Source organism: Bacillus sp. RC51, assembly GCF_044908115.1.
GTDB classification, from domain to species: Bacteria; Bacillota; Bacilli; order Bacillales; family Bacillaceae_G; genus Bacillus_A; species Bacillus_A mycoides.
Window position 1 is genome coordinate 341041 of the sequence record NZ_JBIYCW010000002.1, and the last position, 56520, is coordinate 397560.

Genomic DNA, 56520 nt, shown 5'->3' on the forward strand with positions numbered 1-56520 from the left:
CTTATAGTTCCTATATAGTATTGTCTCTTTTTTGAGCGGTGTAATAGAAAGAAATAGCGTGGAAACATATATTTGACTTTCTTCTTAACGCTTTGTATGATTATCAAGTTGTTTCAGCCTCTTCTCACTCTTGTAAAAATATTGTAGAATGAATGTGATATGAAAAGAGTGATTGAGGGGATAAATAGTTTGTAACTTTTGTAAGAAGGGATAAGGGTTATGTTAATTCGTTTTAAAAAAAGTTATGAAAAAATTGCAATGGGGCTTCTTTCATTTATGCCAACTGAAAAAGATGTAAAAACATTACAATTGACAATGAAAGAATATGAAGCGAAAGAGGATTGGCAATTGTATTTGTGGAAACAAAATGAAGATTTTGTTGGGATAATGGGGATTATAAAAAAAGAAGATCAGGTATTGGAAATTCAGCATTTGAGCGTGAATCCGTCTCACCGTCATATGGGGATTGGGACGAAGATGGTTCAAGAGCTTAAGAGTAAATTTCTTGAGTTTACAATTTGCGGAAATGAGCAAACAGCAAGTTTTTGCAAAAAGTGTAAAGAGCTTGAACAAAATATACATTCATGAAAGCAGGGATAAGTGTTTATTATCTCTGCTTTCTTTTTTGTAGTTGCTCGTGTCGTTCAGAAATGACTTCTGTTCGATCACGCAATGTGTGCTTATTTATGATGTATTCATCAGGAATGACGTTCACATCTTTCCAAGAGAGGTTTTGTTTCTTACATAACTGTATGCATTGTTTTTCTAACGATACGTCTAATAAGGGTAAAAATAACGGCGTGAAAATTTCCTTTTTGTGGATAGAGTGTAATCTTTCATTTAATAAGAACATAAGTTGTTTATGATCTATTCCTAATTGATGTAAAGATGTACTGTTCTTTTCTAAAAGTGCTATTGCGCTTTTTATCATCTTCTCTGCACCATTCCAGTTGGATCGTCTGTGATGGTATAAGGAAACAGCAATTTGAATGAGACCGACTAAGTAATTGTCGCGTTCTCCTCTAGGTTTTAATTTCCAATACTCTTCTAATATTTCATGACATTCAAAATAATCATAGTCTCCGTGAAAATGAATTAAAAATTGTATGTACTCGGTAGGATACATTTTTTTCGCTCCTGTCTAACGGTTATATGTACAGTTTATCATAGAAATATTAACAATAAGCGACTAGGGAAATATCCCTAGTCGCTTTATTGCGTCCTATTAGCAGAAGCAAGCTGCTCCTACAATGATTAGTAAAATGAACAGTACAACAAGTAATGCGAACCCACCGCTAAAACCGCAATCAACGTGACCCATAGTTTTTTGACCTCCTACATTGTTCTTACTACATTGTTATCATATGAAGCGGTGGGCATTATGACATGGGCATAGGTCTATTTTTAATTAAATTTCTTAAAAAGGTTGGATAGAACATGAGTATGCTCTATACTTATGTTGTTATAGAAAAAATGTGGTGGGATGCTTTGTGCAGTATAATTTTAAAGTAGAGGCTTTTGAAGGGCCTTTAGATCTATTGTTACACTTAATACATCGTTACGAAATTGATATATATAATATTCCTGTAGCGGAAATTACAGAGCAATATCTATCTTATGTCCATACGATGAAAGAATTACAATTAGATGTTGCCAGTGAGTATTTAGTAATGGCTGCAACGTTATTGCAAATTAAAAGTAAAATGTTGTTACCGAAACAAGAAGAAGATGTACCTGATAACGGTGAAGACTTTATAGATGACCCTCGTCAAGAATTGATGGAGAGGTTAATTGAATATAAGAAATATAAGCAAGTTGCTACTGAGTTAAAAGAAAGAGAACAAGAAAGAGCACAGCTATATACACGTCCGCCAATTGATTTTACATCATTTCAACAAGAAGAGGAGACAAGCTTACCTCTTGATGTTACGTTATATGATATGTTAGCGGCATTTCAAAAGCTAATGCGTCGTAAAAAAGCAAAGACCCCCGTAACAACGCGAATTACTCGCCAAGAAATACCAATTGCACAGCGAATGACTGATATTATACAACAGTTAGAAGTAAAAGGCGGTCGTCAAAGCTTTTATGATTTGTTTGCTGATGAAGAACGTGAAATAATGGTTGTAACATTTTTAGCGGTTCTTGAGCTAATGAAAAATCAACAAATCATAATTGAGCAAGAACATAATTTTGATGAAATTTTCGTGTTAAGCTCTAATAAATCCGTATAGAGTTGGTATGTGAAAATGGGATAGAAATATTTTATCTTATGTTAGGTTTTAATGTATCGTTTGGAACGAGAGAAGAAATATTGAACCGAACGCATTTACTGTGATTCGGTTTTTTTATGTGTATTTTTATGGAAAATAGGAGGAAGGAGTTCGTAAAATGGATAGAAAAGAACAAAAAGCGATTATTGAAGGACTTTTATTTGTTGCAGGTGACGAAGGGATTTATCCGGAACAGATAGCTAAAGTTCTGGAAGTTGAAGTGGAAGAAGTAATAAACAGTATAGAGGAAATGCAAAAAGAATGTGAAGGATCGAATCGAGGGCTGCAAATTGTACAATATGCAAAAGTGTATCGTTTTGCAACAAAGAAAGAACATGCTGCATACTATCAAAAATTAATAAATACCCCAACAACGGCTTCACTGTCTCAAGCAGCTCTTGAAACGTTGGCAATCGTTGCGTACCGTCAACCGATTACAAGAACAGAAATGGAAGAGATTCGAGGAGTGAAAACAGATAAGGCATTACAAACGTTAGTTTCACACTTACTTATAAAAGAAACGGGAAGAGCGGAAGGACCAGGGCGCCCTATTTTATACGGAACGACGAAAGAATTTTTAGATACGTTTGGATTGAAAACATTAGATGATTTACCACCTCTTTCGGAAGAAAATGAACAAATGAATGAAGCAGATTTATTCTTTGGTTCTTTACAGGAATTATCAAAATAAAAGCTTAGCATTTTGCTAAGCTTTTTTTGTATATCAATTACAGAGCGTGCCATACTAAATGAAAAAAGGAGACGAGTTATGAAAGGTGTACGGAGTATTCTATTGTTGGTTTCTGTTTTATTATGTTTTTCGTTAAACAGCGCATCGGCTAAAAGATATATGATGTCTATTCATACTGCGTCTTCTATACATATGCATCGGCAACATTTTGGTAAAATGAAAGTAAGTTTTTTAAAAGTTGGACAAGGTGATGCGACACTTATTACATTGCCAAATGGTCAAACGATGTTAATAGATGGGGGCCCTTATGAAGCGGGAGAGGTTATTATTCAAAAACTAATTGAAAAAGGAATTAATCATTTAGATGTGATTGTAAGTACTCATCCTGATATGGACCATATAGGGGGGCTTATTCCAATTGTAGAACAAATGCCGGTTTCACTCGTATTAGATAGTGGAAAAACATATAGTTCATTTACTTATCATACGTATCGGAATAATATTAAAAAAAGGGGCATACCTTTCATTTCAGTGAAGGAAGGACAATATATACCGTTAGATCCACATGTTTCTATACAAGTATTAAACAATGGTAAATCGAAAGACGAGAATAACGAGTCCTCAATTGTGTTAAAGATTCGATATGGTAAAGCGGACTTTTTATTAATGGGTGATGCTGATATACGGACGGAAAATGAAATATTAAAGCAGTTTGATGTACATGCAGATGTATTAAAAGTTGGGCATCATGGCTCGTATACTTCAACGAGTGAAACATTCTTAAAAAAAGTAGACCCACAATTCGCTATTCTTTCGTACGGGAGTAGAAATCCATATGGACATCCTCATCAAAGTGTTGTAAGACGATTAAAACAGCGTGGTATAATGATATACGGAACAAACAAGCGTACAGTAGAAATAGAAACAGACGGTGAACATATTACTATGGGATCGAGTGGTCTTATGCCACTACTTAAGTAATTAATTATATAAGAGGGTATTTTCCATTTTGGAAAAAATGAATAACATATATTATAATGAAAAAGAAATAAATTTCCTTTTTTCTGCTGAATGAAGAGGAAATTTCATTAGAATGTATAGACAACTACTCGTGTGTATATTAAGATGGAATTAGGCGAATAAGGTAATAATAACAAGTAGGTATTTCATGGGAAAGGATCGATGAAAATGAAAACGCAAGTTGTCATCAATGCCAAAATTTATACAGGTAAAGAAGTAGTGGAAAACGGATTTATTCGTTACACAGAAACAGTTAAAGAAATTGGTTTGATGGCTCAATATGTATCACAAGAAAATGAAACTGTGTTAGATGTGGCAGGAAAGATTGTGATTCCAGGTATGATTGATGTTCATATTCATGGTGGATACGATATTGATGCGATGGATGCAAATAGCGATGGATTAGTAACTCTTGGTAAAGAAATGTTAAAAGAAGGAGTTACAACTTACTTCCCAACAACAATGACACAAGCTCCAGAAGCGATTGAAGCGGCGCTAAGTGCTGCGAAGGAAGCGAAAGACAAAGGAGCACATTTCGAATATATTCACTTAGAAGGACCATATGTTTCAAAAAAACGTGCGGGTGCACAACCACTTGAACATATTGTTCCTGCGAGTATCGAGCAATTTAAACAATGGCAGGAAGCAAGCGGTAATCTAATTAAATTAGTAACATATGCACCGGAAGAAGAAGGTGCGTTAGAGTTTGAACAGTATCTTGCTGAAACAGGTGTTGTTGGCACAATGGGGCATACAGATGCAATTGATGCACAACTGAAAAATAGAAAAATTACACATGCAACACATTTATACAATCAAATGCGTGGATTACATCATCGTGAACCAGGAGTTGTTGGTCATGTGTTATTAAATCCAGATGTAATGGTTGAAGTAATTACAGATGGTATTCACATTCACCCTGATATGGTGAAATTAGCATATAAATTAAAAGGACCGAAAAAAGTAAGTGTCATTACAGATGCAATGCGTGCAAAAGGTCTTGAAGAAGGATTATATGAGCTTGGCGGACAGCCAGTACATGTAAAAGATGGCAGTGCCCGATTAGAAGATGGAACGTTAGCTGGTAGTATTTTAAAAATGGATCAAGCTTTCCGAAATGTAATTGAATTTACAGGATGTTCAATCGAGGAGGCAGTGTTAATGACATCAGTTAACCAAGCAGAAGAATTTGGATTAAATAATAAAGGCGCGTTAGCGGTATGTAAAGATGCAGACTTTGTTGTTATGACTGAAGAATTACATGTATATGATACGGTTCGTTTAGGAATTCATATGAAGGAAGGGAAGTAATTAGATGAATATTCTTGTTGTAAAAACTCCAGAAGAATTAGCAGAAGCAGGTTATAAGTTAATTAAAGAGGTTGTAAAATCAAAAGAAAATCCAACTTTAGGAATGGCTACAGGAAGCTCTCCATTAGGTATTTATGCAGAAATGCGAAAAAATAAACTTGATACAAGTCATGCAACCACTGTAAACTTAGATGAGTACGTAAATTTACCACACGAAGATAAAAACAGCTATCATTATTTCATGCAAGAACAGTTGTTTGATCATCTTCCATTTAAACAAACTTATGTACCGAATGGGATGGCAAGTGATTTAGAGGAAGAGTGCAAGCGTTATGAAGGCATTCTAGTAGCTAACCCAGTTGACTTACAGATTCTTGGAATCGGTGAAAACGGTCACATCGGATTTAATGAGCCAGGAACACCATTTAATTCTCCAACTAACATTGTAGAATTAACAGAATCTACACGCCAAGCAAACCTTCGCTTCTTTGAAAATGAAGAAGATGTGCCGACTCATGCGATTACAATGGGAATTGGAAGTATTATGAAAGCGAAACAAATTCTACTTGTTGCTATGGGATCTAAAAAGGCAGAAGCTATTAAAGAATTATTGCAAGGTGAATATAGTGAGGCGTGTCCTGCTACAGTTTTACAACGTCATCCGAATGTAACCGTAATCGCAGATCCAGAAGCTCTATCTTTATGCAGTGAGGCGATTGCTGATGAACATCGACAAGTATTCACCATTTCCGATCTATTATCAGATTCAAGAGTGGGTGAAACAGCTAATTGAGGAAGGCGAATGGAAGCCGGGAGATAAAATTCCATCTGAGAATGAACTTTGTGATAAGTTCGAAGTGAGTCGTATGACAATCAGACAGGCGATTAATAACTTAGTGGAACAAGGTTATTTATACCGGAAACGTGGGATTGGAACGTTCGTCCAACTTCCGAAAGTGGAGCAAAAGTTGCAAGGAATGACGGGATTCACAGAAGATATGATTTCTCGTGGTATGAAACCGAGCAGCCAGTTATTAAGTTTCCGCCTAGTTCCAGCTACTGCTAAAATAGCAGACCGGCTGAGAATACAAGAGGGAGAATCGGTTTATGAAGTGAGGCGTACGCGCTTAGCTGATGACGAACCGATTGCATTTGAGACGACATATTTGTCGCCAACTCTTGTGAAAGATATTAACGAAGAAATATTGCAACAATCTTTATATGAACATTTAGAGAAAAAACTGGGCTTTAAGCTTGTTCGCGCTACTCAATCAATTGAAGCTTCAATTGCAACGGATAATGAAGCTGAACATCTGCATATTCCTAAAAAGGCGCCTGTACTTGTAATGCGCCAATGGTCATATTCAGAAGGTGAGATACCGTTAGAGTATGTGAAATGTATTTATCGTGGGGATCGTTATAAATTTATTACAAACATCGCACGTAACAAATAATATATTTCAGTTTGTAAAGTACAGTGAATTTTAAAGTGTTTAACATGTAAAGAAATAAAAATACGACTCATCCTTATAAGGAGTGAGTCGTATTTTTATTATGAGCAATTACGTGGTTAACAGCATCTTTAACCGTATTTACTACATAGTGAGCGTGCTCTTTTACTGCGTCATCTGCTTGAGACATAGCAAAACTGTGAGGAGTTAAAGAGAACATTGGAATATCATTATAAGAATCCCCTATGCAAGCAATTTCCTCTGGTTGTATTTGAAATTCTTTTAATAAAATAGAAATAGCAGAACCTTTACTAATATTTGGTGGCATTACATCTAAACATTGTTCAGCTGAAATGAAAGTACTAACTTTTCCATGGAATTTTTCATCAATCTTTTTTTGAAGGAGTTGTAAGTTTTCCTTTGTTCCACCGATAGAAATTTTATTTGGAAAAATTGTATCATCGATTTTCTGTAATAAATTTGGTTCTTCAACAGAAGTCATTGCTACTTGTTTTTCGAGTTCATGAATAAAAGGTGTCTTTTCTTCAATATAGTAATTATGCTCATCACTTACATAACGGAAATAAGGGTCTTGATTTGTCATAGCTAGTAAATCAGGAAGAATGCTGGAATCAAAATTTGCGGATAATAGTTGCTTATTTTCATTAGTGTATACAAACACACCGTTTACACTAATACGATGGAAATTTGTATTTACAGCTTTCATTAAGTCTGCGATTTCATTATCAAGTCGTCCAGAAGCGAAGCAAAGAATAACATTTTGCTCAGCAAGACTGCGAAGTGCCGCAACATCCTGTTCATCAATCAGACCTCCATGCTGCATCATTGTACCGTCAATATCACTTACAAACATTTTAATCATGTTGCTATCTCCTTTCTATGTACAGTTGCCCTTACATTATACGCATCATATACAAACATGTCTAAAAAATGAATTTTTATTAAATGGTAGATGTTTTATATTGACGAAAAAGAAGAATGTTCTGTAACATAAAAGTAGGCTATTTAAGTACGAGGGTGGTGTTATATGAGTAATTATCTAGAAATTAAAAAAGTTTTAAATAATAATGTCATCATTGCTAGCCATCCTGAACACGAGGAAGTAGTAGTGATCGGTAAAGGAATCGGATTTGGGAAAAAGGCTGAAGATGTGTTGGAGCAAGAACAAATTGAGAAAATGTTTGTTTTAAAAAATGAACGTGATCGAGAACAATACAAACTTTTAGTACCACATGTGAGTGAAAAGCTAATTGAATTGATGAATGATATTATGTTATACATTCAAGAAAAAGCGGAGTCTCCATTAAATGAACATATTCATATCGCTTTAACAGATCATATTTCTTTTGCAATTAAAAGGCTGAAACAAGGACTTACAATAGATAATCCTTTTTTAGTTGAAACGAAAATGCTATATCCAGAGGAATATAAAATTGCTGAAGGAGTTGTGAAACTTTTAAATTCTCGTTTGCAAATTACATTGCCAGAAGGAGAAGTTGGCTTTATCGCACTCCATATTTATAGCTCGCTTACAAACTCTGATTTATCTTCTGTTAATCAAAATTCTCGTCTTATTGCACAACTTGTGTCTTTAATTGAGACAAGCCTACAAATTACATTAGACCAAGAAAGCATTCATTATTTACGCCTTATTCGCCATTTACAATATGCTATTGAGCGGGTGAAAAAAGGAGAAAAAGTAGAAGAAGCACAGAGTTTTGCTGATTTATTAAAGTTGGAATATCCAGTTTGTTATAATTTGGCGTGGAAACTAGTCAAAGTAATGCAGAAAGAATTACAACTTCCTGTATATGAAGCGGAGAGTATTTATTTAACGATGCATTTACAACGATTAGTGAAAGTAGAACATGTGTAAAAAGACATATATTTTTGTCTAAAATGAAAACGTTAAAAAAAATGATTGAATCGCTTACAATAGTTATGTATAATAACTATTGCAAAGTTATACAAAATTCGACAAACACATTAAGGTAAATAACGAAAACGTTTGCTTTAATTATAGTGAACTTATACGTAATCCTATTTTTGACACGTGTTACTGATTCGATCAGGCATGAGTGGAGAAAAGTTGGGAATGTAAGCTAAAGAAAGGGACATACTACCCTTTGTATAGCTATCGTTCTATCTTTTTTTTCCTCATGCCTTTTTGGCGTTTGTCGAAAAGTATCAATATAGATAAGAGAGGAAGGGTTTCCATGTTTAAGAAGATCTTTGGTGTTCTTCAAAAAGTCGGAAAAGCGCTTATGCTTCCAGTAGCGATTTTACCGGCAGCAGGTATTTTACTTGGATTTGGTAATGCATTTCAAAATCCACAACTAACAAATGTTATCCCTGCTTTAAAAGCAGATTGGTTCGTAATGGTTGCAAAAATTATGGAACAATCTGGCGATATTATTTTCGCTAACCTTGCGCTATTATTCGCAGTTGGGGTAGCGATCGGTTTAGCTGGTGGAGACGGAGTAGCTGGTTTAGCAGCGTTCGTCGGATACTTAATTATGAACAAAACGATGAGTGTGTTCTTAGAAGTAGATAAACTAGTGAAAGTAACAAGCACTGGAACAGACCCAGTAAAAATTGGATTTTCAGATCCAGCATATGCAAACGTATTAGGAATTCCAACGCTGCAAACAGGAGTGTTTGGTGGTATTATCGTCGGGATAGTAGCGGCATATTGTTATAATAAATACTTCAACATTGAATTACCATCATACTTAGGTTTCTTTGCAGGTAAGCGTTTCGTACCAATCGCAACTGCAACATTCTCTTTAGTGGTAGGTATTATCATGTGCTTCATTTGGCCATACATTCAGGGTGGCTTAAATACGTTCTCACATCAAATGATTGATGCAAATAGAACGATAGCAGCATTTATATTCGGTTTAATCGAACGTTCATTAATTCCATTTGGATTACATCATATTTTCTATTCACCGTTCTGGTTCGAATTCGGTCAGTATACAAATGCAGCTGGCGAATTAATCCGTGGTGACCAAAAAATCTTTATGGCACAGTTAAAAGACGGCGTAGAATTAACAGCAGGTACATTTACAACTGGTAAGTATCCGTTCATGATGTTCGGTCTTCCAGCAGCAGCTTTAGCAATGTACCATGAAGCACGTCCGGAAAATAAAAAATTAGCAGCTGGTATTTTAGGATCTGCTGCATTAACATCTTTCTTAACAGGTATTACAGAACCACTTGAATTTTCATTCTTATTCGTAGCACCAGTATTATTCGGAATTCATGCAGTATTCGCTGGTCTATCATTTATGACAATGCAAATTTTAGGTGTTAAAATTGGTATGACATTCTCTGGTGGTTTAATTGACTTCATATTATTCGGTGTACTACCAGGTCGTACGGCATGGTGGTGGGTAATTATTGTTGGTCTTGTACTAGCAGTGATTTACTACTTCGGATTCCGTTTCGCAATCCGTAAATGGAACTTAAAAACACCTGGTCGTGAAGTAGCGAATGCTAATGAAGGCGCAGGGAAAACAGAAGCAGGAGAACTTCCACGTGAAGTATTAGTAGCACTTGGTGGTAAAGAAAACATTGCTTCGTTAGATGCTTGTATTACTCGTTTACGCGTTCAAGTTAACGAACAAAAAAATGTAAATAAAGACCGCTTAAAAGAGCTTGGAGCAGCCGGTGTACTTGAAGTTGGAAATAACATTCAAGCTATTTTCGGACCGAAATCTGACACATTAAAATCACAAATTCATGATATTATGTCAGGTCGTACACCTCATGTTGAAAAAGAAGCGCCTGTAAAAGTGGAAGAAGCTCCTCAACAGGTTGATGAAAATGAAACAATCGTTTCACCAATTGAAGGGAAAATCTTACCGATTACAGAAGTACCTGACCAAGTATTCTCAGGGAAAATGATGGGAGATGGATTTGCGATTGAGCCAACAGAAGGAACAGTAGTTTCTCCGGTTAATGGTGAGATTGTAAATGTATTCCCTACAAAACATGCGATTGGTATTCAGTCTGAAGGCGGAAAAGAAATTTTAATCCACTTCGGTATTGATACTGTAAAATTAAATGGTGAAGGCTTTGAAGCGCTTGTAGCACAAGGTGATAAAGTGAAACAAGGACAACCATTATTAAAAGTAGATCTTGCATTTGTAAAAGAAAATGCACCATCTATTATTACACCAATCGTCTTTACGAATTTACAACAAGGGCAACAAGTCGAATTGAAAAAAGACGGAAATGTTAAGAAGGGCGAAAACGCTATTATTGACATTCAGTAGGAATTTGACGCAAAATGTTTATAATTATAATAGGCGATGTGGTTGACCGAACATCGCCTATTATATACAATAGATGATGTAGTACTCACGTCTATACAACTAAAAAAATACTGTATTTGAAGGAGATAAATTATCATGGAAAAAATCTTTAAAGTAACTAGCGACTCAGGAATTCATGCTCGTCCAGCAACTCTACTTGTAAACACTGCAAGCAAATTTGGTTCTGACATTAACTTAGAGTATAACGGAAAAAACGTTAACTTAAAATCAATCATGGGTGTTATGTCTTTAGGAATTCAACAAGGCGCGGAAATTAAGGTCACTGCAAATGGTGATGATGCAGCTCAAGCACTAGCAGCTATCGAAGAAACTATGAAAAACGAAGGATTAGGAGAATAATGACTCTTAACATTCAAGGGATCGCTGCATCAAGTGGGATTGCTATTGCAAAGGCTTTCAGACTTGAGAATCCTGAATTTAACATTGAAAAGAAATCAATTACAGACGAAGCTGCTGAAATTGCACGCTTAGACGCTGCGCTTGAGAAAGCAAAATCTGAACTAGAAGCTATTAAGGACCATGCTTTTGCTGAGCTAGGTGCTGATAAAGCTGCTATCTTTGAAGCACATTTATTAGTATTAAATGATCCAGAATTAGTGAATCCAGTAAAAGATAAAGTAAATGGCGAAAAAGTAAATGCTGAATTTGCAATGGATGAAGTTGCATCAATGTTTATTTCTATGTTTGAAAACATGGATAACGAATATATGAAAGAACGTGCTGCGGATATTCGCGACGTAACAAAACGTGTTCTTGCACATTTACTAGGAATTAACTTCTCAAACCCTGGTACAATTTCTGAAGAAGTAATCATCATTGCTGAAGATTTAACACCATCTGATACAGCTCAGTTAAACCGTAAGTATGCAAAAGGTTTCACAACTGATATCGGTGGACGTACATCTCACTCTGCAATTATGGCTCGTTCTATGGAAATTCCAGCTGTTGTTGGTACGAAAGTTGTTATGGAGAAAATCCAAAACGGCGATATCGTAATCATTGACGGTTTAGATGGAGAAGTAATTGTAAACCCATCTGAAGAAACTCTTCGTTCTTTTGAAGAAAAGAAAGCGAAATTTGAAGAGCAAAAAGTCGTATGGGCAAAATTAAAAGACCAAGCAACTGTAACAAGTGATGGACATCACGTTGAGCTTGTTGCTAATATCGGAACACCAAATGATGTACAAGGTATTATCGATAATGGCGGAGAAGGCGTTGGTTTATACCGTACAGAATTCTTATACATGGGCCGTGACAATCTTCCAACAGAAGAAGAGCAGTTCGAAGCGTATAAAGCAGTTCTTGAAGGTGTAAAAGAAGATCAACCGGTCGTTGTTCGTACACTTGACATCGGTGGAGATAAAGAGCTTCCATACTTACATTTACCAAAAGAAATGAACCCATTCTTAGGATACCGTGCAATTCGCTTATGTCTTGATGAGCAAGATGTGTTCCGTACACAACTTCGTGCATTACTTCGTGCTAGCGTATACGGTAACTTGAAAATTATGTTCCCAATGATTGCAACTCTTGATGAGTTCCGTCAAGCGAAAGCAATCTTATTAGAAGAGAAAGAAAGACTTGTTCAAGCGGGTACAACTGTTTCTGATTCTATTGAAGTTGGTATGATGGTTGAAATTCCAGCTTCAGCGGTATTAGCAGATCAGTTCGCAAAAGAAGTTGATTTCTTCTCTATCGGAACAAATGACTTAATCCAATACACAATGGCTGCAGACCGTATGAACGAACGTGTAGCTTACTTATACCAACCATATAACCCATCTATTTTACGTCTTGTAAAAATGGTTATCGATGCTGCTCATAAAGAAGGCAAATGGGCTGGTATGTGTGGTGAGATGGCGGGAGATTCACTTGCTATCCCATTATTATTAGGCTTAGGTTTAGATGAGTTCAGTATGAGTGCAACATCTATTCTTCCTGCAAGAACACAACTAAGTAAGTTGTCAAAAGCAGAAATGGAAACATTAGCAGAAAAAGCATTAACAATGTCAACTGCTGAAGAAGTTGTTGAATTAGTTAAAAGCATATAATACTAAAAAAACCTGAGTCGATTCGAAATCGATCTCAGGTTTTTTCTATAAGAAAAGTAAATCTTATTTTGTTACTATAGAGGATAAAGAACAGAATTAGATAGCGACTGCGATAATATCAGTCGGGCATACACGTAAAATGCCAGTAAAAGTATTTTGATTTTGATTGTTCTTATCGTCTTTATTATTATTATCTTTGTCGTTATTATTACGAGCTAAAGCAGAGAAAAGAGCAACACCGTTACAGAATCCTTCAAAAATTACATTGCGGAATGATTGATGGCCTCTAATGCTTAAAAGAGAAATTTCTGTTCCAACTGAAATAGTAGCAAGTACGTTACATACAGCAGGTCGGTGTGGTCTAACTTCTTCTCTCTCTTTCTCGCGATGGTCGCGATGGTCACACTCTCTTTCACGATGATGACATTCTCTAAAGTTATCACAGCATCCAAATGATCCAAACATAATCCTCATCACCCCCTTCACACTTATAATCTATGTAAGTTCGGCAGTCGGTGACTGGACAGATAATGGAAATTTTTCTAGGGGATTTTCTCATTTTAAATGACTAGATGGGTATTTAGTAAGGAATGATGTTTAAAATAGGGGAAATGTCACAAAAAAATGTAAAGACCACCGAAATGAATGAAATAGGTAGCCTTTACACTTTTTTACTTTTATATAAAACGATGATATATACAGGAAGAGCTAAGAGTAGTGGTGCAATGGATCGTGCAGTATGTTTTTCTGCTTCTAATTGTAACGCTTCTTCTTTAGGGAATTGTAACACTGATATGTTTGCAGCATCGCCAATAAAATATAGCAGTAGTACAGTTACTATGTAACTTAAAAGTGCGATAAAGCTTCCGTATGAACTCAATGAAAATCCCTCTCTTGTTATCTATTTGTTATCATTGTATCACAATTGTAACAAAAATACACGGTTATATTCCGATACTTTAACAAATTTCGACACAAAACGTCATATTTGTTTATGGGGATAGCATGAAAATTACGATTTTTCTATGTATAGATGTCGCATAATGCATTGTAATATTACGGATGTGTGACAGAATATAAAAAAACGAAGGTAATGAAATTACCTTCGTTTTTTTATTATTTTGCCCATTCACTCACTTGTTCTACGCTCATGCGCGGTGCAGGGTGACCTTTTAAAGTTGATTCACCAATTGTAATAAGCATAATTGGTACGTAACGAGATGAAACATTGAATTCTTCCATTAATGCTTGTGGGTTGAAGCCACCAATAGCGCAAGTATCCCAGCCAGTTGCTTTAGCAGCAAGCATAAGTTGCATTGCTGCTAAAGCAGCATTTGAAAAGGCAGCATCTCGTGGGTATTGCTCCCGAGTATATGCAGATTCAATGTTTTTAGCTAAGCGCTCTTTTGCTTCTTCATTCATAAATCCTTGTTCTACAATTGGACCGTAAACAGGTTCAACATTTTTGTAAGCTTCTAAATCACCTAAAATAGCGACTACGGCAGAAGCATCAAGAATTTGTTGTTGGTTATAGGCAATTGGGTGTAATCGTTTTTGTACATCTTCGCCTTGGAAAACAAGGAATTTCCAGTGTTGCAAGTTCCAAGCAGAAGGTGCTTGCGCAGCTGCTTTTAAAATTTCATGTAACTCTGTAGATGAAATTTCTTTTTCAGGGTTGAATGCACGTGTAGATGTGCGTTCATATAAAACGTTAAAAAAGTCATTGTTTGTCATTATATATCCTCCAAATTACATATCAACTTAATATAAAATAAATGTAATATACTCTACTTACATTTTGTAAGTTATTGAATTTAAGAATATAATACCTTTATTTTAATTGTCAAGTTTTAAATAGTAAGGCAGGGCATTCATACAAACGATACAATTCATATAATCATACACTAAAAAAGGAATTTCCAGAGCAGATAAGCGAAGATAACATTCTCAATTAGCTTGTTAATATGAGTTCCTCATAATTCTTTATAAAATGATTGTGAGGAATTCAGTAGAACAAGATATATGAAGTGAGTGAAGACTAGTGATGAACATACTACATTTTTTATTAGAGAATACTGTTTTCCAAAATGTATTACAAGATCTTCAGTTGAATGTCCTTTATATAGAAGATGGATGTACACATCAACAAACGATAGAAAACGTCCATCCAAAATGTATGTTTATAGCAAATAGTTTTGAAGAAGGAGAAATATTGTTTCATAGAACTAGACCACATATTGTAATTATGTATGTAACAGATTTTGCTCAAATAAAATATATAAAGAATATATATGATTCACGGAGTACATTCATTATCATTTGGGATCAACAGATAAACAATGAGTTTGCAGATTTACTACTGTTAGGAATACGTAATATTGTTATAGCACCAGTAACTCCACAAGTGGTACTAGAGGAAGTGAATAAGAGTTTATATCAACTTACTTTAGTGCGGCAAGTAGGTTTACAACAAGAATTGCTTCAAACGATGTTTGATTTTCAAAATGATTTATTATTTATAGTAGAAGATGATGAGATTGTTGATTGTAATACGAATTTTTTACAATTCTTCGGACATGATAATTTATTTACGTATCGTGAACAACATTTAGTGTTTGCAGAACATCTTATTAGAGAGAACGGATATTATTCGACGACTCACGATATAACATGGCTGGATGATACTTTATCAAATGGAAGAAGAATTAAAATGTACAATTATGAAGGAGAAGCATTTACTTTTCTATTACGTGCGACACCATTACCAGAAGATTTATCGCGATTTATAGTAAAATGCACAGAGATTACAGAATTAGACGAAATCTATCAAGAGCAAGAAAGACTTGCTATGATAGATTCATTGACAGAGGTTTATAATCGTTTGAAGTTCCAACAAATACTAGAGGTAGAGTGGGACAATGCAATACGTAACGATGAAAAATTAGCACTTATTTTGTTTGATATAGATAATTTTAAATCAGTAAATGACACATATGGTCATGATTTTGGCGATTTAGCATTAGTACAATTTGCAGATCTTATGAAATCTAAAGTTGAAGATCAACATGTATTTGCAAGATGGGGAGGAGAGGAATTTATAATATTAGTGACAAATACGGTAGAAAAAGAAGCGTTTCAAGTTGCGGAATCATTGCGATTTTTCATTGAAACAAAGCATTTCTCTGGAATTTCGAAATTAACAGCGAGTTTTGGAGTTGCGTTATATGAGCAAGGGATTACAAGAGAAGAGTTAATGCAAAGAGCGGATATTGCGTTATATGAAGCGAAAAAAAATGGGAAAAATCAAGTATGTATATATAGAAAAGAAAAAATGTGATTTTTCGCAACAAATTGTTGCGATTTTTTTTTATTACTTGATAATAGAATATGTGGGACCATCTTAACCGATAAGCTCCCACTTCAAGTAAGCTCGCAAGAGAGACTAAGTGGTGGGTAGTTCACATGAAGTAATTACGGAGGAACAATATGATAAAAAAAATAATGGTTATGGCTTCACTGTCTGCTGTAGTTTGCGGCGGAGTATACTATTTTCTCTATAGTCCCGATTCAAAGGAACAAGCAGTATTAACAACAAAGGTAACTCCTGCTATTGAGTCAGAGGTACAGGATAATATAGAAGAAGTACAAAAAATTGATTATGCTAGTATATCTCAAAAGTTAGATCAGTATTTAGTAGGAAAGCAATTTAATGGGACAGTTTTGGTGACAGATAAAGAGCATGTTATATTGAATAAAGGATATGGATATGCTGATGTTCAAAATAAAATAGAAAATACGCCTCAAACAAAATATCGTATCGGTTCTATTACGAAAACAGTTGTTGCTACATCCATTCTACAGTTACAAGAACAAGGGAAGTTAAATATCCAAGATAATGTAAATAAATACATTCCTTCATTTCCAGCAGATAAACACATCACGTTATATCACTTATTAACGCATACATCTGGTTTACCGGAAAATGGGAAAGGGAAGGTTAATGTAGCTTCACGTATAAATTTAGTAACTTGGATTGGAAGTCAAAAATTAGAGTTTCCACCAGGAACAGGTTGGAAGTATACGGATTATAATTATATGGTGCTCGCTTATATTATAGAAAATATAACGAAAAAGCCTTTAGGAGACTATGTAAAAGAAAATATATTTACAAAGGCCGAGATGCATGAATCAGGTATGGGAAATATGGTGCCTGGAGATAAAAACTTCACGAAGGGTTATGTGAAGAAAGACCAAGATCTTGTACCAGCACAAAAATTAGGAATGGACTGGTTATATGGATCGGGTGAGATGTATACGACAGTAGGGGATATGAAAAAATTAGATGAAGCGATTATAAATGGAAAGCTTCTTTCTGAACAAAGTATACAAGCGATGTTTACACCTTCACAAGAAAGAAAATATGCATTTAGCTTTTACATATATCCAGATTATTTCCATAACCATGGTGTACTATCTGGTTGGAACACTTTCAATAATTTTAATAAAGAAAAAGGAACTTTTGTTATTTTATTTTCAAATGTGAAAAATAGTATGGATGATGATTTTAATAAAGAGTTCCGAAAGATGGTAAATGATTTATTAGAACAAAGGGGATGAGAAGATGGAAAATAAAAATTTATCAATAGGTTTCATTGGTATTGGTGTAATGGGAAAAAGTATGGTTAACCATTTAATGCAAAGTGGTTATAAAGTATATGTATATAATAGAACGAAAGAAAAAGCGGATTCTTTAGTGCAAGAGGGTGCGACTTGGTGTGATACACCGAAAGCGTTAGTAAAGCAAGTTGATGTTGTTATGACGATGGTTGGTTATCCTCATGATGTAGAAGAAGTGTACTTTGGGGTAGATGGAATTTTAGAACATGCAAATGAAGGTACGATAGCAATTGACTTTACAACATCTACACCAACATTGGCAAAACGTATTAATGAAGTTGCGAAAAGCAAGAATATATATACATTAGATGCACCAGTATCTGGCGGGGACATTGGGGCTAAAGAAGCAAGACTAGCAATTATGGTTGGTGGAGAGCACAGAATATATGATATTTGCTTACCTCTATTTGAAAAACTAGGAACAAATATTCAGTTGCAAGGCCCTGCTGGGAGTGGACAACATACAAAAATGTGCAATCAAATAGCAATTGCTTCTAACATGATAGGAGTATGTGAAGCGGTAGCATATGCGAAAAAGGCTGGACTTAATGCAGATAAAGTATTAGAGAGTATTTCGACAGGAGCAGCAGGTAGCTGGTCATTAAGTAATTTAGCTCCTCGAATGTTAAAAGGAGATTTTGAACCTGGCTTTTATGTAAAGCATTTTATGAAAGATATGAAGATTGCTTTAGATGAAGCTGAAAAATTACAATTACCAGTACCGGGTTTAACCCTAGCGAAGGAATTGTATGAAGAGCTAATCGCAGATGGAAAAGAGAATAGCGGAACACAAGTATTATACAAAAAGTATATAAGGGGGTAAATGGAATGGATCTCCAAAAGTTTGACGAGATGATTGATGCTGTGCAGCGAGCAACTTGTGTACAGATTAATGATAAGCAAAAAGAAGCTTTTAAACAAAAATACGATTTTGGACCAGATTTTGAATATGGAAGAGATGAGAAAGGGCATTATGTTATCCGAAGCTCGAAAAAGATGTTAGAGGAAATGGAGTTTTATTTGGCATTGAAATATGATCGGGATGGAATTGTCCTTTATATGCATGCTGAGATTGAAGGGACATGTCATGTATCCGTTAGCTACAGTGAAGATGCACTTCATTTGCAAGAATTGTTTCAATTTCTAGAAGAAAATAAATAAAAAGTCCTCATTTGAGGACTTTTTATTTATTTAGGCAGGCATAATATTTAAGTTGGATAATTTATAGGCTGGAAGCTCGGCGGCATCGTTCAATTGGGAATGGAATAACTTGTGCAATGTGATTAGGACCAAACTGTTTCGCACGAGCATGGCGTACTATATAAAATGCGCACAGGATAGAAATAGGAATAGCACCGTACAAACCGAAAAATAAAGCGCTTACACAAGATGCGACAAAACCTAAAACACCAACTTCTAATTCTTCCATAATAGCTCCTAAAATGACAGGAATAGCTCCGCATGAAACCCCTAGTATAAGTGCGATAAGTAAACTCATGATTATCCCCCTCTGCTTGCAATATTCTTTTCCTTCTTATTAGTTGTAGTATATCATACACAAAACGGAATTTTCAGAAAAAATTCAAAAAAAGTTCAATAAATGTTCAAAAAGTGTTCCGAAATATACTTGATAAAATGGAAGCGTGATTTGAGATATTTGATTTGAATAAACGAAAGGGACAAATTATTTTAATAAATAAAAAATCAGGCTTACTTCAATGTTATGAAATAAGCCTGTTCCATAGGAGGATGTATATATGTAGAGTGAATAAAAGATTGGAAAAGGGGTTCCAATCTTTTATTCAACTAGCTACCTTAATAAATTGGAACCCAACCTTCTGTTGTAACAAAAATACGAATAGCTACAACTTGGCGATCATCTTGTAAGGTAAAATAATGTCTTGCATTTTCAGGTACAGATATAAGATCACCAGGCTCAAGTTCAACGTCAAAGAATCGACCATCTTTTCCTTCAATAGCGAAGATGCCATGACCGCTGACAATAAAGCGAACTTCATCGTCAGTATGATGGTGTTCTTTTTGGAAATTAATTAATAATTCGTCAAGGTTAGGTGTGCCATTTGAAAGTGAAATTACATCATGAGCTTTATAACCTCGGCGCGCTGAAACATCAGCGATTTCTTTTGAAAACACAGCTAATATTTCAGCCTTGTTTTCATCTGCTAACGAATAATTTTCATTTAAATGAGTAGGAAGCTTAGAGATGTTCCATTTCTCATATAAAACGCCTTCCTCTTGTAGAAATTTAGATACTTCCACTTCATTTTCGATACGAGTATTTACTTCATGAATACGAATTTGCGTCATTAGAAACGCCTCCTTGAATTGATAATAGTTTTATATGAAATTGGAATAAAAACTCATAAGCTTCTAATCTTTTCTTTGCATCAAAGCTATCTCGGCCCCATACGGTAATACCATGGTTACGGATTAATACTGCTCCCGAATCTCCTTGTATATGCTTTCGGAAGTTTTCTCCAAGCGTTGGGATATGGGCATCATTTTCTATAATAGGAATGTTAATCGTTGCACCTTCTTCCCAAATATCGAGAGCTTTAATAATTTCTTGATTTTGAAGGGTGACTGCATCACTATATAAATTTGTGATGACATTATTATCAGTTGTATGAACATGAAGTACACACCCGGCATTCGTAATGTTATAAATATGTGTATGCAATATTGTTTCTGCTGAAGGGCGTAATTCAGTCTCTAATACGGGAACCCCTAGATGATCTACTAATAGAAAATCATCTGGAGTAGTTTTTGTTTTATCTTTACCACTTGCTGTAATAAGAAAAGTAAGTGGATCATGACTGACTTTTATAGAAATATTTCCACTCGTTGCTGGAAACCAATTCCGAGTTGTTAATTCTTTTTTTATTTCACTTAAGTCATACCATTGACGAAAAAGTTGTTTCATGATTTCACCTCCAACAAATGTTGTAATTCGACTTGAATATCGTGAAATGTGTTAAAGGATGTATAAGCAATATGATTTTCTTCACATTTTGTAATAAGGAAGTCACGGGCGAATACTTTATCTGCTTGTTTTGCTGCTTGTAAGTCAGTAATGGAATCTCCTATCACAATATGAAAATCATCTTTAGAGCTTAGTTTACGAATTAATGATGATTTACAGAGACCGCAACTATGCTGACATTGCTCGTCACAAGGATGCGGCCATTTAACTTCAACAAATTCTCCTGAAAAGTCAGTTGCATTACAGTAAATTTGCTCTTTTGGAATGATTCCTTGTAAGAGTGGATAGACGAAGAAATCCATTCCACCTGATATAACGTAAAAGGAAATGTTATTTTCATTAATAAATTGTATGAATTCATGAAAACCTGTACGGATTTCAGCAGTTTCTTGTAAAAACTGAATAATATCATCGTGTAGATTAATAGGTATTAATCGAAATAATTGAGAAACACCTTCTTGAATAGAAAGTTCTTGCGATAAAATTTTTTGCTTTATTTCCTCTGCTTCTGGTGGTGCGAACTTTTCCATAATGGACATAATGTTATCATTATTTGTAATCGTGCCATCGAAATCACAAAACACTTGAATACTCATAATTTCACCTCATGTGAGGGATTTCCCCATATTTGTAATGCGCTATGTAAATTCACTTCATCTACCTCATGGAGTGGTTTATTTTGTAAAGTAGCATCAATTGCAGTACGGAAAGCTTTACCGCCGCCCTGCGCGCCATTCGGATGTCCGTGTATCCCGCCGCCAGCATTAATAACAACATCTTTGCCAAAATCTCGTAGAATAAAGGGAACGAAACCAGGGTGAATACCAGCAGATGGAACAACAAAACTTTTCTTGAAAAATGCATCGTCTTCAGTTAAATGTTTTGAAATGTTGAGAGCTTCTTCTTTTTCTAACGCAACACTTCCGTATGGAGATGGGAATAATGAAAAGTCAGCCCCAGCATAGCGAAGTAGCTTTCCAAGTAATAATGGAGACGAGATTCCATATAACTTCGATGCGGAATAAGCACCACTTACAGCAGGATGTGCCATAATGGGAACTGGGATTTCATCATCTTCTGCAAGTGATTGTAGTACATCTAGTCCGTAAGCAAATACGTTGAATAATAGAATATCAGCCCCAGCTTGCACTGCGCGTTTCGCATTTTCTTTTAAATCAAAAGTTCGTCCTGTTAAATTTACGGCATATAACGTTTTATGTCCGTATGTTTCATATACTGATTGTAAAACTTCTTTTCCAGATACAATGCGTTTCGTAAGTGGTGTTAATGTATTCTCAAATAATATTTCATCATCTTTTACTATATCTACACCACCACTTGCTTGATCGCGTAATTGCGTTTTCAAATACCCAATATTTCGTCCAATCATGCCTTTAAAAATACTCATTAAAAGGGGACGATCATGCACTTGTAAAAGATTTCGAATACCATCTATCCCGAATTTTGGACCAGGGAAATACTGTTTTAAGTCGTCTGAAAATGTTAAGTCAATTAATTTCACTTCGCCATCAAGTGATAGCTTTCCGAATGTAGTTGTTAAAATCGCTGGTAAATCTGGACTGAAGTTTAATAACGGATATTCGATTTTAATAATCCCGCGCTTTACTTTTTTACGTAAATACAAATTGGTATGTTCTTGTTCAGCTAATTCCTCAACATGGATGACGTTACCTTTATGCTGTTTTAGTTGCTCTTGCAATAAGTGTGGCAAATGAGTCCAAGAGCCAATTGTTAAACCGAGTGCAATTTGCTCGGCCCTTTTTTCTAAGTTATGTGAATCATCATGGATTAAATACGTCGCTATAATTCCGCTCATTGTTATACCCTCCTAGTTAAATAAAAAAACCTCTCAGCTAAGGAGAGGTTTTTTTACAACCAGCTCCTTATCTGTCAGCGTAATGCTGCGAGAATTAGCACCGTGTCTACAATTATGTAGATCGGTTGCCGGGCTTCGTCGGGCTCGTCCCTCCACCTGCTCTTGATAAGAAGTATTTAGAAATGTTTAAATTTTTAAGATAACTGAATTTTGTCAGATATTTTTCATGTTGTCAATGACTTTTTGAAAATTTTTAATTTATCAATTCGATTAATTGCTTCACGTAATCGTTCTTCTGTATGTAAGAGGCCAACACGGACATAGCCTTCACCGTGCTCGCCAAATCCAACGCCAGGAGCAACTGCAACGTGTGCTTTTTCTAGTAAAATATTAGAAAATTGCTCAGATGTATAGCCTTCAGGTACAGGGAGCCAAGCAAAGAATGATCCTTTTGGAATATCAACATTCCAACCGATTGCATGACAAGCTTCTATAAGAGCATTTCTGCGAGATTCATAACTATTAACAAGTTCTACTACACAAGACTGCGAGCCTAATAGTGCTTCGCGTGCTGCGTCTTGAACTGCACCGAAAATACTAACATACATATGATCTTGCAATAAGTTAATTGTTTCGATGACACTTTCATTCCCTACTGCAAAAGCAATACGCCATCCAGCCATATTGAAAGTTTTTGATAATGTATAAATTTCAATTCCTGCATCTTTGGCGCCATCTGCTTGCAAGAAACTAACAGGTTTTTGACTATCAAATCCAATAGCACCGTAAGCAAAATCGTGAACGACTAATATATTATGTTTATTAGCGAAATGAATAGTCTTATCAAAAAATTCTTTTGATGCAGTAGCACCAGTAGGATTATTTGGGTAATTTAAAAACATTAACTTTGCACGCTCAGCGATAGTGTCATCAATTTTCGTGTAATCCGGTAAAAAATTATTTTCTGCAATAAGCGGCATTGTTTCAAAGTGCGCTTTTGCTAAAGCAACTCCGGATAAATAATCTGGATAACCTGGATCTGGAACGAGAATGGTATCGCCAGGGTTTGTAAAACAAAGTGGTAATTCTACTAATCCAGCTTTTCCGCCAAACAAAATAGCAACTTCAGTTTTTGGATTTAATTCTACGCCGTATTCACGTTTATAGAATGTTGCCACGGCTTCTTTTAAGCTTTCATGTCCGCGAAATGGCGGATATTTATGATGGATGGTCTTTTCGGCAGCATCTTGTAAAGCTTTTACGATATGCTGCGGTGTTGGTTGATCTGGATTACCTTGTCCTAGATTAATAACATCGTGACCAGCTGCAACGACTTTGTTAACTTTTGCAACAAGTGAAGCGAAAAATTGTGTTGGCAATGATGTTACTATCTCAGAAGGTTGAAATAATTTCATACTTTCCACCTCTTTTGAAAGTTGTTACAATTCTAGTGACAAATGATATAATCTTTCCAGTATTTTGTAAAGAAAAAAATGAGAATGGGGCTGAAAAAATGAAAGTCGCATGTATTCAAATGGATATTGTCTTTGGAGATGTAGAAAAAAATATTGAGAACGCTAAAAAAAAAATAAGTGAAGCGATGAAAGAAAGACCAGATGTTATCGTCTTACCAGAACTATGGACAACAGGATATGATTTAACGAGACTTTCTGAAATTGCAGATACGGATGGATTAGAAACGAAAGAAAAGTTGAAAGAATGGTCGAAGCGATACGGTGTACATATTGTTGGTGGTTCCATAGCAAAGCAAACAGAGCAAGGGGTTACAAATACAATGTATGTTGTAAACAATGAAGGGAATCTAGTCAATGAATATAGTAAAGTACATTTATTTCAGCTGATGGATGAACATAAATATTTAGTTGCTGGTAATGAGACAGGTGAATTTAAGTTAGATGATGTAGAGTGTGCTGGTACAATTTGTTATGATATTCGTTTTCCAGAGTGGATGCGCGTTCATACTGCTAAAGGTGCAAAAGTTTTATTTGTTGTAGCAGAATGGCCATTAGTACGTTTAGCACATTGGCGTTTGCTTTTACAGGCGAGAGCAGTTGAAAATCAGTGTTATGTTGTTGCGTGCAATAGAGCAGGAAAGGATCCGAATAATGAGTTTGCAGGTCATTCTCTAATTGTGGATCCTTGGGGTGAAGTTGTGGTAGAGGCAAATGAAGAGGAATCAATTTTATTTGGAGAAATTAAATTCGAGAAAATTAAAGAGGTACGTAAAGGAATTCCAGTTTTTGCAGATCGTCGTCCAGAATTATACAAATAAAATGTTGACAAGTGATTTTTATTCTTGGTATAGTCTTTATCATAAAGTTAAAAATTCTAAAAATTATAAAACTCTTATCAAGAGCAGGTGGAGGGATTTGGCCCGATGAAGCCCAGCAACCGACCGTAATACCATTGTGAAATGGGGCGTTTATGACGCAAAAAGGCACGGTGCTAATTCCAGCAGAAAGTAAACTTTCTGGCAGATAAGAGGGGAGAAGATAAACTTCAAACCTCTTTCTTTGTGGAAAGGGGTTTTTCTATTTTAGAAAAACCTCTGAATGAAAAGGAGGAGAAGACGATGGGATATTATTCATTAACTGAAACAACAGCTATACAATATGCGAAAGAACACGGTTATTTTGAAAAGAAAGCAAATGTAGTTTGTCATGAAATTGGAGATGGAAATTTAAATTACGTGTTCAAATTAGATGATGGAGAGAAGTCTATTATAATAAAACAAGCACTGCCATATGCGAAAGTAGTTGGTGAGAGCTGGCCACTGTCTATAAAAAGAGCGACGATTGAAAGTAAAGCATTACAAATTTTTGCGAAGTATGTGCCAGATTATGTTCCGGTAGTGTACAGTCATGATGAAGAGTTAGCAGTTACAGTAATAGAAGACTTATCAAGACTAACAATTACAAGAAAAGGATTAATAGATGGAGAAGGATATCCACTTTTATCCCAGCATATCGGTCGTTTTCTAGCACATGTTTTGTTTTATACTTCAGATTTCGGTTTACAGTCAGAAGAGAAAAGGGTATTAGAAGGTGCATTTGTAAATCCAGACCTTAGTAAAATTACAGAAGATTTAGTTTTTACGGATCCATTTGGACATTATGATACGAATGATTATGAGTCAGATTTACAGTCAGTGATTGATGAACTTTGGAGTGACAAAACTTTAAAGCTAAAAGTAGCACAATATAAATATAAGTTTTTAACGAGAAAAGAAGCTCTTATTCATGGTGATTTACATACTGGTAGTATTTTTTCATCACCTTCTGAAACGAAAGTGATTGATCCAGAATTTGCAACGTACGGTCCATTTGGATTTGATATCGGTCAATTTATTGCAAATCTATTATTAAATGCTTTATCTAGAGAAGAAGAAAAGAGAAGTGTACTATTTTTCCATATAGAAAAGACATGGAGTTATTTTGTAGAAAACTTTACGAAGTTATGGATTGGAGAAGGTGTAGAAGCATATACGAAAGAAAAACAATGGTTACCAATTATTTTGCAAAATATCTTTACTGATGCCGTCGGATTTGCCGGATGTGAACTGATTCGTAGAACAATTGGTTTAGCTCATGTAGCGGATTTAGATGGGATAGCAAATAAAGAAAATAGAATTCAAGCTAAAAAACAAGCGTTATCCTTAGGTAGAGAACTAATAAAATATGAAGCTAAGTGTGCTGATATTCAACTGTTTCGAACATTATTTCAACAGACAGTTGGAGGCGTAAAAGCATGAGTACAATTATTACTATTCCGAGATCTGTAAGTTGGAAAGGCGATGCAATTGCAGTATTAAATCAAACAAAGTTGCCGCATGTCACTGAATACAAAACATTAACGAATATTGAAGAGGTATGGAAAAGTATCATTATGTTAGAAGTACGAGGAGCGCCTGCAATTGGAATTGTAGCTGCGTTTGGTTTGGCGCTTGCGGCGAAGAAATACGATGCTATAAATATCTATGAGTTTCAAAAGAAGTTTAATAGAGATTGTAACTATTTAGGAACATCACGCCCGACAGCAGTCAATTTATTTTGGGCAATCGATCGTATGAGAGAATCTATTCGAGAGATTACTACAATAAAAGAAGTTCAAAAAATATTAGAAGAAGAAGCGCTTCATATTCAGCAAGAGGATGAAATGGTGTGCCGAAGTATTGGAGAACATGCTTTAACATGTTTTAAAGATGGTGATAAAATTTTAACAATTTGTAACGCTGGAAGTATTGCAACGGCTAGATATGGAACAGCATTAGCCCCATTTTATATTGGGAAAGAGAAGGGTGTGCGTTTACATGCGTATGCGTGTGAAACGAGGCCTGTTTTACAAGGTGGTCGTTTAACGACATGGGAATTGAAACAAGCAGACATTGATGTAACGCTTATTACGGATAATACTGCAGCACATGCAATTCGAACGAAAGAAATTAATGCGATTATCGTAGGGGCAGATCGAATCGTTGAAAACGGTGATACTGCTAATAAAATAGGAACATTAAATTTAGCTATATTAGCAAAGTATTTCGGTATCCCATTTTACGTTGCAGCACCGTTATCTACATTTGATACTACGAAACAAACAGGTGCTGAAATTGTCATTGAAGAAAGAGATGAAACAGAAGTTACGAAAATTTTTGGGAAACAAGTGGCGCCACTTGGAACGCCTGTATTTAACCCTGCATTTGATGTAACACCGCATGAATTAATTACGGGGATTATTACTGAGAAAGGTATTTTACGTGGAGATTATAAGCAAGAAATTACATCATTATTTGAAAAAATAAGCTAACTGCTCAGTCGCTATATAAAAAAACGGTGGAAAAGCATATTTTTAAATGGTCGAGAGGGACTGGCTATGTATAGGAGCGGTAAGTGCCTGTTCCTACCACGCGCAACGCTTTAAAACAAAGAAAGGTAGCAAGGTGTAGGACCACTTATATCTTCATGGTAGCAATCTATATGCTGAAAAATGAAATGTATGGCTGAGTAGTTAAAAAACAAGCTAATAAAAAATAGCGTGTTTTTTATGCCTTAAGTCTTCCTTTCCTCTTATTTATGTAATGAAGGGAGGAGAGAAAGATGGAAGAGTGGATTAGGATGATAGGTAATGTGGGCTTTCCAATTGTTGTAACATTATATTTACTTCATCGGATTGAAAGTAAATTAGACGGAGTGATTGTTGCAATTGAGAAACTCCCTAAACAATTACTAAAGTAGAAAGATCCTCGCGATAAAAAGTAAAATAAAGTTTGCTCGCGAAGAGCAAACTTTATTTTTTTATTGAGCAGTATAACCACCATCGATAACGACGGCTTGACCAGTTATACCTTTTGCTTTTTCACTCGCTAAAAATATAGCATAATCAGCAATTTCTTGTACTTGTAGCAAACGTTTCTGTGGTACAAGAGGATAAATGACATCTTCTAAAACATTTTCAAGTGGTACATTTCTTGTAGTGGCTAAATCTTGTAATTGATTACGTACAAGGGGAGTATCGACATAACCAGGACAAAGCGCATTAACAGTAATTCCGTGAGTAGCGCCTTCTAAAGCAGCAACTTTTGTTAATCCAATTACGCCATGTTTCGCGCTATTATAGGCAGCCTTTCCAGCGAATCCAACAAGTCCGTTAATCGAAGCAACATTAATAATACGACCATATTTTTGCTTTTTCATAACCGGAAAAGCATGTTTGATGGCGATAAATGGAGCGATTTGCATAATTTTAATAAGAAGCTCGAATTTATCAGTTGGAAAATCTTCAATCGGTGAAACATGTTGCATTCCTGCGTTGTTAATTAATACATCTAATGAACCGAAATGACGAACTGTTTGAGAAATTGCTGCTGTAATTTCTTCTTCAGATGTAACGTCACATTTTAAACCAATGGCTTGATAGCCTTCTTTTTGCAATTGTTCAGCAGCTTCTTTCGCACGTTCTTCAAGACGATCACTAATCACAACTTTAGCACCCTCTTTGGCAAAAGCACTTCCCATTTCATAACCAATACCGCTCGCAGCACCTGTTAAAAAGACAACTCGATTTGTAACCATGATGAAAAACACTCCTTCATAATAAAAGTTCTCTTATTGCTCTATTTAGAGAGGTGATAATAAAATTCCTGCAAACATTTGGAAAAATATTGCTAGCTATCTTGTTTTGCAAAGTAGCGTTTGCTATACTATTTTGTAAAGCAAGATACTTACGCTTATCTATCTTGTAAAACAAGATATTAGGAGGATTTTAATTATGTCGACAAGTCAAATGCTGAAAGGGATTTTAGAAGGATGCTTACTTGCTATTATTTCTGAAGGTGAAATATACGGTTATGAAATGAGTGAAAGATTAGCGAAGTATGGTTTTACAATGGCGAGTGAGGGAAGTATTTATCCGTTATTAATACGAATGCAAAAGGAAGGATTAATAACAAGTGTAATGAAGGAATCTCCATCTGGTCCAAAGCGGAAATATTATACATTAACAGAAAAAGGCGAGGAAGCACTGGATGAATTTATGGATCGCTGGGAAGCGATGCAAAGTAGTGTAGAGCGTCTACTTGAGGGGAAGGGGAGAAAAAAATAATGTTATCAAGTGAGGCACGAAATTTTTTATTAGAAATGAGATTATTTTTAGCGGTAAAGAGTGTGAAAGAAAGCGATATTGAAAATTTTATAGAAGATGCGGAACTCCATTTAATTGAGGGTGAGAGTGATGGGAAAAGTGTAGAAGATATTTTCGGAAGTTCACCGAAAGAATACGCGAATGAACTTGTAAAAGTAATGGAAAGGGATAGAAAGGAAAATTGGAAGCAAATTGGTTTTACGGTAATGAATATCGTATCGTTTTGGTTTATTGCTTCTATCTTAATAGTGAATAATGGAATTCTACAGATTTCACTTATTCAGTGCATTGGCTATAGCTTTACATTGATCGTAGCTGTAATGGGTCCTAATTTTCTGCTTCGTAAAATGACATTTGTAACAAGTTTTACAAAAACGTGGTTTTCCATGTGGTTTTTAGTCATGATTGCGCCAATGTTTTTATTAGGAGCAGTTACGATATTAGATGTGATATATCCTACAACGATGTTTACGTTGACTCTAGTCCAAAGTTATATATTAGCTGGAGGGATCTTTATCCTCACGGTAGCTATAAATATATATTTTGAAGGATGGTTTAAAAATTTATATTTAATTATTCCGCTTTCTATTATGTTAGTTTTTAAAACGTTCACATCGGAAGATCTCGTGCCAATGTTATTTCAAATTATTTGTTTATACGGAAGTTTGTTTGTTTTAATCTTCCTTGAAATTATGATGAAGGCGAATAGAAGAGAAACGGTTAAATAAGGGAGGGATTCTAATGCAAGTTTCTAAAGAAGGGGAAAAGTTTTTAATCGACACGAAAGTGTATTTAATTACGAAGGGAATTAAAGAAGAGGATGTAGATGCTTTTCTAGAGGATGCAGAGCTACATTTAATAGAAGGTGAGAAAAAAGGAAAGACGGTAAGTGATATATTTGGTGATTCGCCAAAAGAATATGCAGAAGAATTAGCGAATGAGATGGAGAAGGATAAAGGCGGGAGTATAAAGACTATTTTAGGAATGATAATTGGGATAGGTGGATATTGGTTACTTACAAATATTTTATTTGAAAGTCCGAATCATGAATTTACATTAACGAATGTACAATTGATTGGGTACCCAATTGTTTTAATGATAACTATTGTGGCTATTATTTTTGCTTTTAAGATGTCATCATTTAAAAGCAAAATAAAAGAATTTAGCATTATTTATGTAGCAGCTTTGCTACCAATTTTATTACTAGTATTATTAATGTTTATGAATAAATGGTATGGGACACCTGTATTGCAATTAACTACTATGCAAAGTTATATACTAGCTGGAATTGTCTTATTAGTGTTGTTAATTGGTGAAGCTTTTATACTTGGATGGATTGGAATATTAGCTGTTATCGTACCGCTATTAATTATGTTTGTATTTAAAGATTTAGGAAAGCAAAATCCATATTGGGGAATGTTAGAGCCTTTACTTCTGTACGGTAGTTTATATGTATTAATGCGATGGTCTTTGAAAAATGAGGAGAGAAAAACTGTAAGCTAGCTTTATATTAATAGTGCACGAACTGAATTTTTTATTAAGGGGGGAACAAATATGCAAAGTATATTTCTAGGTATATTGTCTATTATATTTTTAGGTTTAACGATTTTTGGGTTATATACTACCTTTTCGGAAAAGGTACACGATGACTATTTCGATACTTTATTAGATGACACATCAGGTTATGTTTTGTTCTTCGGTTTAATAGGAAAAGGGCTGCTCTGGATATGCAAAAAAGTATTTCCAAAGAAATATTATATTGGGATTTTCAGAGGAATTACGTTTACGTTTAGTTGCCTATTTTTATTCCTCGCAGCCGGTATATCGTTTGTTAATTGGAATAAATTGTTGTAAACAGTAACAAGATCGTTACTGTTTTTTTCTTTGTAATAAAGAACTTTGTAAGGAGAGTTCCTTTTGTTCGTTTGTTAATAAGGAATGAATATGGACGTTTTCAGGACGAGGTACGATAGGATACATAAGATTTGTTGGAGAAGGGTGGTGCTCCGATCCAGTTGGAGAATGAGGATCTGCATGAGTAAGTTTTCCATGAATTCGTCTTGTAAATAAAATATGACCAATTTCGTGAGCGAGGGTGTATATATTTTTCATTGGAGCAGCTGAGTTTGTTAAAACGATGTAACCAGTAAGTTGCTGTTGTTTCGCTAGAGAGTAAGCGCAAGCGATTACTGCGGTTTCTTTGAAATAATCACTACCAATATAACAAATATAAAGGTCGCATTCAGGAGCTTCGTTAACACAAGTTTGAAAAAAGGATGATAATTTTTCCTGACTTTGAATGGAGTTTTTATAACTAATTTCCCGATTAGAAAAACGGAAAAGCTCGTTTAGTACAATCACTTCTTTAATTTGAAATGTAATGGGATGCCAAATTGATTCTGCAACTGCTAAATCTTTTGCAATACGGTCGTCAGAAATATCGGCGCCTGGAGTAATGCAAACACATATATTAACGTATGAATCCATAAGGAACACCTCAAATGAACAAATTCTTCCTATAATATATGTGGGAAAAGATTCTATGTATGGATAAACGCCTTGTTTATCGCACGAATATATATAATACAAGTCGAAAAAATTTCATAGTTCTATAACGTAGTATGGTCTGCTTTTTGATATAGTAAAGAAAAGGGGGAGAATATATGTATACATTAAAAATCGTTTCAGACAGAGAAGCTCTTTATCAATTTGCGAGCTATGTAAGAGTTGTGCAAGGGGTTGAAGATGTATATGTAGAGGTGGGAGAACCTTTATATGAACATCCATTAATGAAGTTTTATGTACATATTACAATTGAAGAAACATATGATCAGCATAAAGCATTGCAAGAAATAGCTAGGTTAGTAGAATTAGGGCGTTTTACATATGTCCATTATCATAATGAGGAAATTGAAGAAGCTTTTGAAGTTGTAAAATACGAAAGCTTTAAGAAATAAAGTGAAACTTTAATCAGTGTGGGTTTTGTTCATCGCCCACTGATTATCAGCCCTCACCAATCGGGCTTTTATGGGCAGCCCGATCCCCACCTAACTTCTTTACTTTCGCTGAATTTTGAGGTAGGGGTCTTACCGCCCGCAAATAGCAGGATAACGGTAAAAAAAGGAAGTGGAAGCTTCCTTTTTTATTGAAAATTACAGCAACAAAAGAAAGAGAATTTTGTTATGATAAGGAAGGGTGAGGAAAGGGGAGTTTACATATTGGGGTATATTGAAGAGTTACGCAAAGTAGTTGGTACGAGACCACTTATTTTAGTAGGATCAGCAATTATTATATTAAATGATAATCAAGAAGTATTGCTTCAATATCGTTCAGATACATATGATTGGGGCGTACCTGGTGGGGCAATGGAACTGGGAGAAACGACAGAAGAAACTGCTCGTAGAGAATTATTCGAGGAGACGGGACTAAACGCGAAAATTATGCAATTTCTTGGCGTTCTTTCAGGCAAGGAAGTTTATTTCCGTTATCCAAATGGAGATGAAATTTTTAATGTGATTCATCTGTATCAGGCACATCATGTAAGCGGAGAATTAAAGCTCGATCATGAAGGGTTACAACTTCAATATTTTCCAGTAGATAAGTTACCAAAATTGAATGAAACGACAGAGAAGATATTACAAAAATTCTTATACGCATTGACAGAATAGAAGGTTAATTCCTTCTATTTTTATTATATTAAATATTTTGATTTTTTGGTATGTTTATAGTATGATAATTTTAGACATACAACTTATGGGATTTCACCTAAAAACTTACTAGGGTACATAAGAGAGGGGCAAGTACAAAATGCATAATGTTGTCATTACAGCTGCAGTTCGTTCACCTATTGGAACTTTCGGAGGAGCACTAAAAAATATAACACCAGTAGAATTAGCTGTTCCTGTACTTCAGGAAGCTGTAAAAAGAGGCGGAGTAGAGCCACATGAAGTTGATGAAGTAATTTTAGGTCATTGTATTCAAAGAACTGATGAAGCAAATACAGCAAGAACAGCTGCATTAGCGGCAGGATTTCCTGACACAGTTACTGGTTATACAATTCAACGTCAATGTTCTTCAGGTATGCAAGCAATTATGTCTGCTGCAATGCAAATCCAATTAGGTGTAAGTGATATTGTTGTTGCAGGTGGAGTAGAAGCAATGAGCTCGAGCCCTTATGCATTAAAACAACACCGCTGGGGACAACGTCTACAGCACGGAGAAATTCGTGATACGGTGTGGGAAGTTTTAGAAGATCCGATTCACCATATTATGATGGGTGAAACAGCGGAAAATTTAGTTGAACAATATGAAATTACAAGAGAGGAACAAGATGAAGTTGCGCTTCGTAGTCATACATTAGCGCTGCAAGCGATGGAGTCTGGATACTTTGACGACCAAATTGTTCCTATTACAATAAAAGAACGTAGAAAAGAAGTTGTATTTGCAAAGGATGAACATCCACGTGCAGATATTACAGCTGAAAAATTAGCAGGATTAAAACCAGCTTTCCGTAAAGATGGATCAGTAACTGCAGGAAACTCATCTGGTCTTAATGACGGAAGTGCAGTTCTAGTATTAATGAGCGAAGAAAAAGCAAAAGAAAAAGGCTTACAACCGTTAGCTCGAATTGTTGGATATTCAGTAGCGGGAGTAGATCCGAAAATTATGGGTATTGGACCAGCACCAGCAATTCGCAAAGGATTAGAAAAAGTAGATTGGTCATTAGAAGATGCAGATTTACTTGAAATTAATGAAGCTTTCGCTGCACAATACCTAGCTGTAGAGAAAGAGTTAGGGTTAGACCGTGAGAAAGTGAATGTAAACGGTAGTGGTGTAGGACTTGGACATCCAATTGGTTGTACAGGAGCTCGTATTACGGTAAGTTTAATTCACGAATTAAAAAGACGTGGATTAGAGAAAGGTATTGCCTCTCTATGCGTTGGAGGCGGTATTGGAGTAGCTTTATTTATAGAAGCATTATAAAAAAGAGGCAGCGATTGCTGCCTCTTTTTTATGACTCAAATAAGTGATGAAATAATCGATCGCGATTTTCAAAGAAAAGTTTCGTCGTTTGGTAATGCTCTGTTTCTTCTAATGTCGATTCGTGAATCCCTTCTTGAGTTAAAGAGTATATAGTAGATTCAGGATAAGCCATTAAAATAGGAGAGTGCGTCGCGATAACAAATTGTGAACCTTGTTCCGCTAGTTCGTGCATTCGAATAAGCATAGAAAGTTGCCTCATTGGTGATAGAGCGGCCTCAGGCTCATCTAAAATGTATAAACCTTGTCCTGAAAAACGATTCATAAATAATGAGAAAAATGATTCACCATGTGATTGTTTGTGTAGTGAGGTACCACCATAGGAGTCAATAATTGGATTTCCGGGTGCGTCTAAATCAGCATCCATTTCATCAATATAAGAAGCAACGTTATAAAATGATTCAGCGCGAAGAAAGAAACCGTCGTTTGGTGTATTGAAACTTTTTGAAATTCGAAGATATTCATGTAAAGATGAATGGGAATCGTTTGTGCTAAAACGGAAATTCTTCGTTCCACCTTCTGCATTAAAACCTAAAGCAATTGCAATTGCTTCGAGTAATGTTGATTTACCTGTCCCATTCTCTCCAATAATGAATGTTACATTTGGGTGGAAAGCTAGTGATTGCAAAGTTCGAATAGCGGGTAGACAGTAAGGATATGCGGAAAAGCTAGGGATATTTTCTTTTTTTAATGTGACATTTTTTAAAAAGGGTACGTCAATCAATATATAAACCTCAATTCATAACGGATTTTGATTCTAAAAAAGCAGCGAATACAAGTGTAATACAACTTGCTAGTAATATTGTATATTGAAGTGCGCCAAAACCAAGCCCTTCCCAACTGAAAGTCATTCTCTTCCATATGAAAATGAAAAGAACGCTCATAAAGCCAAAGAGAGCAGGCATATATTTTATAATTTTCAAGTGCTTCCATAGAAAGAAGCCGATGTATGTACTTAAAAACAAGGTAGACAGAACAAGAAAAAATACAAGTGTTAACGACACGTGAACTCCTCCTATTTTCTGAATATTTCATGTGGATTATAACATTTAAACTATCATATTCCAATGTGAAAATAAATATTGCATAGAGATTGTTCATATCGTTATGATAATATGTATTCTATTGGAAATATGAAAAGGAGTTAAAATATGCCGTTTACATTTGCACATCCAGCAGCTGTTCTCCCTTTTGCTAAGAAACATTCTAGTTATATTTCGGTGACGGCTCTTATATTGGGTAGTATGGCACCTGATTTTGAATATTTTTTATATTTTAGGCCATACGGTATTATTGGCCATACATGGGCTGGTTTCTTCTATTTGAATTTACCACTCGTTTTTTTATTAGCATATGCATATCATCGTATTTTAAAAGGACCGTTTATAACACATTTACCTAAGCCTTTTGCTAATTACTATAAATATGTAGTAGATGCGAAGTGGGGGCTATATACTTGGAAGGACTTTTTTGTATTTTGCTATTCTGCTTTATTCGGTATGGTGACGCATGTCGTTTGGGATGCTTTTACTCATAAGACAGGCTATTTTGTTATGAAAATACCGCTGTTACAGCAAGAAGTATATAGTATTCCGATTTATAAATTTTTACAGCATGGGAGTACGTGTTTTGGTCTACTATTACTAATATATGTACTATGGAAATATAGGAGGGAAACTGATCAAGATACTAGTTTAACTTCGGAAAAAAAGAAATATTGGGCTTCATCTATCGTTGTGGCGATCATTATATTTATCGTTCACGCGTTATTAGACCCCTATTTTCATATTTTCCAAATAGGAGGTATAATAGTATCTGGACTGACAAGTTCGTTTTGTGGACTTCTTATTGTTTCTATAGTTTACAAATCAAGGGACTAATTTATATTAATGAATGATAGTGTTAGGAGAAATTAAATGATGAAAGCATGGAAAAGTATTTTTGTTTTATGCAGTTTTCTTCTTATGTTAAGTGGTTGCTTCCAGCAAGAAGAAAAGAAGGCAGAACCTAAAAAGAAAGAATCTATTCCAGAAACAAAAGAGTATGGTGGGCGTGAGCTTAAAAAAGTAGGACAAAAAGTGAAAGAAAAAGGGTGGGGGACATTTGAATTAGAACAGATTCATTCTGTGAATCAGACATTTGAAGTAGCCCCAATGAAAATTCACGTACAAGACGTTAAAGTTATCTCATTATCACAAATGAGCAAAGAGGCAAAAAATACATTGAAAGTGTATACTGCATTAACTCCTGAAGAAGTAAAGCGTAGATTGGGAGATAAAGTGAGTCAAGAAGATGCTGAATTATATGCATCGTTAAGTGGGACAGAGATTAGCGATACGATTCGGTATGTTGAAATTACATATAAGGTAGAGAATAGTGGAGATAAGAACATGCAATTTTTCTCTATGAATGATGTTGCTATAAATGACAAACAACATTTTAATGTAGCGACTCAAAACTTTTTATATGATGAAGATACGCTCGTTGGTACAAAGAGTGTTTCAAGGGAAGATTATAGGCCTGGTGAGACACGAGAAGGAATTATCGGTTTAATACTTGATGATGGAAAAGAAAAAGTAAAGGATATTAAGTTTACGACAGATGATTTAGCAGCAGGAGACACAAATGAAGCTGTTAAAGAACCGCAAACTTTTAATATTTCACTCTCTAAATAAAGTGTCTTTATAATAATTTAAGCAAAAACAGTCAGCATAAAAAGTTATGCTGACTGTTTTTTTAGCTCTTTCACATATGAATCTACACTTTGAAAAGGCACTGTAATTTTAAAAGCATCTTTTTGCTCGTTAAATTGTTTTTCATTATAAGGACCAAATCGTTTATTATGCTTTACATCGATGATCCAATAATGTTCACTTTTTTTATTTGTAATTGCTGCGTCAGGATTATTTGGATCTGATTTTTCCTCAATTTGCTTTGTGATAATGTATTTATCGTCCCAAGCAATTTCTGTAATTTTTGCAGGGATGTATTGTGTAGCATATACAGCATCCTGCGATGGGAAAAGTTCAAATGCATCTCCAGAAGTATGTATGAGTTCATATTCATCGTTAATTGTATAGGTCAAATGGTTTGTATTGCCTGTACAACCTGTTAATAAGAGTGCGGCAAATAGGATTATCCATCTTTTCAATATGGGAACCTCCTTTACAGTGCTGTTGTAACACATTGTACAAGAAAAGTAAGCGAAACGCCAGTTTACAATGTTTTTTAGAAGTGGTACGATGAGACGGGTAAAGAAGGATATGAAGGAGTCGACACAAAATGAAGTTAAAGATGCATCGTCCAGCGCTTGTAATGAATCGCATAGGTGCTTCCCTTATTGACATGTTTTTAATCTCGGTTACGTACGGTGCAGTAGTAGCTATTATTACCGGAAACTATAGTGCTATTTTCAATCGTTTTAATATAAGTTTAGGTGACTATAGATATGACCTTACACTTGTTTTCGTATTAATGGCTATAAATTTTATTGTGTTACCTTTTCTTTGGAACGGTTCTACACTTGGTAAAAAGGTAACAAGAACAAAAATAATCTCGTTAACAAGTGAAAAACTAACGTTACAAACATTAATAATACGATTTTTGGTATTATTATTACCAAGCATATTATTACTTGGAGTTCCATTAATATGCAATGTATATATGATGTTATTCCGCAAAGATAATTGTGGCTTCCATGATTTAATTGCAAAGACGAAAGTGATGAGTCTTGTATAATTAATATTTAGATTATACGTGCTACTAATGAAATAAGACTTTTTATCGTTTGTATATAAAAAGTCTTATTTTTAATTTCGTGAAAAATTTCATCATTATCTTTTTTTTGGAAAATTAGATAAATGGAATTGATATAGGGCGGATATTTCCTATATAATACCCTCCATATTATTGATGGATGTTTAAAGAAGCTGTAGCTAATTCAAACATCCTATTTTCGTTTTAAATAGATTGAAAATTAAGAGAATGGTATAATGGATATAAATAATATCGTTATATAACAAAGGGGGATTTAGAATGACTGGAGGTAGCTTAATATTTTGGGGGATTCTTATTTTTATTGGTTTAACCTTCGATCAATATAATAGTAAGAAAAAAAAAGAAACAGAAAAGTAATCGCTTACAAGTTGTGGAGTAAACTTTTCCTGCTTGCGGACTAATATAATAAAAGAGTATACTGAATGACGGTAAGACTTATAGAAGGGGTAATGAAAATGAAGCTTGCAGGGAAAGTTGCTATCGTAACTGGCGGTGGCATCGGTATTGGACGTAATACAGCTCTTTTGTTGGCTAAACAAGGCGCAAAAGTAATTGTGACGGACATTGATCAAGAAAGTGGACAAGCAACAGTGGAGGAAATTACGAATCTAGGCGGAGAAGCACTTTTTGTATCCTATGATATGGGAAAGCAAGGAGATTGGCAACGCGTTATCAGTATTACTTTGAATGCATTTAGTCGCATTGATATGCTTTTTCAAAATGCTGGTTTATATAAAATAGATTCTATTTTTTCTCGCCAACAAGAGAACGATTCCAATGTACTTTGTATTAATGACGTTTGGATAGAGATAAAACAATTAACGTCATCTTTTATGAAACAGCAAGAAGAAGTGGTGCTGAGTGACTTACCGATTTTCGGTATTATTGGCACGAAAGGACAATCATTTCATACAGTAGAAGCCCTCGTATAATAATGAAAACCGCCCTCAAAATATGTGGACGGTTTTTTTGTGTGTATTTTCAGCCATTCTAATTTCTTATCGTATAAGTAGCAACTATACAGAATACAAGTGATTTCGTACCCACTATTTTTTTGTTTTAATTTGGCACGGGGTAGGAAGAGGATCTGACCGTTTCTATGCATGGCTAGGTTCTCTTTTCTACCTAAAAAAGAAAGTGTTGTATTTGCATGTATACTTAGCGAATACGTTGTTCAGTTTGACTATCAAAGAAATGCGCTTTATTCATATCAAATGCTAGTTTAATTTGATCTCCAGGTGAAAATGCATGTCTTGCATCAACACGTGCTGCAAAATCTTGATCTCCAAGTTTCATATATAAAATGGATTCAGCCCCTAACAACTCTGCAACTTCAATTTTCGTTGTGAAAGTAGTAGATTGTGAAGCTTCTAAAAATAATAGTTCATCATGAATATCTTCTGGACGAATACCTAAAACAATTTCTTTATTTACATAGCCTTGTTCGCGTAATAACTTCATTTTTCCTTCAGATACTTTAAACTTTAGTGAACTGTCTATAACGAAATCGGTTTCAGTTAATTTTCCACGGAAGAAATTCATTGCGGGTGAACCGATAAAACCACCAACGAAAATATTTTCAGGTGTTTCATATACTTCTTTTGGAGTTCCAATTTGTTGGATTTTGCCGTCTTTCATAACAACAAGGCGTGAAGCCATTGTCATTGCCTCAGTTTGATCATGTGTTACATAAATTGTCGTTGTGCCAAGGCGGTGGTGTAATTTAGAAATTTCTGATCGCATTGCAACACGTAGTTTAGCGTCTAAGTTTGATAATGGTTCATCCATTAAGAAGACTTTTGCGTCTCGAACAATTGCTCTACCTAATGCAACACGTTGACGTTGTCCACCTGATAAAGCTTTCGGTTTTCTATCTAAATATTGTTCAAGCCCTAAAATTTGAGCTGCATGTTTCACTCGACGGTCGATTTCATCTTTTGGTATTTTTCGAAGTTTTAATCCAAATGCCATATTATCATACACACTCATATGTGGATAAAGAGCGTAGTTTTGGAAGACCATTGCGATATCTCGATCTTTTGGAGGAACATCGTTCATTAGCTTACCATCAATTGAAAATTCTCCTTTTGAAATATCTTCAAGCCCAGCTACCATTCGTAGTGTTGTAGATTTTCCGCAGCCAGAAGGACCAACGAATACGATAAATTCTTTATCTTGAATGTGTAAATTAAAATCTGTTACGGCTGTTACGTTATTATCATATATTTTATAAATATTTTCTAATTTAAGTTCTGCCATGATATTTCCCCCTAGAAAGTTTATGCAAACGTTTTCTTTGAATTTATTATAAACGAATAGATTCAAAAAAGAAATAAAAACACTATAAAAAAATAAAACGTTTTCATTATTCCTATGAATATATAATAAGTTCCACATGTTTTATTAGAAAAAGAAAATAAATATTGTAAGCGCTATTTTAAATTTGGATAGAATCTGTTATCATTCAGTAATGAAAACGTTTGCGCCTTAAAAAAAGAAAAAAGAATCAATAGTATAGATGAAATGGGGTAGCATAATGGAAAAACAATGGTGGAAAGAAAGTGTAGTATATCAAATTTATCCTCGTAGTTTTATGGATAGTAACGGTGATGGTATAGGTGATCTTCGTGGTATTCTTGCGAAGCTAGATTACTTAAAAGAATTAGGTATTGATGTAATTTGGTTATCACCAGTCTATGAATCTCCAAACGATGATAATGGTTACGATATAAGTGATTATTGTAAAATTATGAATGAGTTCGGAACAATGGAAGATTGGGATGAACTATTACATGAAATGCATAAACGTAATATGAAACTTATGATGGACTTAGTTGTTAATCATACTTCAGATGAACATAATTGGTTTATTGAATCATGTAAATCGAAAGATAATAAATATAGAGACTATTATATATGGCGTCCTGGAAATGAAGGGAAAGAGCCGAATAACTGGGGAGCAGCATTTAGTGGCTCTGCATGGCAATATGATGAAATGACAGATGAATATTATTTGCATCTGTTTTCTAAAAAACAGCCAGATTTAAACTGGGATAATGAAAAGGTAAGACAAGATGTTTATGACATGATGAAGTTTTGGTTAGAAAAAGGAATTGATGGGTTCCGTATGGATGTTATTAATTTTATTTCTAAAGAAGATGGCCTACCATCTGTTGAAACGGATGAAAAAGGATATGTTTCAGGGCATAAACATTTTATGAACGGTCCGAATATTCATAAGTATTTGCATGAAATGAATGAAGACGTATTGTCTCAGTATGACATTATGACGGTTGGGGAAATGCCTGGTGTAACGACAGAAGAGGCTAAATTGTATACAGGGGAAGCTAGAAAAGAACTGCAAATGGTATTCCAATTTGAACATATGGATTTAGATTCCGGAGAAGGCGGGAAATGGGATGTAAAACCATGCTCACTTCTTACTTTGAAACAAAATTTAACAAAGTGGCAAAAAGCATTAGAACAAACAGGATGGAATAGCCTTTATTGGAATAACCATGACCAGCCTCGCGTTGTATCTCGTTTTGGTAATGATGGAGCTTATCATACTGAATCAGCGAAAATGTTAGCGACAGTACTTCATATGATGAAAGGGACACCATATATTTATCAAGGAGAAGAAATCGGAATGACCAATGTTCGGTTTGAATCAATTGATGAATACCGAGATATTGAAACACTAAATATGTATAAAGAAAAAGTTATAGAGCGCGGCGAAGATATAGATAAAGTGATGCAGTCTATATATATAAAGGGCCGAGATAATGCTAGAACTCCGATGCAGTGGGATGATAGAGAACATGCTGGATTCACAACGGGTGAGCCTTGGATTGCGGTAAATCCTAACTACAAAGAGATTAATGTGAAACAGGCGATCCAAGACGAAGAATCAATTTTTTATTACTATAAAAAATTGATTGAGTTACGTAAAAACAATGAAATAGTTGTGTATGGAACATATGATTTAATACTAGAAAATAACCCTTCTATTTTTGCTTATGTAAGAACATATGGAGAAGAAAAGCTTCTGGTGATTGCAAACTTTACTGCAGAGGAATGTGTATTTGAATTGCCTGAGGACATTATTTATAGTGAAGCAGAGTTATTAATACACAATTATGATGTAGAAAATGTATTGATAGAAAACATTACATTACGACCGTATGAAGCAATGGTATTTAAATTGAAATAAGAAAAGCCTTATGCCACCCTGGCATAAGGCTTTTACTATTACCATTTTAAAATAGAGAATCCATACGGTGGAAGTGTAACTTGTAATACACTTGCTTCCGCTGAAAATTCTTCGTTTGTATAAATGTTAATTATTTTCTTCCTGGTAATATGAAGAGGGAGTGAAGTTGTAACTTCACTGTTAGTAGGATTTAAAACGAAAAAGATAGTTTCATCTTCATATGTTTTTGTATAAGAAATATAATTATGTTCATCATTTGCCTCAATGAATTGAAAAATACCGTTTCCTCCAAATGCTTTATGTTGTTTCCGTAATGAAATTAATGTTTGTATATGTGTAAATAAAAGAGTATCCTGTTCTTTTTCATCCCATATCATGCATTTGCGACAGCCAGGGTCCATTCCACCATCCATACCGATTTCATCGCCGTAATAAATACAAGGAGAACCGATGAAAGAAAGGTGAAATACATAGAGTAACTTTAACTTATTTTTATCCCCATTACATGTTGCTAAAATTCTAGGTGTGTCATGACTGTCTAATAAATGAAATGCTGCTTCATTTACATTCATAGAGTAGGAATGTAGAGAATCTGTAATTTGTTTCATAAATTCACTTGAATTAATGGACTCGTTAGCAAAGTAAGAAAGTAGAGCGTTTGTAACCGGATAGCTCATTACAGCATCAAATTGATCACCTTGTAGCCATGGGAGTGCATCGTGCCAAATTTCGCCTAAAATATATACTTCAGGATTCAATGCTTTTATTTCACTTCGGAATTCTCTCCAAAAACTGTGATCGACTTCATTTGCTACATCAAGACGCCAACCATCTATATGGAATTCCCTTACCCAATAACGACCTACTTCAAGTAAATATTCTTTTACATCTGGATGTGCCGTATTTAATTTAGGCATATATGGTGTAAATGCGAAAGTATCATAGTTAGGAAGTGGCTCGGTTATAATTGGAAATTCATGAATATGGAACCAATCTTTATAGGCGGAATTTTCACCTTGTTCCAGCACGTCTTGAAATTTATCAAAGAAGTACCCGCTATGATTAAAAACAGCGTCGAGCATTACTTTTATACCATGTTTATGACACGCCTGAACGAGTTCTTTGAAAGTTTCTTTCGTCCCAAATTGTGGATCGATTTCCATGTAATCAATTGTGTCATATTTATGATTCGAATGAGCTTTGAAAATAGGAGTGAAATATATTCCGGAAATTCCAAGCTTCACAAGGTAATCAAGGTTTTGAATAATACCAGCAAAATCTCCGCCGAAAAAATTAGTTGGAGTTGGTTCGGTACTTCCCCAAGGGAGGGTGTTTGCCGGATTTAATGTGTTATCCCCGTTAGCGAATCGTTCCGGGAAAATTTGATACCATACTGTGTCTTTAATCCAGGATGGTGCTCTGAAAACGTCTTTTGCATGAATGAATGGAAAGCAGAAAAAGTTACCGACATCGTCATTTGGAATGTTAGAAAAAAATCCTCTTTCTGTATAAATAAGAGTGTCTACGTCGTTTTTTAATTCGAATCCATATCGTAAGCGTTTAAATTTCGGCTCGATTGAAACCGACCAATAATCAAATAAATCAGTAGATCCGGTTTTTTTCATAGGTGTACTCGCAGTAATCCATTTCCCATCTTGCCATTCATACGGATCACCGTAGATGAGGGCGGCGCTGTGAACATCATCTCTTTTTGTGTGTATTCGGATGTGAATTGTTTTTTCGTTGTAAGCGTATGCATAATTATCTTTTGGCCTATGATAGATCGCTTCTTTAAGCATATAGAAAATCCCCCTTTAATATCTCTATATATATTGTTACCTAAAATGAAATAATAAAGATTATGTTGCAAACGATTTCCTTTAACATAACTTTAATATTGCTTATAAGAGTAGTATTCATTTTATGTAAAGTCAATGAATAAAGAGTATGAGGAGATTATTTTGAAAATTAATATTTGCAAAATGAATAAAAGAATGTATAATGATAGACAAATAGCGCAAACGTTTTCATAGATTGAGATATTGTTTGCGCTTCTATTAAACCATTCAATGCAAACGTTTTCAACTTCTGAAGTACATAGACAATTTAGGGAGGTTTTTTGGGATGAAGAAAGCATTATCACTATTAACGATTTCAGCATTGTCAATCGGTATGTTATCTGCATGTGGACCGAAAGATTCAGGGAAAAAAGAAGCAAGTAAAGAGAAGAAAGATTATGATCTTCTCGTTTGGGAAGATGATAAAAAAGGTGTTGGTTTAGAACCAGCAGTGAAAAGCTTTGAGGAAAAATATAAAGTAAAAGTTAAAGTTGTTGAAATGCAAATGACAGATCAAGTGAAAAAGTTACGTCTTGATGGACCAGCGGGGACGGGACCAGATGTTGTAACATTGCCACACGATCAAATCGGAAATGCAGTAACAGAGGGCTTACTTTCTGAAGTAAAAGCAGATGATGCTGTGAAGAGTAAATTTACTGACTTATCAATAAAGGCACAAACATACAACGGGAAATTATATGGTTTACCAAAAGCAATTGAAACACCAATTTTTATTTACAATAAAAAATTAATGCAAAAAGCTCCAGAAACGATGGACGAGCTATTTAACTTCTCAAAAGACTTTACGAAGGATGGCAAGTACGGATTTTTAACATTAGGAGATAACTTCTACTTTGCTAACGCGTTTATGGCAGGTATGGGCGGATATGTATTTGGTGAGAAAGACGGAAAGCCAAATGCAAGTGATGTTGGATTAAATAATAGCGGAGCAGTACAAGGGGCTGAATATCTTCAAAAATGGTACAAAGAAAAGTTATTCCCGAAAGGTATTATCGGTGAGTCTGGTGGCCCTGCTGCTGATGGATTATTCAATGAAGGAAAAGCAGCATCTATTATGAACGGACCGTGGGCGTTCCAGGCGATGGAAAAGAACGGAATTGATTATGGTGTTGCTCCAATGCCAAAATTACCAAATGGTCAACCGATGAAAACATTTGTTGGGGTAAAAGGATGGCATGTAACAAGCTTCTCTAAACAAAATGATTTAGCTACAAAATTCACTGAGTGGGTAACAAATGAAGAAAACGCAAAAATTAGATTTGAGAAGACAAAAGAGATTCCTCCAGTAAAATCAGTAATGGAAGATCCAATTATTAAAGATAATGAAGCTGCAAAAGCAGTTGCAACTCAATCAGAAAATGGAATTCCAATGCCGAATATTCCAGAAATGCAAGAAGTATGGAAACCAGCTGGAGACGCGCTTCAGTTAGTTGTTACAGATAAAGAGGCACCAAAATCCGCTCTTGATAGTGCAGTGAAACAAATTAAAGGAAATATTGAGGCAAATCATAGTAAGAAAAAATAAGGTGAAATTCGTGCCTCTACTATAAGAGGCACGAATTCTCTCCCAGAAAAAAGGGGGAAGGAACATGCAAACATCTATGGAACCAGCAAACGGCTTAAAAGGTTCAAAACATAGGAAAATGGCAACCATGTTATCAATCATTCCAGGCATAGGCCAAATGTATAATAAACAATTTGTAAAAGGCCTTATTTTTCTAGTATTAACAGGTTCATTTATTGTAGCATTTGCTGATTTATTAAATATGGGATTATGGGGAATTGTAACACTCGGTACAGAAGTTCCACGTGACCATTCTGTCTTTCTATTAGTAGAAGGAATTTTGGCACTTATCGTCATAGTGTTTGGACTAGGAATATATGGATTTAACTTATATGATGCATACCAAAATGGGAAGAAACGTGATATAGGAACACCATTAAACTCAGTAAAAGAGCAATACCGTAACTTATTAGATCAAGGTTTTCCATATTTAATGGTTTCACCAGGATTTCTATTACTTATCTTTGTAGTTGTATTTCCAATCATTTTTGTAATTTTAATTGGATTTACGAATTATGACTTATATCACTCTCCTCCAGCTAAATTAGTAGATTGGGTGGGCTTTAAAAACTTTATTGATATTTTCACATTACCAATGTGGAGAGAGACATTTTTAAGTGTATTTTCTTGGACTGTCATTTGGACATTTGTTGCAACAACATTACAAGTTGCACTTGGTATTTTCTTAGCAATTATCGTAAATCAGCCTGGTATTAAAGGTAAGGCAATTATTCGAACAATCTTCATTTTACCGTGGGCTGTTCCAGCATTCGTATCTATTCTTGTCTTCTCGGGTATGTTTAATGAAACATTTGGAGCAATTAATAATCAAGTATTAGCTTTATTCGGGATTGAAAAGATTGCTTGGATGACAGATCCGTTTTGGGCGAAGATTGCTTTAATTATGATCCAAACGTGGCTCGGTTTCCCATTCGTCTTTGCAATGACAACAGGTATATTGCAATCGATTCCAGGAGAATTATATGAAGCTGCTACAGTAGATGGAGCAACTGCTTGGCAACAGTTCCGCAAAATTACATTGCCACTTGTTTTATACGCAACAGCACCAATTTTAATTACACAATATACGTTTAACTTTAATAACTTTAGTATCATTTATCTATTTAACGGCGGAGGTCCTGCTGTAGCGGGGCAAGATGCAGGTGGAACGGATATTTTAATTTCATGGATTTATAAGTTAACGATGACTTCAGCGCAGTACGGAAAAGCAGCAGCTCTTACAATGATTTTATCGTTAATCGTTATTACAGTTGCGTTATGGCAATTTAAGAGAACAAAATCATTCCAAGAAGAGGATATGATGTAAATGAATATTAAACGACAAAAGATGTTACGTCTTTCATTAAGTTATTTGGTTATCTTCATAATGTGTGCGATTATTTTCTATCCATTACTATGGATTATTGGTTCATCGTTTAATCCAGGAGATAGTTTGTCTGGTTCTAGCATTATTCCAAAAAATGCTACGTTAGATCATTATCGTAAGCTACTTGATCTTGATTCAAGTAATTACTTACTTTGGTATAAAAATACGTTAAAAGTTAGTGTTATGACGATGATTTTTTCGGTGTTAGCAATTAGCTTTACTGCTTATGCATTTTCGAGATATCGTTTTGTCGGAAGAAAAAATGGTTTATTAACATTTTTAATTCTACAAATGATTCCGAACTTTGCAGCGTTAATCGCACTATATGTATTAGCGCAGTTAACAGGATTAATTGATACACATCTTGCATTAATTTTAATTTATGTAGGTGGAGCAATTCCAATGAATACTTGGCTTATGAAAGGGTATTTTGATACGATTCCGAAAGAGTTGGATGAGTCAGCCCGCATGGATGGAGCAGGACACTTCCGTATTTTTTGGCAAATCATTATGCCGCTTGCAAAGCCAATCGTAGCGGTTGTAGCATTATTCACTTTCATCGGTCCATTTACAGATTTCATTTTAGCAAGTATTATTTTACGCACGCCGGAAAATTACACTTTAGCAGTTGGATTATATGAAATGGTAGCGAAAAAATTTGGTAATGAATTTACGACGTTTGCAGCGGGTTCAGTATTAATTGCAATCCCGATTTCGATTTTATTCTTATCACTACAAAAATACTTTATTTCTGGTTTAACAGCTGGAGGTACGAAAGGATGAGAAATGGGACATTATGTCCCATTTTTCTTTTCATCTCTCTATAAAAAAATTATAGAGAGATGAAAAGAGATTTGACATCGCATATGAAAAGAAGTGAAATAAATAGTATATTATAGTATAGGAAAAAAGAGCTATATCCCTTACAATACATGGAGAGGGAGAATATGATAAGTTTTGCAAGATAGAATAAATAAATGACAGTTTATGACTTCTCCTATGACTTGCAACGGGTGCAAGATAAAATATATGAAAATGGCAGAGAAGTGAAAGGAGGGGATTTTTATGACAGTTACAATTAAAGATGTGGCGAAGAAGGCGAACGTAGCACCATCAACTGTTTCTCGTGTAATTGCTGATAATCCAAGTATAAGTGAAAAGACAAAGCGCCGTGTTCGAAAAGTAATGAGTGAATTAGGGTATCATCCAAATTTAAATGCAAGAAACCTTGCGAACCAAACGACGAAGACACTTGGTCTTGTTATGCCGAGTTCTGCAAGTAAAGCTTTTCAAAATCCGTTTTTCCCAGAAGTTATAAGAGGAATTAGTTCATTTGCACATGTGGAAGGGTATGCGCTTTATATGTCGACTGGTGAAACGGAAGATGAAATTTTTAATGGTGTTGTAAAAATGGTACAAGGGCGTCAAATCGGTGGTATTATTCTTTTATATTCAAGAGAGAACGATCGGATTATTCAATACTTGCATGACCAAAACTTCCCGTTTGTTTTAATTGGAAAACCATATGATCGAAAAGATGAAATTACATATGTAGATAATGACAATTATACAGCTGCAAGAGAAGTAGCGGAATATTTGATTTCATTAGGCCATAAACAAATCGCATTCATCGGCGGTGGATCAGATTTACTTGTAACGAGAGATCGTTTGGCGGGGATGAGTGATGCTTTGAAACTAGCAGATATTCTATTGCCGAAAGAGTATATTTTACACTTTGATTTTTCAAGAGAGAGTGGTCAACAGGCCGTTGAGGAATTAATGGGACTAAAGCAACCACCGACGGCAATTATGGCAACGGATGATTTAATTGGACTTGGCGTGTTAAGTGCGCTTTCTAAAAAAGGATTTGTTGTACCGAAAGATGTTTCGATTGTAAGCTTTAACAATGCTTTATTATCAGAAATTGCTAGTCCACCACTTTCGACAGTTGATGTGAATATTTATCAATTAGGGTATGAAGCGGCAAAAGCTTTAGTTGATAAGGTGGAGCATTCTGAATCTACTTCAAAATGCATTATTATTCCGCATAAATTATTGAAGCGTCAAACTTGTGATTATTATGCAACAAAAAGCTAAGAGTTTAACTCTTAGCTTTTTTCTTTAGAAAGGCTTCTAAACGGTCACAGCCTTCTTTTAAAGTTTCGATACTATAAGCATAGGAAAGGCGAAGGTAGCCTTCACCGTATTCGGAAAATGCGGTTCCAGGAACAACGGCTAGCCCAGCTTCTTTTACAAGATCAAGTGCAAAATCAAATGATGAAGATGTTAAATGTCCAACATATGGGAATAAATAAAATGCACCTGTTGGCTTCTCAACCGTTAAACCCATTTGAATGAGTCTATTATACACGTAATCACGGCGTTTTTTGTATTGATAGCGCATCATCTTCGGGGCATCTTTAGCAGCTGTTAAAGCTTCGATTGCAGCATACTGAGCGATTGAAGTAGCACATGTAACATTGTATTGATGAACTTTTAATATGTGTTTTGCTAAATATTCTGGAGCAAATAAAAGTCCGATACGCCAGCCGGTCATAGAATGTGATTTTGATAAGCCGTTAATGACAATCGTCTTATCACGCATTTCTGGGAAATGAGCGATAGATGTGTGTTTTTCTTCATATACAAGTTCACTATAAATTTCATCAGAAAGAACGAAAATATTTTTATCTTTTAAGATAGATACAATATCTTCTAATTCTTCTTTTGATAAGGTAACACCAGTTGGATTAGAAGGATACGGTAAAACGACGCATCTTGTTCGTTCTGTAATTGCATTTCGCAGAGCTTCAGCTGTTAAACGAAATCCAGTTTCACGAACATCTATAAAAATAGGAGTTGCACCGCATAGTCGAATAATCGGCTCGTAACCAGGATAAATAGGAGCAGGCAAAATTACTTCCGTTCCTGGTTCTAAAATAGTTCGGAATGTAACATCAATCGCTTCACTAGCACCGATTGTAACAATGGTTTCGTTTTCAGGTGAATAATGTAAATCATAGCAATCCTTTACAAAGTTACAAGCTGCTTCGCGTAATTCTAGTAAACCAGCGTTATGTGTATAGCTTGTATAATTTTCTGTAATGGCCCGTTTAGCTGCTTCTTTTACTAGAGAAGGTGTAGGGAAATCGGGTTGCCCAATTGTTAAAGAGATAAGATTATCATAGTTTTGAATCATATTAGAGAACTGACGGATTCCAGAAATTTGGATGTCCTTCACTCTAGGATTAATGAATTGTTCCATTGTATCTCCCTTTCTTCCGTTTGAAAATTAAGTTCATTTTATCATATTTTCAACTATTACGCTTTGTTTATAAAATTCCCCCCGCTATTTGTGAAAGATAAGAATCGTATCTTAAAATTCAGTGGAAGTAAGAAATTATGTGAGGATTCAAATGTCTATAAGAGTATAAGCTGTGTGAGTTAATTAAAGTTTCACTTAAGCATAAACACAAAAAAAGCCGCTGCAAGCGACTTTTTAATAACCGTATTCCCAATCTATTTCATCTTCGTTCCAAAGTACGGAAGATACTTTGCCAAGATGGACAACGGATTCATTTACAGCACATGTACAGTCTTCGTCCCCTGCTTTATGTTGCAATTCTTCGTATACGGATTTTTCAACGTTTTCTAGCACAACCAAATTTTCTTCTTTTAAAACAAGCGTAGTACCCGCCATATTTATCTTCCTCCTACTAAAGTAATGATCACTTATTTGTAAACATAGATAGTATGGATTATATGCTGTATTTTGCGATAGTTGTCCGTCTAGTGAAGTGTTTTTTATTTTCTTTGTAATCCGTATTCATTGTATACTGCACGAAGGAAATTTGGTACAGGGTTTACAATCATTTCGGAAATTTGTAACATTTATTATTAGTTGTTAACAAATAATTAACAAATACGTTAAGAAAAATCAAAATTTTAAAACAAATAGACTTATAAAATGATATAATCATATCAAAATACATATAGGGGATGAGAGGCTATGGAGCTGATTCGTGATTTAATGATCCAAATTGCCATCATTATTTTACCACTATTTTTATATGAAGCGATTCGTTTAAATCGTTATCAAGGAATGCTTCCGAAGCCTAATCGCTACTTTATTATGTTTTTATCTAGCGTTACACTCGTTCTCTCCATGACATACTCTATTTGTTTTGGTTCCGTTTGCGGATACAATTTTCATCCAGTCCCGATTGTTAGTGGTTTTTTATATGGTGGGATTGTTGGGCTCATCCCTGCCATTATTTATGTTGCATATGAATGGATTTTTAAGGGGCTTAGTTGGTTGCCTATGGTAGAAGTTATATTTCTTTCGATAATTCCATTATTTTTGTCAAAGAAATGGTCTCTTTTTTCAAGAGATAAGAAGCTAATATTAGCTTTTATGATTGCATCATTTTATGTTCTTGTTTCATTAGTAGTCGGGATGTTGAATGTCCTTTTAGAAACAGGTTTTACACCGTACATATCTAATCTATATAGTGGGTATATATTTGCATCACTTATTATGGTTATGACAATGGTATTTCAAGTGTATTTGACTGAGTATTTAAACGAAAATGCATTATTGCGTACAGAAATGCAAAAATCAGAAAAACTTAATATTGTAAGTGAGTTAGCTGCAAGTGTTGCACATGAAGTTCGAAACCCTCTCACTGTTGTACGAGGGTTTATTCAATTGCTAGAGAGTACGGAAGACGTAAAAAACAAAGATTATATGCGTCTCGTATTAGCTGAACTGGATCGTGCTGAACAGATTATTTCAGATTATTTAAATTTAGCAAGGCCTCAAATTGAAAAAAAAGAACATATTTGTTTATCAGCACAATTAATTGAAATGACAACTCTTATGTCATCATTTGCAGCGATGCAGGGCGTTTATTTGCAAGTTGAGATTTCTGAGAGCCTTTATACTATCGGCGATAAGACGAAATTGAAGCAAGCTATTATGAATGTTGTTAAAAACGGTATTGAAGCAATTCAAGGAAACAAAGGGTATTTAAAAGTAACAGCTATTCAAAAAGATGAATTGATAATAATAAGAGTTAAAGATAGTGGTGTTGGAATGACAAAAGAACAGTTAGTAAGGCTTGGACAACCGTATTATTCTTTAAAAGAAAAAGGAACAGGATTAGGCCTTATGGTAACATTTAGTATTTTACAAGCGCATAATGGCACATTGGAATATAAAAGTGAAAGCGGAAAAGGAACTGAAGCTATTATTATATTGCCAGCTGTACGATATAAGGAATAAAAGTTACCGATAGAAGGTAACTTTTTATTTTTCGTGCATTAGAAAAAGTTACAAAATTTCATTCATTTATTTTTTCTTGTTTTGTTCGAACGAATAAACTTTTAAATGATTGAAAGAAGCTTTGCTCTTTTGAGGCGGCGACTAATCTTTTTGTTTCTTGAATTTCACGAATAACTTGCATAAGTTGTGTATCACGGTTGCTGTCTTTATTGTAAATTTGATTGACAAGTTTATTCATTTTTTCTTCTTGTTTGGATTCTCGCTTATACATATGATTCATTAATAAGTCCATCTTTTCTTTTTGGAGTGCATCTGTTTGAGCGGCGTGAACAACTAGATCTTGTAACATTTTTTCTTGTGAGCCTTCTTTTACATAAACTTGTTGCATTAGTTCATCTAATTTCTCGTCTTTTAAACGATTTTGTGTAATGAGAGTAGAGTTTTGATGAATAATTGCTTCATTTAATTGAGCAAGCATTTCAAGTTTTAGCATGAACTCCTCAAAGTTACGCCCATCTTCTTTTGGTTGCACTTCTTGTTTATCTTGAATAACAGGTACAGGTGGGGCTTCTTTTTCTTTTAAAATAATAGGTATTGTTTCTGAAATGTCCTCTTGTAATGTAGCAGCTCTTTCATGTATAGATTTCAATAGTTTTAAATCATCCAATTTATAAATACGAGCATCAGCTGTTTTTGAAATGATATAACCGTGTTCCTCTAAGAGTTGGCTATATTTTCGGACTATATGTTTTGGGATACCTGTTTTATTTGTAACATCTTTCGTTTTATAAATAGCTTCCATGATAGTTCCTCCCCAAAAAGTATCGTATATATCATTTCAACCTTTTATGAGGACTTCCTTTGAAAAAGAATGTCGGAAGGTTATTAGTTTTCTACAGCATTAGTGAAAAGATGAAGAAAAATGAATGTTTTTGGCGGAATGGAGAGGAAGAGCTAAAATAATGTCTGAAAACATACATAGAAGAAGTTTGTTATAATAACTGAGGAAAAGAAATTGGTAGGAACACGGAGGTACACATGAAGCAATTTAAAGGTATTATCATTTCAATTATTGCAATTCTTTCTCTTTTGGTAGCGGTATATGAAGTACTTGTGCCAGAGGAGACAAGTACTAAAAAAACAACTACGTATGATCAAATTCTAGAGTTCCCGAAAGAACGATATCCAGAGACCGGGAAACATATAACGGATGCTATAAAAGAAGGACATTCGGAAATGTGTACAATTGATCGTAATGGTGCAGCGGATAGAAGGAAATTATCGTTAGCGCCATATCCGACGAAGAAAGGTTATGATCGTGATGAATGGCCGATGGCGATGTGTAAGGAAGGCGGAAAAGGAGCTCATATTGAATATATAAGTCCAGCAGATAACCGCGGTGCAGGTTCTTGGGTAGGGAATAAGCTAGACAAATATCCAGATGGTACGCGTGTGAAATTTGAAGTGAAATAGTAATTGGCATACATTTCATAGTGGAGGAGAGGGATAGTTATGGAATTAACAATTTCATATTCGCAATTAATGATAATGAACTATGATGGTCAGCAGCCTTATGTAGATTGGACTCCTGAAGATTTTGAAAGAGGCTATGCTGAGGTGGATGGAGCTATTATTTTTGAAGCAATCTCTGACTATACTTGTGAAGTGGAAGTTACTTGTGGAAATCATATTGAGAAAGAAGAAGTGGTTAGAACGATATCAGTTCCTTTCACAGTGAAGAATGAAGAAGTATATATAACAAGTATTCTTTCTAATAAATATCATATTCCTATTCCGAACGGGGAATATATGATAGTCTTGCAGGCAACTCCTCTTGAAGAGCCATCAGACGATGAATTGTATAAAGTACAATACGACTTCTATTTTGAGAGTGTAGAATAAAAAAACGTGTTATCCTTTTTAAAGGATAACACGTTTTTTATTATGCGTTTGTTTTTAGGAGAGAACGAGCGTCTTTTGCTGCCTGAACCATGTGCTCTAAAGCAGGTATAACTTCCTCAGTTCTTCGTGTTTTTAAACCACAGTCTGGATTAATCCAGAAATATTTAGGGTCACATACTTGTAAAGATTGTTCTACGATTGTGAACATTTCATCTTTACTTGGGACACGTGGGCTATGAATATCATATACCCCTAGACCAATTCCTTTTTCATATGTTGTATGCTTTAATGTATTAATAAATTCTCCATGACTTCTTGATGTTTCGATAGAAATAACATCTGCGTCTAACGCTCGAATTGCATCTACAATATCTTCGAAGTTACTATAACACATATGAGTATGAATTTGTGTTTCATTTTCTACAGAAGATGTTGCTAAAAGGAATGATTGAACTGCCCATGTAATGTATGCATCCCAATCTTTTTCTTTTAACGGCATACCTTCACGAAGTGCAGGTTCATCGACTTGGATTACTCTAATTCCGGAAGATTCAAGTAATTCAATTTCATGACGAAGTGCTAATGCAATTTGATATGAAACTTCTTTTCTTGAAATATCATTTCGAACGAATGACCAATTTAAAATAGTGACAGGTCCAGTTAGCATACCTTTTACTACTTTCTCTGTTAAGCTTTGTGCATATACAGTTTCTTTAATAGTCATTCCACTTATAAAGGCAACATCACCATAAATAACAGGTGGTTTTACGCAACGAGAACCGTATGATTGTACCCATCCGTTTTTAGTAAAGGAGAAACCAGCAAGTCTTTCTCCAAAATATTCCACCATGTCAGTTCTTTCGAATTCACCATGTACTAGTACATCAAGACCAATATCTTCTTGGTAACGAATCCACTTTGCAGTTTCTTTTTCAATGAATTGATTATATTGTTCATTTGTAATATCGCCGTTACGCCACTGTTTACGTGTTTGACGAACTTCAGATGTTTGCGGGAAGCTACCAATAGTTGTTGTTGGTAACAACGGTAATTTTAAAGCTACTTGCTGTAGTTCATATCGTTTTTCAAATGGAAGAGGACGTGAGAAATCATCTTCTTTAAGTGATGTACGTGCCACTTTTACATCTTCACGATTACGTGCAGCTGATGAGCGGATTGCATGATGTGCATTACGATATGTTGTTAAATCGCTACTGATGCTTTCTACACCTTTAGTAAGAGCAGAATGGATAAGGACTAGTTCTTCTAATTTTTGATTAGCAAATGCAAGTGCATCAAATAATTCACTTGTTAAGTGCGTTTCTTCCGTTTTATCAATTGGAGTATGCAATAAGCTACAAGAAGGTTGAACAATTAAACCTTTTGCTGTGATTTGATTTTGTAATGTTGTAAATAAAGAAAGTACATCATCAAGATCAGCTCTCCAAATGTTACGGCCATCTATACAACCGATAGCTAAAATTTTATCAGCTGGGAATCCGTATTTTGAAATAGCATTTACATTACCTTCTTTGCCATGAACAAAGTCTAATCCAATACCGGAAACAGGGAATGTAATAATTTCTTCATAGTTCTCTTCTACACTATCAAAATATGTTTGTAGAAGAAGATTAGCATTTGGAACCTCTTTATGAATAGCTTCGTAAAGTTCTTTCGCTTGATTAATTTCATCTTTTGTTAAAGATGCGAAGATTGGTTCGTCAACTTGAATAATTTGTGCTCCAGCTGCGTGTAATTCAGAGAATAGTTGTACATAAGGTGCAACTAGCTCTTTTAAAATAGTGGCAAATTGCTCTTCGTTATAACCTTTTGCTAGTTTTAGGAATGTATAAGGGCCTAAAATAACTGGTTTTCCATCAACGCCTAACTCTTTTTTCGCTTCTTCATATAAACGAAGAGGACGATTGTCTTTTAAAGAGATTTGTAATCCTTCTTCATATTCAGGAACAATGTAATGATAGTTTGTGTTAAACCATTTTGTCATTTCAGAAGCAACGTGATCTTTAGAGCCGCGTGCCATTGCAAAATATACATCAAGGTAAGAGGTAAACTCTGAAAAACGTGAAGGGATGAATCCTAACATGTAGGCCGTATCCAGAACGTGGTCATAATATGTAAAATCGCCAACTGGAATTAATTC

62 protein-coding genes and 2 riboswitches (1 of these 64 only partly in view) are annotated in these 56520 nt (G+C 35.0%); of the genes, 39 read left to right on the top strand and 23 right to left on the bottom strand.

The annotated features are described in order from the left end of the window. Nucleotides 1-219 precede the first annotated feature (219 nt). Complete coding sequence (gene ribT, locus ABH959_RS06575) at nt 220-588, top strand: GNAT family N-acetyltransferase RibT (RefSeq protein WP_000908403.1); 369 nt, start codon at nt 220-222, stop codon at nt 586-588. A 19-nt stretch (nt 589-607) separates the two neighbouring features. Here the strand turns inward: ribT and ABH959_RS06580 are convergent, their stop codons facing one another. Together ABH959_RS06580 and ABH959_RS06585 are read right to left on the bottom strand one after the other, a co-directional pair. Further along, a complete protein-coding gene (locus tag ABH959_RS06580) occupies nt 608-1126 on the bottom strand; it encodes a DUF309 domain-containing protein (RefSeq protein ID WP_113937142.1) in 519 nt (172 codons plus the stop codon). Nucleotides 1127-1225: 99 nt separating this feature from the next. Next, nucleotides 1226-1321, bottom strand: a complete 96-nt coding sequence (locus tag ABH959_RS06585; RefSeq protein WP_000510194.1) for a YjcZ family sporulation protein — start codon at nt 1319-1321, stop codon at nt 1226-1228. 169 nt (nt 1322-1490) lie between these two features. Here ABH959_RS06585 and ABH959_RS06590 point away from each other — a divergent pair, with 169 nt between their 5' ends. From ABH959_RS06590 to phnF, 6 genes are all read left to right on the top strand, one after another. After that, nucleotides 1491-2234 (top strand): segregation/condensation protein A, encoded by a 744-nt coding sequence (locus tag ABH959_RS06590; RefSeq protein WP_113937143.1) that lies wholly within the window; start codon nt 1491-1493, stop codon nt 2232-2234. Nucleotides 2235-2391: 157 nt separating this feature from the next. Further along, entirely contained in the window at nt 2392-2964 is a 573-nt protein-coding gene (gene scpB / locus ABH959_RS06595; RefSeq protein WP_002088435.1) for an SMC-Scp complex subunit ScpB, read from the top strand. A gap of 78 nt (nt 2965-3042) precedes the next feature. Then, nucleotides 3043-3945, top strand: a complete 903-nt coding sequence (locus ABH959_RS06600) for a ComEC/Rec2 family competence protein (RefSeq protein ID WP_367960899.1) — start codon at nt 3043-3045, stop codon at nt 3943-3945. 207 nt (nt 3946-4152) lie between these two features. Continuing rightward, nucleotides 4153-5295 (top strand): N-acetylglucosamine-6-phosphate deacetylase, encoded by a 1143-nt coding sequence (nagA, locus tag ABH959_RS06605; RefSeq protein WP_404492443.1) that lies wholly within the window; start codon nt 4153-4155, stop codon nt 5293-5295. 4 nt (nt 5296-5299) lie between these two features. Beyond that, nucleotides 5300-6088 (top strand): glucosamine-6-phosphate deaminase, encoded by a 789-nt coding sequence (gene nagB, locus ABH959_RS06610; RefSeq protein ID WP_002033913.1) that lies wholly within the window; start codon nt 5300-5302, stop codon nt 6086-6088. Beyond that, a complete protein-coding gene (gene phnF, locus ABH959_RS06615; RefSeq protein ID WP_277958602.1) occupies nt 6018-6749 on the top strand; it encodes a phosphonate metabolism transcriptional regulator PhnF in 732 nt (243 codons plus the stop codon). The genes nagB and phnF overlap by 71 nt, the downstream gene beginning before the upstream one ends. A gap of 73 nt (nt 6750-6822) precedes the next feature. On the opposite strand, the gene ABH959_RS06620 is transcribed toward phnF, so the two are convergent. Next, nucleotides 6823-7629: a Cof-type HAD-IIB family hydrolase gene (locus ABH959_RS06620; protein WP_002088430.1), complete on the bottom strand. Its 807-nt coding sequence runs from the start codon at nt 7627-7629 to the stop codon at nt 6823-6825. A 165-nt stretch (nt 7630-7794) separates the two neighbouring features. Between ABH959_RS06620 and glcT the strand changes: the two genes are divergently transcribed. From glcT to ptsP, 4 genes are all read left to right on the top strand, one after another. Next, nucleotides 7795-8643 carry a glucose PTS transporter transcription antiterminator GlcT gene (glcT, locus tag ABH959_RS06625; protein ID WP_002088428.1) on the top strand — a complete coding sequence of 283 codons (849 nt, stop codon included), beginning with the start codon at nt 7795-7797 and terminating at the stop codon, nt 8641-8643. Between the two features lie 340 nt (nt 8644-8983). After that, nucleotides 8984-11047, top strand: coding sequence for a PTS glucose transporter subunit IIABC (ptsG, locus tag ABH959_RS06630; RefSeq protein ID WP_002014901.1), 2064 nt, complete (start codon nt 8984-8986; stop codon nt 11045-11047). 135 nt (nt 11048-11182) lie between these two features. Beyond that, nucleotides 11183-11446 carry a phosphocarrier protein HPr gene (ptsH, locus tag ABH959_RS06635; RefSeq protein WP_002033915.1) on the top strand — a complete coding sequence of 88 codons (264 nt, stop codon included), beginning with the start codon at nt 11183-11185 and terminating at the stop codon, nt 11444-11446. Next, nucleotides 11446-13158 carry a phosphoenolpyruvate--protein phosphotransferase gene (gene ptsP, locus ABH959_RS06640; RefSeq protein ID WP_002066976.1) on the top strand — a complete coding sequence of 571 codons (1713 nt, stop codon included), beginning with the start codon at nt 11446-11448 and terminating at the stop codon, nt 13156-13158. Before ptsH ends, ptsP begins: the two co-directional genes overlap by 1 nt. 96 nt (nt 13159-13254) lie before the next feature. On the opposite strand, the gene ABH959_RS06645 is transcribed toward ptsP, so the two are convergent. The 3 genes from ABH959_RS06645 to ABH959_RS06655 form a co-directional block, all read right to left on the bottom strand. Next, nucleotides 13255-13623, bottom strand: coding sequence for a DUF3915 domain-containing protein (locus tag ABH959_RS06645; RefSeq protein WP_404492395.1), 369 nt, complete (start codon nt 13621-13623; stop codon nt 13255-13257). Between the two features lie 196 nt (nt 13624-13819). After that, entirely contained in the window at nt 13820-14038 is a 219-nt protein-coding gene (locus ABH959_RS06650; protein WP_002088422.1) for a hypothetical protein, read from the bottom strand. Nucleotides 14039-14274: 236 nt separating this feature from the next. Continuing rightward, nucleotides 14275-14892, bottom strand: a complete 618-nt coding sequence (locus tag ABH959_RS06655; protein WP_002192616.1) for a nitroreductase family protein — start codon at nt 14890-14892, stop codon at nt 14275-14277. A 310-nt stretch (nt 14893-15202) separates the two neighbouring features. On the opposite strand from ABH959_RS06655, the gene ABH959_RS06660 reads away from it, so the two are divergent. The 4 genes from ABH959_RS06660 to ABH959_RS06675 all read left to right on the top strand — a co-directional run bounded on the left by ABH959_RS06660 (nt 15203) and on the right by ABH959_RS06675 (nt 18996). Then, nucleotides 15203-16495 (top strand): GGDEF domain-containing protein, encoded by a 1293-nt coding sequence (locus ABH959_RS06660; RefSeq protein ID WP_404492396.1) that lies wholly within the window; start codon nt 15203-15205, stop codon nt 16493-16495. Between the two features lie 149 nt (nt 16496-16644). After that, nucleotides 16645-17775, top strand: coding sequence for a serine hydrolase domain-containing protein (locus ABH959_RS06665; protein ID WP_219303469.1), 1131 nt, complete (start codon nt 16645-16647; stop codon nt 17773-17775). A gap of 4 nt (nt 17776-17779) precedes the next feature. Next, nucleotides 17780-18658, top strand: a complete 879-nt coding sequence (locus ABH959_RS06670) for an NAD(P)-dependent oxidoreductase (RefSeq protein WP_404492397.1) — start codon at nt 17780-17782, stop codon at nt 18656-18658. A 5-nt stretch (nt 18659-18663) separates the two neighbouring features. Continuing rightward, nucleotides 18664-18996: a DUF3909 family protein gene (locus ABH959_RS06675; protein WP_002014892.1), complete on the top strand. Its 333-nt coding sequence runs from the start codon at nt 18664-18666 to the stop codon at nt 18994-18996. 61 nt (nt 18997-19057) lie between these two features. Here ABH959_RS06675 and ABH959_RS06680 read toward each other — a convergent pair whose 3' ends face one another. The 6 genes from ABH959_RS06680 to ABH959_RS06705 all read right to left on the bottom strand — a co-directional run bounded on the left by ABH959_RS06680 (nt 19058) and on the right by ABH959_RS06705 (nt 24091). Then, nucleotides 19058-19333, bottom strand: coding sequence for a hypothetical protein (locus tag ABH959_RS06680; RefSeq protein WP_002165122.1), 276 nt, complete (start codon nt 19331-19333; stop codon nt 19058-19060). Between the two features lie 317 nt (nt 19334-19650). Then, a complete protein-coding gene (locus ABH959_RS06685) occupies nt 19651-20163 on the bottom strand; it encodes a 1,2-dihydroxy-3-keto-5-methylthiopentene dioxygenase (protein WP_404492398.1) in 513 nt (170 codons plus the stop codon). Beyond that, complete coding sequence (locus ABH959_RS06690; protein ID WP_404492399.1) at nt 20141-20779, bottom strand: methylthioribulose 1-phosphate dehydratase; 639 nt, start codon at nt 20777-20779, stop codon at nt 20141-20143. The genes ABH959_RS06685 and ABH959_RS06690 overlap by 23 nt, the downstream gene beginning before the upstream one ends. Further along, nucleotides 20776-21435, bottom strand: coding sequence for a 2-hydroxy-3-keto-5-methylthiopentenyl-1-phosphate phosphatase (locus tag ABH959_RS06695; RefSeq protein ID WP_044442768.1), 660 nt, complete (start codon nt 21433-21435; stop codon nt 20776-20778). The genes ABH959_RS06690 and ABH959_RS06695 overlap by 4 nt, the downstream gene beginning before the upstream one ends. Next, a complete protein-coding gene (gene mtnW, locus ABH959_RS06700) occupies nt 21432-22676 on the bottom strand; it encodes a 2,3-diketo-5-methylthiopentyl-1-phosphate enolase (RefSeq protein WP_044442769.1) in 1245 nt (414 codons plus the stop codon). The genes ABH959_RS06695 and mtnW overlap by 4 nt, the downstream gene beginning before the upstream one ends. A gap of 64 nt (nt 22677-22740) precedes the next feature. Further along, nucleotides 22741-22848: riboswitch (SAM riboswitch) on the bottom strand. 52 nt (nt 22849-22900) lie between these two features. Continuing rightward, complete coding sequence (locus tag ABH959_RS06705) at nt 22901-24091, bottom strand: pyridoxal phosphate-dependent aminotransferase (RefSeq protein ID WP_113937153.1); 1191 nt, start codon at nt 24089-24091, stop codon at nt 22901-22903. Nucleotides 24092-24105: 14 nt separating this feature from the next. Between ABH959_RS06705 and ABH959_RS06710 the strand changes: the two genes are divergently transcribed. The 4 genes from ABH959_RS06710 (at nt 24106) to ABH959_RS06725 (ending at nt 27928) form a co-directional block, all read left to right on the top strand. Then, nucleotides 24106-24969, top strand: a complete 864-nt coding sequence (locus ABH959_RS06710) for a carbon-nitrogen family hydrolase (RefSeq protein WP_113937202.1) — start codon at nt 24106-24108, stop codon at nt 24967-24969. A gap of 71 nt (nt 24970-25040) precedes the next feature. Then, a riboswitch (SAM riboswitch) is annotated at nt 25041-25181 on the top strand. 88 nt (nt 25182-25269) lie between these two features. Further along, on the top strand, nt 25270-26448 hold the full coding sequence (gene mtnK / locus ABH959_RS06715) for an S-methyl-5-thioribose kinase (RefSeq protein WP_113937154.1): 1179 nt from the start codon (nt 25270-25272) through the stop codon (nt 26446-26448). After that, on the top strand, nt 26445-27500 hold the full coding sequence (gene mtnA / locus ABH959_RS06720) for an S-methyl-5-thioribose-1-phosphate isomerase (protein WP_404492401.1): 1056 nt from the start codon (nt 26445-26447) through the stop codon (nt 27498-27500). Before mtnK ends, mtnA begins: the two co-directional genes overlap by 4 nt. A gap of 290 nt (nt 27501-27790) precedes the next feature. Continuing rightward, complete coding sequence (locus tag ABH959_RS06725) at nt 27791-27928, top strand: YvrJ family protein (protein ID WP_000393342.1); 138 nt, start codon at nt 27791-27793, stop codon at nt 27926-27928. A 60-nt stretch (nt 27929-27988) separates the two neighbouring features. Here the strand turns inward: ABH959_RS06725 and ABH959_RS06730 are convergent, their stop codons facing one another. Further along, the gene (locus ABH959_RS06730) at nt 27989-28765 is read right to left on the bottom strand and encodes a 3-hydroxybutyrate dehydrogenase (protein ID WP_404492402.1); all 777 of its coding nucleotides are present in this window, start codon (nt 28763-28765) and stop codon (nt 27989-27991) included. Nucleotides 28766-28961: 196 nt separating this feature from the next. Between ABH959_RS06730 and ABH959_RS06735 the strand changes: the two genes are divergently transcribed. Genes ABH959_RS06735 through ABH959_RS06750 form a run of 4 tightly spaced genes read left to right on the top strand, consistent with a single transcriptional unit; the run spans nt 28962 to nt 31187 of the window. Next, nucleotides 28962-29294, top strand: a complete 333-nt coding sequence (locus ABH959_RS06735; protein WP_002014879.1) for a PadR family transcriptional regulator — start codon at nt 28962-28964, stop codon at nt 29292-29294. Then, on the top strand, nt 29294-30061 hold the full coding sequence (locus ABH959_RS06740; protein ID WP_113937157.1) for a DUF1129 domain-containing protein: 768 nt from the start codon (nt 29294-29296) through the stop codon (nt 30059-30061). The genes ABH959_RS06735 and ABH959_RS06740 overlap by 1 nt, the downstream gene beginning before the upstream one ends. Before the next feature lie 13 nt (nt 30062-30074). Beyond that, complete coding sequence (locus ABH959_RS06745; protein WP_113937158.1) at nt 30075-30836, top strand: DUF1129 domain-containing protein; 762 nt, start codon at nt 30075-30077, stop codon at nt 30834-30836. A 51-nt stretch (nt 30837-30887) separates the two neighbouring features. Continuing rightward, nucleotides 30888-31187: a DNA-binding protein gene (locus ABH959_RS06750; RefSeq protein ID WP_113937159.1), complete on the top strand. Its 300-nt coding sequence runs from the start codon at nt 30888-30890 to the stop codon at nt 31185-31187. A 15-nt stretch (nt 31188-31202) separates the two neighbouring features. On the opposite strand, the gene ABH959_RS06755 is transcribed toward ABH959_RS06750, so the two are convergent. Next, nucleotides 31203-31820 carry an ImmA/IrrE family metallo-endopeptidase gene (locus tag ABH959_RS06755; RefSeq protein ID WP_113937160.1) on the bottom strand — a complete coding sequence of 206 codons (618 nt, stop codon included), beginning with the start codon at nt 31818-31820 and terminating at the stop codon, nt 31203-31205. Nucleotides 31821-31996: 176 nt separating this feature from the next. On the opposite strand from ABH959_RS06755, the gene ABH959_RS06760 reads away from it, so the two are divergent. From ABH959_RS06760 to ABH959_RS06770, 3 genes are all read left to right on the top strand, one after another. After that, on the top strand, nt 31997-32290 hold the full coding sequence (locus ABH959_RS06760; protein ID WP_002088390.1) for a DUF3928 family protein: 294 nt from the start codon (nt 31997-31999) through the stop codon (nt 32288-32290). Between the two features lie 261 nt (nt 32291-32551). Beyond that, nucleotides 32552-33001: an NUDIX hydrolase gene (locus ABH959_RS06765; RefSeq protein ID WP_033708394.1), complete on the top strand. Its 450-nt coding sequence runs from the start codon at nt 32552-32554 to the stop codon at nt 32999-33001. A 139-nt stretch (nt 33002-33140) separates the two neighbouring features. Further along, nucleotides 33141-34316, top strand: a complete 1176-nt coding sequence (locus tag ABH959_RS06770) for an acetyl-CoA C-acetyltransferase (RefSeq protein ID WP_002128911.1) — start codon at nt 33141-33143, stop codon at nt 34314-34316. A gap of 28 nt (nt 34317-34344) precedes the next feature. Here the strand turns inward: ABH959_RS06770 and ABH959_RS06775 are convergent, their stop codons facing one another. After that, complete coding sequence (locus ABH959_RS06775) at nt 34345-35097, bottom strand: AAA family ATPase (RefSeq protein ID WP_002138158.1); 753 nt, start codon at nt 35095-35097, stop codon at nt 34345-34347. A gap of 10 nt (nt 35098-35107) precedes the next feature. After that, nucleotides 35108-35377, bottom strand: a complete 270-nt coding sequence (locus ABH959_RS06780; RefSeq protein WP_113937203.1) for a hypothetical protein — start codon at nt 35375-35377, stop codon at nt 35108-35110. A gap of 147 nt (nt 35378-35524) precedes the next feature. Here ABH959_RS06780 and ABH959_RS06785 point away from each other — a divergent pair, with 147 nt between their 5' ends. Next, nucleotides 35525-36253: a DUF4184 family protein gene (locus ABH959_RS06785; protein WP_113937161.1), complete on the top strand. Its 729-nt coding sequence runs from the start codon at nt 35525-35527 to the stop codon at nt 36251-36253. Nucleotides 36254-36289: 36 nt separating this feature from the next. Continuing rightward, the gene (locus ABH959_RS06790) at nt 36290-37048 is read left to right on the top strand and encodes a hypothetical protein (protein WP_002066932.1); all 759 of its coding nucleotides are present in this window, start codon (nt 36290-36292) and stop codon (nt 37046-37048) included. A gap of 44 nt (nt 37049-37092) precedes the next feature. Here the strand turns inward: ABH959_RS06790 and ABH959_RS06795 are convergent, their stop codons facing one another. Further along, nucleotides 37093-37524, bottom strand: a complete 432-nt coding sequence (locus ABH959_RS06795; RefSeq protein WP_002033805.1) for a DUF3997 domain-containing protein — start codon at nt 37522-37524, stop codon at nt 37093-37095. 131 nt (nt 37525-37655) lie between these two features. Here ABH959_RS06795 and ABH959_RS06800 point away from each other — a divergent pair, with 131 nt between their 5' ends. From ABH959_RS06800 to ABH959_RS06810, 3 genes are all read left to right on the top strand, one after another. Beyond that, nucleotides 37656-38111 (top strand): RDD family protein, encoded by a 456-nt coding sequence (locus tag ABH959_RS06800; RefSeq protein WP_002014800.1) that lies wholly within the window; start codon nt 37656-37658, stop codon nt 38109-38111. Between the two features lie 297 nt (nt 38112-38408). Next, the gene (locus ABH959_RS06805) at nt 38409-38507 is read left to right on the top strand and encodes a hypothetical protein (RefSeq protein ID WP_002142992.1); all 99 of its coding nucleotides are present in this window, start codon (nt 38409-38411) and stop codon (nt 38505-38507) included. A gap of 65 nt (nt 38508-38572) precedes the next feature. Continuing rightward, the gene (locus tag ABH959_RS06810) at nt 38573-39082 is read left to right on the top strand and encodes an SDR family NAD(P)-dependent oxidoreductase (RefSeq protein WP_000218424.1); all 510 of its coding nucleotides are present in this window, start codon (nt 38573-38575) and stop codon (nt 39080-39082) included. A gap of 226 nt (nt 39083-39308) precedes the next feature. Here the strand turns inward: ABH959_RS06810 and ABH959_RS06815 are convergent, their stop codons facing one another. After that, nucleotides 39309-40409, bottom strand: a complete 1101-nt coding sequence (locus ABH959_RS06815) for an ABC transporter ATP-binding protein (RefSeq protein WP_113937162.1) — start codon at nt 40407-40409, stop codon at nt 39309-39311. A 277-nt stretch (nt 40410-40686) separates the two neighbouring features. On the opposite strand from ABH959_RS06815, the gene malL reads away from it, so the two are divergent. Next, complete coding sequence (gene malL / locus ABH959_RS06820) at nt 40687-42363, top strand: oligo-1,6-glucosidase (RefSeq protein WP_142675683.1); 1677 nt, start codon at nt 40687-40689, stop codon at nt 42361-42363. Between the two features lie 38 nt (nt 42364-42401). Here malL and ABH959_RS06825 read toward each other — a convergent pair whose 3' ends face one another. Further along, nucleotides 42402-44162: an alpha-glycosidase gene (locus ABH959_RS06825; RefSeq protein WP_113937164.1), complete on the bottom strand. Its 1761-nt coding sequence runs from the start codon at nt 44160-44162 to the stop codon at nt 42402-42404. Nucleotides 44163-44487: 325 nt separating this feature from the next. Between ABH959_RS06825 and ABH959_RS06830 the strand changes: the two genes are divergently transcribed. The 4 genes from ABH959_RS06830 to malR all read left to right on the top strand — a co-directional run bounded on the left by ABH959_RS06830 (nt 44488) and on the right by malR (nt 49270). Further along, complete coding sequence (locus tag ABH959_RS06830) at nt 44488-45747, top strand: extracellular solute-binding protein (protein WP_113937165.1); 1260 nt, start codon at nt 44488-44490, stop codon at nt 45745-45747. Between the two features lie 64 nt (nt 45748-45811). Beyond that, a complete protein-coding gene (gene malC / locus ABH959_RS06835; protein WP_113937166.1) occupies nt 45812-47113 on the top strand; it encodes a maltosaccharide ABC transporter permease MalC in 1302 nt (433 codons plus the stop codon). Further along, on the top strand, nt 47114-47956 hold the full coding sequence (malD, locus tag ABH959_RS06840) for a maltosaccharide ABC transporter permease MalD (protein ID WP_002088365.1): 843 nt from the start codon (nt 47114-47116) through the stop codon (nt 47954-47956). A 282-nt stretch (nt 47957-48238) separates the two neighbouring features. Continuing rightward, on the top strand, nt 48239-49270 hold the full coding sequence (malR, locus tag ABH959_RS06845; RefSeq protein WP_113937167.1) for a maltose operon transcriptional repressor MalR: 1032 nt from the start codon (nt 48239-48241) through the stop codon (nt 49268-49270). Nucleotides 49271-49274: 4 nt separating this feature from the next. On the opposite strand, the gene ABH959_RS06850 is transcribed toward malR, so the two are convergent. Further along, nucleotides 49275-50438 (bottom strand): aminotransferase A, encoded by a 1164-nt coding sequence (locus tag ABH959_RS06850; RefSeq protein WP_113937168.1) that lies wholly within the window; start codon nt 50436-50438, stop codon nt 49275-49277. A 234-nt stretch (nt 50439-50672) separates the two neighbouring features. Then, nucleotides 50673-50873, bottom strand: coding sequence for a hypothetical protein (locus ABH959_RS06855; protein WP_000929276.1), 201 nt, complete (start codon nt 50871-50873; stop codon nt 50673-50675). Nucleotides 50874-51182: 309 nt separating this feature from the next. Here ABH959_RS06855 and ABH959_RS06860 point away from each other — a divergent pair, with 309 nt between their 5' ends. Continuing rightward, nucleotides 51183-52457 carry a sensor histidine kinase gene (locus ABH959_RS06860; protein ID WP_113937169.1) on the top strand — a complete coding sequence of 425 codons (1275 nt, stop codon included), beginning with the start codon at nt 51183-51185 and terminating at the stop codon, nt 52455-52457. Between the two features lie 58 nt (nt 52458-52515). On the opposite strand, the gene ABH959_RS06865 is transcribed toward ABH959_RS06860, so the two are convergent. Further along, nucleotides 52516-53259, bottom strand: a complete 744-nt coding sequence (locus ABH959_RS06865; RefSeq protein ID WP_002014816.1) for a DUF3967 domain-containing protein — start codon at nt 53257-53259, stop codon at nt 52516-52518. A gap of 236 nt (nt 53260-53495) precedes the next feature. On the opposite strand from ABH959_RS06865, the gene nucA reads away from it, so the two are divergent. After that, nucleotides 53496-53930 carry a DNA-entry nuclease gene (gene nucA / locus ABH959_RS06870; RefSeq protein ID WP_002014817.1) on the top strand — a complete coding sequence of 145 codons (435 nt, stop codon included), beginning with the start codon at nt 53496-53498 and terminating at the stop codon, nt 53928-53930. A gap of 39 nt (nt 53931-53969) precedes the next feature. Next, entirely contained in the window at nt 53970-54359 is a 390-nt protein-coding gene (gene comJ / locus ABH959_RS06875; protein ID WP_002088359.1) for a competence protein ComJ, read from the top strand. A 40-nt stretch (nt 54360-54399) separates the two neighbouring features. Here the strand turns inward: comJ and metE are convergent, their stop codons facing one another. Continuing rightward, nucleotides 54400-56520 carry the 3' portion of a 5-methyltetrahydropteroyltriglutamate--homocysteine S-methyltransferase gene (gene metE, locus ABH959_RS06880; protein ID WP_113937170.1) on the bottom strand. 168 nt of this gene lie beyond the right edge of the window, so only the last 2121 of its 2289 coding nucleotides appear in the window; its start codon lies off the right edge, out of view — the gene reads right to left on this strand; its stop codon occupies nt 54400-54402.

What these genes read in the sequence shown, in the direction of transcription:
- ribT (WP_000908403.1), top strand. Translation starts at nt 220, where the DNA reads ATGTTAATTCGTTTTAAAAAAAGTTATGAAAAAATTGCAATGGGGCTT.
- ABH959_RS06580 (WP_113937142.1), bottom strand. Translation starts at nt 1,126, where the DNA reads ATGTATCCTACCGAGTACATACAATTTTTAATTCATTTTCACGGAGAC.
- ABH959_RS06585 (WP_000510194.1), bottom strand. Translation starts at nt 1,321, where the DNA reads ATGGGTCACGTTGATTGCGGTTTTAGCGGTGGGTTCGCATTACTTGTT.
- scpB (WP_002088435.1), top strand. Translation starts at nt 2,392, where the DNA reads ATGGATAGAAAAGAACAAAAAGCGATTATTGAAGGACTTTTATTTGTT.
- ABH959_RS06600 (WP_367960899.1), top strand. Translation starts at nt 3,043, where the DNA reads ATGAAAGGTGTACGGAGTATTCTATTGTTGGTTTCTGTTTTATTATGT.
- nagA (WP_404492443.1), top strand. Translation starts at nt 4,153, where the DNA reads ATGAAAACGCAAGTTGTCATCAATGCCAAAATTTATACAGGTAAAGAA.
- nagB (WP_002033913.1), top strand. Translation starts at nt 5,300, where the DNA reads ATGAATATTCTTGTTGTAAAAACTCCAGAAGAATTAGCAGAAGCAGGT.
- phnF (WP_277958602.1), top strand. Translation starts at nt 6,018, where the DNA reads ATGAACATCGACAAGTATTCACCATTTCCGATCTATTATCAGATTCAA.
- ABH959_RS06620 (WP_002088430.1), bottom strand. Translation starts at nt 7,629, where the DNA reads ATGATTAAAATGTTTGTAAGTGATATTGACGGTACAATGATGCAGCAT.
- glcT (WP_002088428.1), top strand. Translation starts at nt 7,795, where the DNA reads ATGAGTAATTATCTAGAAATTAAAAAAGTTTTAAATAATAATGTCATC.
- ptsG (WP_002014901.1), top strand. Translation starts at nt 8,984, where the DNA reads ATGTTTAAGAAGATCTTTGGTGTTCTTCAAAAAGTCGGAAAAGCGCTT.
- ptsH (WP_002033915.1), top strand. Translation starts at nt 11,183, where the DNA reads ATGGAAAAAATCTTTAAAGTAACTAGCGACTCAGGAATTCATGCTCGT.
- ptsP (WP_002066976.1), top strand. Translation starts at nt 11,446, where the DNA reads ATGACTCTTAACATTCAAGGGATCGCTGCATCAAGTGGGATTGCTATT.
- ABH959_RS06645 (WP_404492395.1), bottom strand. Translation starts at nt 13,623, where the DNA reads ATGTTTGGATCATTTGGATGCTGTGATAACTTTAGAGAATGTCATCAT.
- ABH959_RS06655 (WP_002192616.1), bottom strand. Translation starts at nt 14,892, where the DNA reads ATGACAAACAATGACTTTTTTAACGTTTTATATGAACGCACATCTACA.
- ABH959_RS06660 (WP_404492396.1), top strand. Translation starts at nt 15,203, where the DNA reads ATGAACATACTACATTTTTTATTAGAGAATACTGTTTTCCAAAATGTA.
- ABH959_RS06665 (WP_219303469.1), top strand. Translation starts at nt 16,645, where the DNA reads ATGATAAAAAAAATAATGGTTATGGCTTCACTGTCTGCTGTAGTTTGC.
- ABH959_RS06670 (WP_404492397.1), top strand. Translation starts at nt 17,780, where the DNA reads ATGGAAAATAAAAATTTATCAATAGGTTTCATTGGTATTGGTGTAATG.
- ABH959_RS06675 (WP_002014892.1), top strand. Translation starts at nt 18,664, where the DNA reads ATGGATCTCCAAAAGTTTGACGAGATGATTGATGCTGTGCAGCGAGCA.
- ABH959_RS06680 (WP_002165122.1), bottom strand. Translation starts at nt 19,333, where the DNA reads ATGAGTTTACTTATCGCACTTATACTAGGGGTTTCATGCGGAGCTATT.
- ABH959_RS06685 (WP_404492398.1), bottom strand. Translation starts at nt 20,163, where the DNA reads ATGACGCAAATTCGTATTCATGAAGTAAATACTCGTATCGAAAATGAA.
- ABH959_RS06690 (WP_404492399.1), bottom strand. Translation starts at nt 20,779, where the DNA reads ATGAAACAACTTTTTCGTCAATGGTATGACTTAAGTGAAATAAAAAAA.
- ABH959_RS06695 (WP_044442768.1), bottom strand. Translation starts at nt 21,435, where the DNA reads ATGAGTATTCAAGTGTTTTGTGATTTCGATGGCACGATTACAAATAAT.
- mtnW (WP_044442769.1), bottom strand. Translation starts at nt 22,676, where the DNA reads ATGAGCGGAATTATAGCGACGTATTTAATCCATGATGATTCACATAAC.
- ABH959_RS06705 (WP_113937153.1), bottom strand. Translation starts at nt 24,091, where the DNA reads ATGAAATTATTTCAACCTTCTGAGATAGTAACATCATTGCCAACACAA.
- mtnK (WP_113937154.1), top strand. Translation starts at nt 25,270, where the DNA reads ATGGGATATTATTCATTAACTGAAACAACAGCTATACAATATGCGAAA.
- mtnA (WP_404492401.1), top strand. Translation starts at nt 26,445, where the DNA reads ATGAGTACAATTATTACTATTCCGAGATCTGTAAGTTGGAAAGGCGAT.
- ABH959_RS06725 (WP_000393342.1), top strand. Translation starts at nt 27,791, where the DNA reads ATGGAAGAGTGGATTAGGATGATAGGTAATGTGGGCTTTCCAATTGTT.
- ABH959_RS06730 (WP_404492402.1), bottom strand. Translation starts at nt 28,765, where the DNA reads ATGGTTACAAATCGAGTTGTCTTTTTAACAGGTGCTGCGAGCGGTATT.
- ABH959_RS06735 (WP_002014879.1), top strand. Translation starts at nt 28,962, where the DNA reads ATGTCGACAAGTCAAATGCTGAAAGGGATTTTAGAAGGATGCTTACTT.
- ABH959_RS06740 (WP_113937157.1), top strand. Translation starts at nt 29,294, where the DNA reads ATGTTATCAAGTGAGGCACGAAATTTTTTATTAGAAATGAGATTATTT.
- ABH959_RS06745 (WP_113937158.1), top strand. Translation starts at nt 30,075, where the DNA reads ATGCAAGTTTCTAAAGAAGGGGAAAAGTTTTTAATCGACACGAAAGTG.
- ABH959_RS06750 (WP_113937159.1), top strand. Translation starts at nt 30,888, where the DNA reads ATGCAAAGTATATTTCTAGGTATATTGTCTATTATATTTTTAGGTTTA.
- ABH959_RS06755 (WP_113937160.1), bottom strand. Translation starts at nt 31,820, where the DNA reads ATGGATTCATACGTTAATATATGTGTTTGCATTACTCCAGGCGCCGAT.
- ABH959_RS06760 (WP_002088390.1), top strand. Translation starts at nt 31,997, where the DNA reads ATGTATACATTAAAAATCGTTTCAGACAGAGAAGCTCTTTATCAATTT.
- ABH959_RS06770 (WP_002128911.1), top strand. Translation starts at nt 33,141, where the DNA reads ATGCATAATGTTGTCATTACAGCTGCAGTTCGTTCACCTATTGGAACT.
- ABH959_RS06785 (WP_113937161.1), top strand. Translation starts at nt 35,525, where the DNA reads ATGCCGTTTACATTTGCACATCCAGCAGCTGTTCTCCCTTTTGCTAAG.
- ABH959_RS06790 (WP_002066932.1), top strand. Translation starts at nt 36,290, where the DNA reads ATGATGAAAGCATGGAAAAGTATTTTTGTTTTATGCAGTTTTCTTCTT.
- ABH959_RS06800 (WP_002014800.1), top strand. Translation starts at nt 37,656, where the DNA reads ATGAAGTTAAAGATGCATCGTCCAGCGCTTGTAATGAATCGCATAGGT.
- ABH959_RS06805 (WP_002142992.1), top strand. Translation starts at nt 38,409, where the DNA reads ATGACTGGAGGTAGCTTAATATTTTGGGGGATTCTTATTTTTATTGGT.
- ABH959_RS06810 (WP_000218424.1), top strand. Translation starts at nt 38,573, where the DNA reads ATGACGGTAAGACTTATAGAAGGGGTAATGAAAATGAAGCTTGCAGGG.
- ABH959_RS06815 (WP_113937162.1), bottom strand. Translation starts at nt 40,409, where the DNA reads ATGGCAGAACTTAAATTAGAAAATATTTATAAAATATATGATAATAAC.
- malL (WP_142675683.1), top strand. Translation starts at nt 40,687, where the DNA reads ATGGAAAAACAATGGTGGAAAGAAAGTGTAGTATATCAAATTTATCCT.
- ABH959_RS06825 (WP_113937164.1), bottom strand. Translation starts at nt 44,162, where the DNA reads ATGCTTAAAGAAGCGATCTATCATAGGCCAAAAGATAATTATGCATAC.
- ABH959_RS06830 (WP_113937165.1), top strand. Translation starts at nt 44,488, where the DNA reads ATGAAGAAAGCATTATCACTATTAACGATTTCAGCATTGTCAATCGGT.
- malC (WP_113937166.1), top strand. Translation starts at nt 45,812, where the DNA reads ATGCAAACATCTATGGAACCAGCAAACGGCTTAAAAGGTTCAAAACAT.
- malD (WP_002088365.1), top strand. Translation starts at nt 47,114, where the DNA reads ATGAATATTAAACGACAAAAGATGTTACGTCTTTCATTAAGTTATTTG.
- malR (WP_113937167.1), top strand. Translation starts at nt 48,239, where the DNA reads ATGACAGTTACAATTAAAGATGTGGCGAAGAAGGCGAACGTAGCACCA.
- ABH959_RS06850 (WP_113937168.1), bottom strand. Translation starts at nt 50,438, where the DNA reads ATGGAACAATTCATTAATCCTAGAGTGAAGGACATCCAAATTTCTGGA.
- ABH959_RS06855 (WP_000929276.1), bottom strand. Translation starts at nt 50,873, where the DNA reads ATGGCGGGTACTACGCTTGTTTTAAAAGAAGAAAATTTGGTTGTGCTA.
- ABH959_RS06860 (WP_113937169.1), top strand. Translation starts at nt 51,183, where the DNA reads ATGGAGCTGATTCGTGATTTAATGATCCAAATTGCCATCATTATTTTA.
- ABH959_RS06865 (WP_002014816.1), bottom strand. Translation starts at nt 53,259, where the DNA reads ATGGAAGCTATTTATAAAACGAAAGATGTTACAAATAAAACAGGTATC.
- nucA (WP_002014817.1), top strand. Translation starts at nt 53,496, where the DNA reads ATGAAGCAATTTAAAGGTATTATCATTTCAATTATTGCAATTCTTTCT.
- comJ (WP_002088359.1), top strand. Translation starts at nt 53,970, where the DNA reads ATGGAATTAACAATTTCATATTCGCAATTAATGATAATGAACTATGAT.